General features: G+C 74.3%; 44 protein-coding genes and 1 riboswitch. Of the genes, 34 read left to right on the top strand and 10 right to left on the bottom strand.

Annotated elements, in window-relative coordinates:
* From F8279_RS11990 to F8279_RS11980, 3 genes are all read left to right on the top strand, one after another.
* Positions 1 to 1,734 (top strand): glycosyltransferase family 2 protein (locus F8279_RS11990; protein ID WP_151499955.1); only part of this gene is annotated, 1,734 nt, incomplete at its 5' end.
* Positions 1,728 to 2,882: a glycoside hydrolase family 26 protein gene (locus tag F8279_RS11985; protein ID WP_091417336.1), complete on the top strand. Its 1,155-nt coding sequence runs from the start codon at positions 1,728 to 1,730 to the stop codon at positions 2,880 to 2,882. The genes F8279_RS11990 and F8279_RS11985, both read left to right, overlap by 7 nt.
* 55 nt (positions 2,883 to 2,937) lie before the next feature.
* Positions 2,938 to 3,819: a DUF1963 domain-containing protein gene (locus tag F8279_RS11980; protein ID WP_225853237.1), complete on the top strand. Its 882-nt coding sequence runs from the start codon at positions 2,938 to 2,940 to the stop codon at positions 3,817 to 3,819.
* A 13-nt stretch (positions 3,820 to 3,832) separates the two neighbouring features.
* Here the strand turns inward: F8279_RS11980 and F8279_RS11975 are convergent, their stop codons facing one another.
* Positions 3,833 to 5,158, bottom strand: coding sequence for an aminotransferase class V-fold PLP-dependent enzyme (locus F8279_RS11975; RefSeq protein WP_091417339.1), 1,326 nt, complete (start codon positions 5,156 to 5,158; stop codon positions 3,833 to 3,835).
* Positions 5,159 to 5,292: 134 nt separating this feature from the next.
* Between F8279_RS11975 and F8279_RS11970 the strand changes: the two genes are divergently transcribed.
* Positions 5,293 to 6,180, top strand: coding sequence for an alpha/beta hydrolase (locus F8279_RS11970; RefSeq protein ID WP_091418440.1), 888 nt, complete (start codon positions 5,293 to 5,295; stop codon positions 6,178 to 6,180).
* A gap of 125 nt (positions 6,181 to 6,305) precedes the next feature.
* The gene (locus F8279_RS11965) at positions 6,306 to 8,990 is read left to right on the top strand and encodes a LuxR family transcriptional regulator (RefSeq protein WP_225853236.1); all 2,685 of its coding nucleotides are present in this window, start codon (positions 6,306 to 6,308) and stop codon (positions 8,988 to 8,990) included.
* A 133-nt stretch (positions 8,991 to 9,123) separates the two neighbouring features.
* On the opposite strand, the gene F8279_RS11960 is transcribed toward F8279_RS11965, so the two are convergent.
* A complete protein-coding gene (locus F8279_RS11960; RefSeq protein WP_151499953.1) occupies positions 9,124 to 9,882 on the bottom strand; it encodes a trans-aconitate 2-methyltransferase in 759 nt (252 codons plus the stop codon).
* A gap of 194 nt (positions 9,883 to 10,076) precedes the next feature.
* Here F8279_RS11960 and F8279_RS11955 point away from each other — a divergent pair, with 194 nt between their 5' ends.
* From F8279_RS11955 to F8279_RS11850, 22 genes are all read left to right on the top strand, one after another.
* Complete coding sequence (locus F8279_RS11955; RefSeq protein WP_255474120.1) at positions 10,077 to 12,344, top strand: FAD-dependent oxidoreductase; 2,268 nt, start codon at positions 10,077 to 10,079, stop codon at positions 12,342 to 12,344.
* The gene (locus F8279_RS11950; RefSeq protein WP_091417354.1) at positions 12,341 to 12,661 is read left to right on the top strand and encodes a putative quinol monooxygenase; all 321 of its coding nucleotides are present in this window, start codon (positions 12,341 to 12,343) and stop codon (positions 12,659 to 12,661) included. Before F8279_RS11955 ends, F8279_RS11950 begins: the two co-directional genes overlap by 4 nt.
* Entirely contained in the window at positions 12,658 to 13,884 is a 1,227-nt protein-coding gene (locus F8279_RS11945; RefSeq protein ID WP_151499951.1) for a cytochrome P450, read from the top strand. Before F8279_RS11950 ends, F8279_RS11945 begins: the two co-directional genes overlap by 4 nt.
* 53 nt (positions 13,885 to 13,937) lie before the next feature.
* Entirely contained in the window at positions 13,938 to 14,603 is a 666-nt protein-coding gene (locus tag F8279_RS11940) for a TcmI family type II polyketide cyclase (protein ID WP_091417361.1), read from the top strand.
* Between the two features lie 90 nt (positions 14,604 to 14,693).
* On the top strand, positions 14,694 to 15,074 hold the full coding sequence (locus F8279_RS11935) for a DUF1622 domain-containing protein (RefSeq protein WP_151499950.1): 381 nt from the start codon (positions 14,694 to 14,696) through the stop codon (positions 15,072 to 15,074).
* A 238-nt stretch (positions 15,075 to 15,312) separates the two neighbouring features.
* Positions 15,313 to 15,579: a hypothetical protein gene (locus tag F8279_RS30580; protein ID WP_225853235.1), complete on the top strand. Its 267-nt coding sequence runs from the start codon at positions 15,313 to 15,315 to the stop codon at positions 15,577 to 15,579.
* A 108-nt stretch (positions 15,580 to 15,687) separates the two neighbouring features.
* Entirely contained in the window at positions 15,688 to 17,856 is a 2,169-nt protein-coding gene (locus tag F8279_RS11925; protein ID WP_151499949.1) for a heavy metal translocating P-type ATPase, read from the top strand.
* 94 nt (positions 17,857 to 17,950) lie between these two features.
* The gene (locus tag F8279_RS11920) at positions 17,951 to 18,352 is read left to right on the top strand and encodes a molybdopterin-binding protein (protein ID WP_091417368.1); all 402 of its coding nucleotides are present in this window, start codon (positions 17,951 to 17,953) and stop codon (positions 18,350 to 18,352) included.
* Positions 18,349 to 19,131 (top strand): molybdate ABC transporter substrate-binding protein, encoded by a 783-nt coding sequence (gene modA, locus F8279_RS11915; protein ID WP_151499948.1) that lies wholly within the window; start codon positions 18,349 to 18,351, stop codon positions 19,129 to 19,131. Before F8279_RS11920 ends, modA begins: the two co-directional genes overlap by 4 nt.
* Positions 19,128 to 19,925, top strand: a complete 798-nt coding sequence (locus tag F8279_RS11910) for an ABC transporter permease (protein WP_151499947.1) — start codon at positions 19,128 to 19,130, stop codon at positions 19,923 to 19,925. Before modA ends, F8279_RS11910 begins: the two co-directional genes overlap by 4 nt.
* Positions 19,922 to 20,977, top strand: coding sequence for an ABC transporter ATP-binding protein (locus tag F8279_RS11905; RefSeq protein ID WP_151499946.1), 1,056 nt, complete (start codon positions 19,922 to 19,924; stop codon positions 20,975 to 20,977). The genes F8279_RS11910 and F8279_RS11905 overlap by 4 nt, the downstream gene beginning before the upstream one ends.
* 95 nt (positions 20,978 to 21,072) lie before the next feature.
* A complete protein-coding gene (locus tag F8279_RS11900; protein ID WP_091417380.1) occupies positions 21,073 to 21,345 on the top strand; it encodes a hypothetical protein in 273 nt (90 codons plus the stop codon).
* A gap of 91 nt (positions 21,346 to 21,436) precedes the next feature.
* Positions 21,437 to 22,414: a zinc-binding alcohol dehydrogenase gene (locus tag F8279_RS11895; RefSeq protein ID WP_151499945.1), complete on the top strand. Its 978-nt coding sequence runs from the start codon at positions 21,437 to 21,439 to the stop codon at positions 22,412 to 22,414.
* 2 nt (positions 22,415 to 22,416) lie between these two features.
* Positions 22,417 to 22,815, top strand: coding sequence for a 6-carboxytetrahydropterin synthase (locus F8279_RS11890; RefSeq protein WP_091418448.1), 399 nt, complete (start codon positions 22,417 to 22,419; stop codon positions 22,813 to 22,815).
* A gap of 4 nt (positions 22,816 to 22,819) precedes the next feature.
* Positions 22,820 to 23,857, top strand: coding sequence for a glycosyltransferase family 4 protein (locus tag F8279_RS11885; protein ID WP_091417386.1), 1,038 nt, complete (start codon positions 22,820 to 22,822; stop codon positions 23,855 to 23,857).
* Positions 23,854 to 24,663, top strand: coding sequence for a class I SAM-dependent methyltransferase (locus F8279_RS11880; RefSeq protein WP_091417389.1), 810 nt, complete (start codon positions 23,854 to 23,856; stop codon positions 24,661 to 24,663). Before F8279_RS11885 ends, F8279_RS11880 begins: the two co-directional genes overlap by 4 nt.
* 138 nt (positions 24,664 to 24,801) lie before the next feature.
* Positions 24,802 to 25,698: a lysylphosphatidylglycerol synthase transmembrane domain-containing protein gene (locus tag F8279_RS11875; RefSeq protein ID WP_225853238.1), complete on the top strand. Its 897-nt coding sequence runs from the start codon at positions 24,802 to 24,804 to the stop codon at positions 25,696 to 25,698.
* 69 nt (positions 25,699 to 25,767) lie between these two features.
* A complete protein-coding gene (ribA, locus tag F8279_RS11870) occupies positions 25,768 to 26,397 on the top strand; it encodes a GTP cyclohydrolase II (protein WP_091417396.1) in 630 nt (209 codons plus the stop codon).
* Positions 26,394 to 27,083, top strand: a complete 690-nt coding sequence (locus F8279_RS11865; RefSeq protein WP_091417399.1) for a RibD family protein — start codon at positions 26,394 to 26,396, stop codon at positions 27,081 to 27,083. The genes ribA and F8279_RS11865 overlap by 4 nt, the downstream gene beginning before the upstream one ends.
* A gap of 107 nt (positions 27,084 to 27,190) precedes the next feature.
* Positions 27,191 to 28,870, top strand: coding sequence for an extracellular solute-binding protein (locus F8279_RS11860; protein ID WP_091417402.1), 1,680 nt, complete (start codon positions 27,191 to 27,193; stop codon positions 28,868 to 28,870).
* Complete coding sequence (locus F8279_RS11855) at positions 28,867 to 29,892, top strand: sugar ABC transporter permease (RefSeq protein ID WP_091417405.1); 1,026 nt, start codon at positions 28,867 to 28,869, stop codon at positions 29,890 to 29,892. The genes F8279_RS11860 and F8279_RS11855 overlap by 4 nt, the downstream gene beginning before the upstream one ends.
* Positions 29,889 to 30,809, top strand: a complete 921-nt coding sequence (locus F8279_RS11850) for a carbohydrate ABC transporter permease (RefSeq protein WP_151499944.1) — start codon at positions 29,889 to 29,891, stop codon at positions 30,807 to 30,809. Before F8279_RS11855 ends, F8279_RS11850 begins: the two co-directional genes overlap by 4 nt.
* A gap of 46 nt (positions 30,810 to 30,855) precedes the next feature.
* Here F8279_RS11850 and F8279_RS11845 read toward each other — a convergent pair whose 3' ends face one another.
* From F8279_RS11845 to F8279_RS11830, 5 genes are all read right to left on the bottom strand, one after another.
* A complete protein-coding gene (locus F8279_RS11845) occupies positions 30,856 to 31,602 on the bottom strand; it encodes an amino acid ABC transporter ATP-binding protein (RefSeq protein ID WP_151499943.1) in 747 nt (248 codons plus the stop codon).
* Entirely contained in the window at positions 31,599 to 32,375 is a 777-nt protein-coding gene (locus F8279_RS11840; RefSeq protein ID WP_091417415.1) for an amino acid ABC transporter permease, read from the bottom strand. The genes F8279_RS11845 and F8279_RS11840 overlap by 4 nt, the downstream gene beginning before the upstream one ends.
* Positions 32,376 to 32,413: 38 nt before the next feature.
* The gene (locus F8279_RS11835) at positions 32,414 to 33,268 is read right to left on the bottom strand and encodes an ABC transporter substrate-binding protein (protein ID WP_151499942.1); all 855 of its coding nucleotides are present in this window, start codon (positions 33,266 to 33,268) and stop codon (positions 32,414 to 32,416) included.
* A gap of 107 nt (positions 33,269 to 33,375) precedes the next feature.
* Positions 33,376 to 33,501 carry a hypothetical protein gene (locus F8279_RS30820; RefSeq protein WP_255474118.1) on the bottom strand — a complete coding sequence of 42 codons (126 nt, stop codon included), beginning with the start codon at positions 33,499 to 33,501 and terminating at the stop codon, positions 33,376 to 33,378.
* A 33-nt stretch (positions 33,502 to 33,534) separates the two neighbouring features.
* A riboswitch (SAM riboswitch) is annotated at positions 33,535 to 33,645 on the bottom strand.
* 69 nt (positions 33,646 to 33,714) lie between these two features.
* Positions 33,715 to 35,190 (bottom strand): NAD(P)/FAD-dependent oxidoreductase, encoded by a 1,476-nt coding sequence (locus F8279_RS11830; protein WP_151499941.1) that lies wholly within the window; start codon positions 35,188 to 35,190, stop codon positions 33,715 to 33,717.
* A gap of 180 nt (positions 35,191 to 35,370) precedes the next feature.
* Here F8279_RS11830 and F8279_RS11825 point away from each other — a divergent pair, with 180 nt between their 5' ends.
* The 3 genes from F8279_RS11825 (at position 35,371) to F8279_RS11815 (ending at position 37,795) form a co-directional block, all read left to right on the top strand.
* Positions 35,371 to 36,645: a hypothetical protein gene (locus F8279_RS11825; RefSeq protein WP_151499940.1), complete on the top strand. Its 1,275-nt coding sequence runs from the start codon at positions 35,371 to 35,373 to the stop codon at positions 36,643 to 36,645.
* Positions 36,646 to 36,810: 165 nt separating this feature from the next.
* The gene (locus tag F8279_RS11820) at positions 36,811 to 37,263 is read left to right on the top strand and encodes a hypothetical protein (RefSeq protein ID WP_151499939.1); all 453 of its coding nucleotides are present in this window, start codon (positions 36,811 to 36,813) and stop codon (positions 37,261 to 37,263) included.
* A gap of 79 nt (positions 37,264 to 37,342) precedes the next feature.
* Positions 37,343 to 37,795 (top strand): DUF4383 domain-containing protein, encoded by a 453-nt coding sequence (locus tag F8279_RS11815; RefSeq protein ID WP_151499938.1) that lies wholly within the window; start codon positions 37,343 to 37,345, stop codon positions 37,793 to 37,795.
* Positions 37,796 to 37,905: 110 nt separating this feature from the next.
* Here the strand turns inward: F8279_RS11815 and F8279_RS11810 are convergent, their stop codons facing one another.
* Positions 37,906 to 40,431 carry a hypothetical protein gene (locus tag F8279_RS11810; protein ID WP_151499937.1) on the bottom strand — a complete coding sequence of 842 codons (2,526 nt, stop codon included), beginning with the start codon at positions 40,429 to 40,431 and terminating at the stop codon, positions 37,906 to 37,908.
* Positions 40,428 to 41,762 (bottom strand): SWIM zinc finger family protein, encoded by a 1,335-nt coding sequence (locus F8279_RS11805; RefSeq protein ID WP_151499936.1) that lies wholly within the window; start codon positions 41,760 to 41,762, stop codon positions 40,428 to 40,430. The genes F8279_RS11810 and F8279_RS11805 overlap by 4 nt, the downstream gene beginning before the upstream one ends.
* A 59-nt stretch (positions 41,763 to 41,821) precedes the next feature.
* Here F8279_RS11805 and F8279_RS11800 point away from each other — a divergent pair, with 59 nt between their 5' ends.
* Positions 41,822 to 42,364, top strand: a complete 543-nt coding sequence (locus F8279_RS11800; protein WP_151499935.1) for a GNAT family N-acetyltransferase — start codon at positions 41,822 to 41,824, stop codon at positions 42,362 to 42,364.
* A 37-nt stretch (positions 42,365 to 42,401) separates the two neighbouring features.
* Complete coding sequence (locus F8279_RS11795; RefSeq protein WP_120569545.1) at positions 42,402 to 42,812, top strand: type II toxin-antitoxin system Phd/YefM family antitoxin; 411 nt, start codon at positions 42,402 to 42,404, stop codon at positions 42,810 to 42,812.
* 44 nt (positions 42,813 to 42,856) lie between these two features.
* Here F8279_RS11795 and pgi read toward each other — a convergent pair whose 3' ends face one another.
* Positions 42,857 to 44,491, bottom strand: coding sequence for a glucose-6-phosphate isomerase (gene pgi, locus F8279_RS11790; RefSeq protein ID WP_151499934.1), 1,635 nt, complete (start codon positions 44,489 to 44,491; stop codon positions 42,857 to 42,859).
* 247 nt (positions 44,492 to 44,738) lie between these two features.
* Here pgi and F8279_RS11785 point away from each other — a divergent pair, with 247 nt between their 5' ends.
* Together F8279_RS11785 and F8279_RS11780 are read left to right on the top strand one after the other, a co-directional pair.
* Entirely contained in the window at positions 44,739 to 46,676 is a 1,938-nt protein-coding gene (locus F8279_RS11785; protein WP_151499933.1) for an ABC transporter ATP-binding protein, read from the top strand.
* A 77-nt stretch (positions 46,677 to 46,753) separates the two neighbouring features.
* Positions 46,754 to 47,724, top strand: a 971-nt coding sequence (locus F8279_RS11780) for an aldo/keto reductase (protein WP_151499932.1), incomplete at its 3' end; no start/stop codon positions are given.

Here is a 47,724-nt window from a genome sequence, read left to right as displayed (position 1 = left end):
GCGTACGCGCGCTGCGGCGCCACCGCCGGCCCGCTGCGCCCGCCCCGACGCCCCGACGCGGCGGTCGAGTTCCGCCCCGCCGCCTCGGTCGCCGCGCGACTGGTCCTGACGCTGCTGGTGCTCGTCAACAGCGCCGCCGGGCTGGTCTTCGTCGGCTGGCTGCTGCTGCCCCAGCACGTGCCCGGCCCCGGCGTCGTCGGGCTCGGCGGCTGGCAGACCGTCGCCGCCCGGCTCGCGTTCTGCGTCGTCGTCGGCGTCGAACTGATCCGCCTGGCGCAGAACGTGGTGGTCTGGGTCTTCGCGTACCACGCCCGGGACCCGGTGCCGGTCGACCCGCCGGTCGGCCTGCGGGTCGCCCTGCTCACCACCATCGTGCCGAGCAAGGAGCCGATCGAGGTCGCCGAGCGGACGCTGCGCCGGCTGCGGGAGATCGTCTACTGCGGGCACGTCGACGTGTGGATCCTCGACGAGGGCGACGACCCGGCGGTACGGGCGATGGCCGCGCGGCTGGGCGTACGCCACTTCACCCGCAAGGGCCGGCCCGAGTACAACCGGCCCGGCGGCGAGTTCCGCGCCCGGACCAAGTCCGGCAACCACAACGCCTGGCGGGCCGAGCACGAGCACCGCTACGACGTGGTCGCGAACGTCGACCCGGACCACGTGCCGCTGCCGAACTTCCTGGAACGCACGCTCGGCTACTTCCGCGACCCGGACGTCGCGTTCGTGGTGACCCCCCAGGTTTACGGCAACATGCACCAGAACTTCGTCGCCCACGGCGCCTCGGTGCAGCAGTACCTCTACAACGGGCTGATCGCCCGGGGCGGCAACGGCCTGGACGCGCCGCTGCTGACCGGCACCGGCCACCTCTACCGGCCGGCGGCCTGGCGGACCATCGGCGGCTACCAGGACTCCATCATCGAGGACCACCTCACCAGCATCCGCGTCCACGCCGCCGTCAACCCGGCCACCGGCAACCGGTGGAAGGGCGTCTACACCCCGGACGTGGTGGCGCTCGGCGAGGGACCGACCTCCTGGGCGGACTACTTCAACCAGCAGAAGCGCTGGGCGGCCGGGATCTGCGAGATCCTGCTCCGGCGCGAGCTGCGTACGCCGCGCGACCTGCCGTCCCGCCGTCGCTGGCAGTACCGGCTGCTCCAGTTCTACTACCCGAGCGTGGCGGTGAGCCTGCTGCTGGGCAACGCCGCCACCGCGCTGTACCTGCTGACCGGCGTCGACGCGGGCCGGCTCGACCCGCAGGTCTGGGCGACGCTGTGGGGCTCTACCATCGGCACCTGGTTCCTGCTCTGGCTCTGGCTGCGCCGCTTCAACATCGCCCCGCACGAGCGCGAGGAGGTGGGCATGGTCGGCATGGCGCTCGCGCTGTTCGCCGGCCCGGTCTACGTGGCCGCGGCGGTGGGCGCCCTGCTGCGCCGCAAGCTCGGCTTCGTGGTCACCGCCAAGGGCGCGCTGCGCACCGTCGAGTCGCCGCGCACGTTCCGGCTGCACCTGTGCTGGGCGCTCGCCGCCGCCGGGCTGCTCGCGGCGAGCTTCGCGCTCGACCACGACTACCCGCTGCTGCGGGTCTGGCCGGCGCTGACGCTGCTGACCGGGCTCGCCCCACCGCTGATCTCCTGGGCGGAGAGTCTGCGGGCCCGGCGGGACCGGGCCGCCGAACCGGCCCGGGAACCGCAGGTGGTGCCTCGGGCCGTGACCGACGGCGGTGTGCCGTGCTGAGGCCGACGCTGCCCCGGATGGGCCTGGCGCTGGCCGGGTTGCTGCTGCTCGCGTACGCCTTCGTGGTGGCGCCGGGCGCGTGGCGCGACCCGGGCACGGGCGCCTCGGCGCGGCGGCCCGCCCCGGCGACGCCGCAGGCGAGCACCGACGTGCCGGCCGCGGTCGTGCCGAGCCCGCGTGGCGGCCCGTTCCCCCCGGCCGGGCAGGCGTTCTTCGGGGTGATGACCGACAAGGGCCCGTACGACTTCGCGCCGGTGGACCGGTTCGCCGAGGCGGCCGGGCGGTCGCCGCAGGTGATGCTCTTCGGTGCCGACTGGGCGTCGGCCGCCTTCGACCGGAGCCTGTTCGACCGGATCGCCGAGCGGGGCATGATGCCGATGCTCGGCTGGGAGCCGTGGGACCACACGGTCGACAAGGCGGCCCGCCGCACCGGCCTGACCGACCGGCAGATCGACCGGCTGCGCGCCACCCAGCCGGACTACCGGCTGGCCCGCATCGCGCGCGGCGACTTCGACGCGTACGTGCGCTCCTGGGCCGACGGCGTCCGGTCGCTGGGCTACCCGGTGGCGATCCGCTTCGCGCACGAGATGAACGGCGACTGGTACCCCTGGTGCGAGCGGGCCAACGGCAACCGCCCCGGCGACTACGTCCGGGCCTGGCGGCACGTGCACGACCTCTTCGCCGAGGCCGGCGCCACGAACGTCACCTGGGTGTGGAGCCCGAACGCCCGCTGGGACAAGACGACAGCCGGGCTCACCGGCCTCTACCCGGGCGACGAGTTCGTCGACTGGGTCGGCGTCACCGGCTACTACGGCAGCGGCGCGTTCACCAAGACGTACTGGTCGTTCGACCAGATCTTCGGTCCGACGATCGCGGAGATCCGCAAGGTCACCGGCAAGCCGCTCGTGGTCACCGAGACCGGCGCCGCCGACGCCGCCGGGTACAAGGCGCGGTGGATCCGGGACACGTTCCGCGCCCTGCCCCGCTATCCGAACCTGATCGGGCTGATCTGGTTCGAGGTGGACAAGGAGAAGGACTGGCGCATCGCCGGCTCACCGGCGGCGGCGACCGCGTTCGCCGAGGCGGTGGCCGCCGAGCGCTACGACGTGACCTGGTCACCGGCGGTGCGGCCGCGCGCCGGGCCCTGATCCCGCCCGTGCCGGGCACACTCCATGTCGGACGGTGCGGCTACTCTCCACGATCATGGACGAGAGAGATCAATTCCGGCGGGCGGCGATCGAGCAGGGTGTGCCCGAGGACGAGGTGGCCCGCTTCGCGGAGCTGATCCGGTTCCAGATCCACGCCTGCCAGCGCGAGGAGGGTGTGCATGTCGGGCGGCGGGGCGGGCGGCCGCGGCTGCCGGTGGGCATGCCGTGGCCCACGTGCTCGGAGGGTTTCCCGTTGCCGTTCCTGCTCCGGCTCGACTGCGCGGCGCTGCCCCGGGTGCCCGACCTCGCCCTGCCGGCAGACGGCACGCTGCTGTTCTTCCTCGACCAGGAGAGCGCACTGGACGCCTGCGGCATCGAGCCCGAGCAGGAGTTCGCGCGGGTCGTGTACGTCCCGGCCGGCGCCGAGACGGTGGACGGTGAGTACGTCGTGCCCGCCGACACCGAGATGGAGCCGTTCCTCGCCCCCGAGCACGAGATGTACGCGGGGCTGCAGGCGGAGCTGCCGGACTGGCTCGACCGCTCGGAGGAGTGGCTGAGCGCCACCCAGATCCAGCTCCTGCGCGACATGCCGCACCTCAAGCAGATGAGCGCGCTGCTCGAGCAGCTCTGGCCGGAGCGGAACTGGTGGCTGCCGGAGGACGTCTTCATCGGCGGCTACACCATCTCGGCGCAGGACCCCCCTGAGGTGATCATGATGGACCCCGAGCGGGAGCGGCAGGCGAGGTCCCTGCCCCGCCCGGAGCAGATGGTGGCCCTGTACGAGGAACGGCAGCGGGTGATGCGCGAGTGGGTGCCGCTGGCCCAGTTCGGCGTGCCGGACGAGGAGTTCGTCAACGCGCGGTTCCTGATCCGCCACGACGACCTCGCCGCCCGGCGGTTCGACAGGGCGCTGTCCTTCTGCGAGTTCACCGAGTGACGACCGTGCCGGCTCACGCCAGCGTGCGGACCGCCCGCAGCGCCGCCTCCACGTCCTGCTCGCCGTTGGCGATCGTCGCGCCGAAGCGCAGGTACGACGGCCGGTAGGGGGTGCTGCTGGCGACCACACCGGCCGACCACAGCCGGTTCACCGCCTCGCCCACCGGCACGCCGGGCACCTCGCAGCAGACCACACCGGCGGACAGGTCGGCGGCGCGCGGCGTGACCAGCCGGACGCCCCGGATGCCGGCCAGCCCCTCCTTGAGCCGGCCGGCGAGCTCCCGGGTGCGCTCGGCGACCCGGGCCGGGCCGATGCGCCGGTGGAACGCGAACGCGTCGGCGAGCGCCCAGCGGTGCTCGAAGCTGTGGTAGCCGCCGGGCGTGTGCGCCGGGCCCGGCGGCACGGGCTGCCCACCCGTGCCGCCGGCGAGCCAGCGACCGATGTCGCGTCCGTCGAAGCTGGGGATCACCGGCGTCATCCGGGCCCACGCCCGCTCGGCGGCCCAGACCAGGCCGGTGCCGCGCGGCCCGAGCAGCCACTTGTGGCAGCCGGAGACCAGCACGTCGCAGCCGAGCTGCTCGGGTGTGGACGCGTCGGCGCCGAAGCCGTGCACCGCGTCGAGGCAGAGCAACGCCTCCGGGCTGCGCTCGCGGACCGCCTCGGCCAGCCGGCGTACCGGCAGCTTCACGCCGGTGCTGGAGTGCACCCAGGTCAGCGCCACCACCCGGGTACGCGGCGTGAGCGCCGCGGTGAGGCCCGCGACCATCTCGTCCGCCCCGGCCGTGGCCGCGTCGCGGTAGAGGCGGGCCCGGCGTACGGTCACCCCGTCGCGTTCGGCGCGCAACCGCAGCGACTCGTGGGTGGCGTAGAAGTCGTGCTCGGTGGTCAGCACCTCGTCGCCCGGTCGCAGCCGGATCGCGCCGTAGAGCAGGCCGAGGCCCATGGTCGTGGAGTCGGTGAGCGCGATGTGGTCCGAGCGGGCGCCGAGGTGCCCGGCCGCCGCGGCGAGCACCGCCCGGTCCAGCCGTTCCTCGTTCGCGGCCAGGTAGCCGGAGGCGTCCCGGTCGAGGCCGGCGCGGTGGGTGGCCACGGCGGCCCGTACCGGGGCCGGGTGCGGGGCGAAGACGAACGTGGCCAGGTGCGCCCGGGAGCGGTCGAGCGCGAACTGGGCGCGGACGCTGTCCCAGCTGGCCGGATCCAGGGCGGGCGCGTCGTCGGACACCGCGGTCCCGCCCGCCGGGCGGTCCGGGTCGCAGCCGGTGGCCAGGCCGGTGACGCCGGCCGCCGCGGTCGCGCCGAGCAGGTGCCGCCGGGTCAGGGGCCGTCGGGTCGGATGCATGGGGTCCATCGTCCGCCGTGCACGTCACGGCCGGGTCACCGCCCGGGGACCGGTGATTTCACCGATGCGCGCCGGTGGCCCGGACGCGGATGCTGACGCATGTCGATGTAATTCCGGCGCAAGGAGTGACCGACGTGCCCACCACCCGTTCCCGTACCCCCGTCCGTGCCCTCGCCCGTCTCGCCGTGGCGGCACTGCTCGCCACCGGCGGCGCCCTCGCCGTCCCGGCCGCGGCGAGCGCGGCCAGCCCCTACGAGCGCGGCCCGGCGCCCACGAGCGCCATCCTGGAGGCCAGCCGCGGCCCGTTCGCCACCTCGTCGATCAACGTCTCCTCGTTGAGCGTGACCGGCTTCGGCGGCGGCGTCATCTACTACCCGACCAGCACCGCCGAGGGCACCTTCGGCGCGGTCGCCATCTCGCCCGGCTACACCGCCGCCTGGTCCAGCCTGAGCTGGCTCGGACCGCGGATCGCCTCGCACGGCTTCGTGGTGATCGGCATCGAGACCAACACCCGGCTGGACCAGCCGGACAGCCGGGGCCGCCAGCTCCTGGCCGCGCTGGACTACCTGACCCAGCGCAGCTCGGTGCGCGGCCGGATCGACTCCTCGCGGCTCGCCGTGGCCGGGCACTCGATGGGTGGCGGCGGCAGCCTGGAGGCCGCGGCGGCCCGGCCGTCGTTGCAGGCCGCCGTCCCGCTCGCGCCGTGGAACCTGGACAAGACCTGGTCCGAGGTGCGGGTGCCGACGCTCATCATCGGCGGCGAGACCGACAGCGTGGCACCCGTGGCGACCCACTCGATCCCGTTCTACAACAGCATCCCGGCGTCCTCGGAGAAGGCGTACCTGGAGCTGGACGGCGCGAGCCACTTCTTCCCGCAGACGACGAACACGCCGACGGCAAAGCAGATGGTGGCCTGGCTGAAGCGGTTCGTCGACGACGACACCCGCTACGAGCAGTTCCTCTGCCCGGGCCCGAGCGGGTCGGCGATCCAGGAGTACCGCAACACCTGCCCCAGCTCCTGAACCCCACCGCTGTCGGGGTGGCCGCCGTACGGCGACCACCCCGACAGCGTGTCCGCCTCTTTTCCGACGGGTTGCCCATAGGTGACACTGGATGCATGGTTTCTGCATCGACAGTGCACATAGCCTTGCGGGGTCGGGACGACGAGTGCGACGCGATCCGCCGCCTCCTCGACCGCGACGACGGCGGCGCGCTGCTGTTCCACGGGCCGCCCGGCTCCGGGCGCAGCGCCCTGCTGGCGTACGCCCGCAGGTGGGCCGGGCAGCGCGCGGTGCTCGCCGGCGCCGGCCTGGCCGACGAGGCCACACTGCCCTACGCCGGGCTGCACCGCCTGCTCGACCCGGTGCTGGACGCGGACGCGGCGCTCCCGGTGCGGCAGCGGCGGCTGCTGCGCCGCGCGCTCGGCGGCGACGGGTGCCCGGCCGAGCAGCGGCTGGCCCTGGCCGCGGCGGTGCGGTCCCTGCTCGCCGCCGTGGCGGCGGACCGGCCGCTGCTGTGCACGGTGGACGACCTCGACACCGGCGATCCGCAGAGCGCCTGGACGCTGGCCGTGGTGGCGCGCCGGCTGCGCCGGCTTCCGGTGGCGATGCTGCTGAGCGCCACCGCGCCGGCCACTGTCGACGGCGTACCGGCCCACGGGTTACGCCCGCTGGACGCCCACGAGTGCCACGCGATGCTCGCCGGGCTGCGGGAGCGGCCACCCGCGCCGGTGGCCGCCGCACTGGCCGCGCTCAGCCGGGGCAGCCCGGCCGCGCTCGCCGACCTGGCGGGCAGCCTCACCCCCGCCCAGTGGCGAGGCGAGGCGCCGCTGCCCGACGCGCCGCCGGTGGACGGCGCGCTCGCCGCCGCGTACCGGGCCCGCCTGGACCGGCTGCCGGTACCGACCCGGCGGATGGTGCTGCTGGCCGCGCTCGACCCCGGAGACGACCCGGGCACGCTCGTCCGTGCCGCGTGGGCGGCCGGCCTGACGCTCGAGGCGCTTGCCCCCGCCGAGGCGGCCGGCCTGCTGCGCACCGGGCCCGGCGGGGTGACGTTCCCGCACCCGCTCGCCCGGACGATGATCACCGCCGTCGCGCCGCTCGCCGACCTGCGCGCGGCCCACCTGCTGCTGGCCGGCACGCTGGCCGAGGGCGCGCTGGGCCGGGCGCTGCGCCACGCCACCGCCGCCGACTGTCCGTCCGACGTGCTCGCCGCCGAGCTGACGGCGGCGGTCGACGAGGTGCCGGACCGCGCCGCCGCGGCGGTCGTGCTGCGCCGCGCCGCCGAACTGAGCCCCGACCCCGGCCGCGCCGCCGAGCTGACCATCGCCGCCGCGCGGTGCGCCTGGACCGCCGGCGACCCGGACCAGGCCCGAGGGCTGCTACGGCGCCTGACCGCGGGACCGGCGTACGGCCGGGCCGACCTGCTCCGCGGCGACATGCAACTGCGCTGCGACGCGCCCGCCGCCGCGGTCGCCACGCTGCTGGCCGCCGCCGACGCGATCGCGCCGGCCGACCGGCGGGCCGCGCTGCTGGCGCTGGTCCGGGCCGGCGAGGCCATCTGCGTCACCGGTGACCAGTACCGGTACGCCGAGGTGGCCCGCCGGGCCGAGGCGCTGCGGCGGCCCGGCGACCCGCCCGAACTCGACCTGCTCGCCACGTTCGCCGAGGGCGTCGGGGCGACGCTGCGCGGCGACCACGCGCGCGGCGGCCCGGCGCTGCGCCGGGTCGTCGTGATCGGCGGCCGGCTGACCGGGCCCGCGCTCACCCCCGGCGCGCTCGTCTGCGCCGCCGCGGCCGCCCTGCTGGTCGCCGTGGACGGTCCCGCGCACCGGCTCGCCGGCCGGGCGGTGGAGGTGGCCCGCTCGCGCGGCCAGCTGTCCCTGCTGCCCCGGGCGCTGGAGCTGCGGGCCGTCGCCGAATACTGGCTGGGCCGGCACGAGGCCGCGGCGGAGACCGCCCGCGAGGGCGTGCACGCCGCCCGCGCCGGTGGCCAGCACGTGTGCGCCCAGGTGCACCTCGGCATCCTGGCCGTGCTGGCCGCGGTCCGCGCCGACCGGGACGCCGCGCTGGCCCGGATCGCCGAGATCGGTGACGGGGCCGCGCCGGGGAGCCGGCCGGACGCGTACGCCCGCTGGGCGCTCGGCGTGCTGGACCTGATCGACGGCCGGTACGCCGACGCGGTGGCCCGGCTGTCCGCGCTGGCCCGTACCGGCACCGGCCGGGGGCAGGTGCTGGTCCAGGTGATGGCCACGCCGTACCTGGTGGAGGCAGCCGCCCACGACGGCGGGCGGCCGGCCGCCGCGCTGGCCGTGTTCGACCACTGGGCCAGCAGCACGGCGAGCCCGTCGCGGCGGGCGCTCGCCGCGCGCTGCCGGGCGCTGCTGGCGCCGCGCGGCGGCCCGGAGGCCGAACGGGAGTTCCACGCGGCGCTGCGGCTGCACCCGGCCGACACCGACCGGTTCGAGCGCGCCCGCACCGAGTTGCTGTTCGGCCGCGAACTGCGCCGCCGGCGCCGGCCCCGGGACGCCCGCGCGCACCTGCACCGGGCCCGGGAGGCGTTCACGCTGCTCGGCGCGACCGTCTGGGCCGAGCGGGCGGGGGAGGAGTTGCGCGCGGCGGGGGAGTCGGTCGGGCCGGTGCGGCACGGTCCGGAGCAGCTGCTGACCGGGCAGCAGCTGCACATCGCCCGGCTGGTCGCGGAAGGGGCGACCAACCGGGAGATCGCCACCCGGATGTGCCTGTCCACCCGGACCGTCGACCACCACCTGCGCAACGTCTTCCACCGGCTCGGCGTGCGCTCGCGTACCGAACTGGCCCGCCTGTTGTCCTGATCGGGCGGGCCGGCTCGGTGCGCGTCGTGTCGCGGCCGTCGTCGCGCCCGGCCACGCGCGGGCTGTGCCGAGCCCCGGCGGCGAGTCGGGCCGGGCCGGGCCGCGGGGCGAGCGGTGTCCGGCCGCGACGCCGTCAGCGCAGCGCGGCCACCGCGGCGTCCCCGCCGCCGCGCCAGAGCACGCCGGCCTCGGCGAAGCCGGCCGCGCGCAGCGCGTCCAGATGCCACGCCGCGGGCGGGCTCCACTCCGGGCTGTGCCCGGTCGGGTAGATCTGCCGCCGCTTCTCCACGAGCGGGCCGAGCACCGGGTCGTCGGCCGCCTGCGCCCACCAGTCCGGCCAGGACAGCGCCGCGCCGGCGCGGTGCCGGGCGTCCCGGCGCGCCCGTGCGCGTTCGCCGAGCCGTGCGGTGAGCGTCGGCATCGCGTCGTCGGGCATGTGGTCGGCGTTGACGAACACGCCGCCGGGGCGCAGCACGTCGCGGATCTCGCGGTAGAGCTCGGTCAGGCGCGGACCGTCCACCCAGTGCAGGGCGGTGGCGGTGAGTACGGCGTCGTAGTCGCGGTGCGGCAGGGTGGCGGCCCAGTCGGACCGGTTGAGGTCGGCGGTCACCACAGTGGCCCGGCCGGCCAGCGCCGCCTCGGCGAGGGTGAGCAGCACCGGGTCGAGGTCGAGCACCGTCACCTCGGCGTCGGGCCGTCGGGCCAGCGCCCGCAGGCTGATCGAGCCGGTGCCGCCGGCCAGGTCGAGCACCCGCGGCGGCCGGTCGCCGGTGACCGCCTCGACGGCGTCGAGCATCGCGTCGAAGCGGTGCTCCCGGTCCGGCATGAACGTCTCCTGCTGCCGGTCCCAGCTCTCCTGCCAGGCGCGCACGTCCAAGTCGTAAGGAGTCATGCCGCTCACGATAGTTACCGCTAGGGACCCTGTCGAGGCTTGTTGCCAAACTTTTGCAATAAGTGGGGGGCGTCCCGACGGCGTCACCGGGACCGGACGTGCGGCGGGCCGACGGTGACGAGCGGGTGACGCGCGCTGCGGCAGGGTCGCGGCACGACGACGGCACCGTTCGAGGGGGCTGCATGATCAGGACGATGCTCCGGCTGCGCGCGCGCACCGGCTGCGAGCCCGCGGTCGGGCCGGCCTTCGAGACGGTGGCCGGGCAGCTCGGCGCCCTGGCCGGCAACCTGCGGCACGAGCTGCTGCGCGATGCCCTCGACCCGAGCGGCTTCGTCGTCGTCACCGAGTGGGCCGACGAGGCGGCGCTGCGCGCGTACCGGCGCGGGCCGGTGGCGGCCCGCCTGGCCGGCCTGCTCCGGCCGCTGACCGAGCCGGCGGACGGCCCCGAGTACCCGCTGATGCGCGAGACCGGGGACGGAACGGGCCCGGTCTACGTGGACGTCGAGCTGACAGTGCCGCTCGACCGGCTCGCCGAGTTCCATCGGGGCTACCCCGAGGTGGTCCGGCGGATGACCTCGATACCCGGCTACCGCCGCGAACAGCTGCTGCGCGAACCCGGCTCGGACATCCACCACATCTTCGCCGAGTGGGACGGCGCCGCGCCGTTCCTCGCCTGGATCGGCGACCCGGCCCACGCCTCGGCGCAGGCCGGACCGATCGCACCGTTCCTTCTCGACATCCGGCGCCGGCTGTTCCACGTCGTGCCCGACGCGGACTACCGCCGACACCCCACCACGGGCTGGGAGGCCGACGTGCACAGGACAACAGACGTACTCGTCGTCGGGGCGGGGCCCACCGGGCTGACCGCCGCCGTCGAACTGGCCCGGCGGGGCATCGACTGCCTGGTGATCGACAAACAGGTCACCCCGCCCGGTCACGCGGACAAGGCGATCGGCGTGCACTGCCGCACCATGGAGATCTGGGAGGAGCAGGGCGTCGTCCGGGAGGCCATGGACGCCGGCATCTGGCTCACCGGCAACATGGTCTTCGTCAACGGCGAGCAGACCCACCGGATGAGCTGGGAGCTGCCCGGCCTGCCGTACGCCCACCTCGGCCTGCCGCAGTACGAGACCGAGCGGATCCTCACCGCCCGGCTGGCCACGCTCGGGGTGCGCCCGCAGCGCGGCGCCGAACTGGTCGACTTCACCCAGGACGCCGAGGGCGTGACCGCCACCGTCCGGACCGCCGACGGCGGCACCGAGACGGTACGCGCGGCGTACCTGGTCGGCGCCGACGGCGCGCACAGCCGGGTACGGGAGCGGCTCGGGCTCACCTTCACCGGCGGGCTGGGCCGGTTCCCGCAGCTGTTCATGCTGGTGGACGTCGACGTGGACTGGGACATGCCGGACGGGCACCTGCTGCGGTTCCTGCACATGACCGACGGGCAGATGGACGGGATGCTGGTCTGCGTACCGCTGCGCGGCGAGCACCGCTACCGCATCGCCACCCTCGCCCCGCCCCGATTCTTCGCCCAGACCGGCGGGCGCGACGCCCCGCCCGGGTTCAGCGAGGAACTCGACGAGCCGACCATCTCCGACGTGCAGGCCGCGCTGGACCGCCTCGCCCCACCCGGTACCCGGGCGAGCAACCTGCGCTGGTCCTCGGTGTTCCGGATCAGCCACGGCATCGTCGACCGCTACCGCGAGGGCCGCGTGTTCGTCGCCGGGGACGCCGCCCACCTGCACCCGCCCGCCGGCGGGCAGGGCATGAACACCGGCATCCAGGACACCTGGAACCTGGCCTGGAAGCTGGCCCTGGCGGTACGCGGGCTCGCCGCGCCCGGCCTGCTGGACAGCTACGAGACCGAACGGCGGCCGGAGGGCGAGGAGATCGTCGGCCGCGCGGTGCGGATGGCCGGCACCGAGGAGGTGGACCGCGCCGACCTGGAACGGCAGTTCCTCCAGGAGATGTCCATGCTGCTCAGCTACGCCGGCAGCCCGCTGGTCGGGGAGACCGTCGCCGACCCGGCAGCGCTCGGTGACGCGCCCCGCCCCGGCGACCGCGCGCCGGACGTGGACGGGCTGCGCCGGCGCGGCGTCGGCCACCCGCTGCGACTGCGGGACCTGACCCGGGGCACCCGCCACACGCTGCTGCTCTACGCCGACGGCACCGCCGGCGCGGGGGAGCTGGCCGCGTTCACCGGGCTGTGCGCCGACGCGCGCCGGCTGGCCGGCGGGGAAATCGAGGCGTACCTGCTGCTCGACCCGGACGCCGACGAACCGCGACTGCTCGACCCACCAGTGGTACGCGACGCCGAGCGGCGCTTCCGCGCCGCGTACGGGCTGGACGGCACCGGTCTGTACCTGATCCGCCCGGACGGGCACGTCGGGTTCCGGGGCGCGCCCGTCGACCCGGACGCGCTGCGCAAGCACCTGCACCTGGTGTTCGGGAGCGCCAGGTGAGCCGGGTCCGGACCGTGCTGTCGATGCGGACCCGGGAGGGCTGCGAGGAGCGCTTCGAGGCCGAGTGGCTCACCGCGGCCGAACAGATCCGCACGCTGGACGGCTGCCTGCACCAGGACCTGGTCCGCGACGCCGACGACCCACGCAGCTACCTGATCATCAGCGACTGGGCGGACCGCGAGCGGCTCGACGCGTTCGGCCGCAGCACACACCGGGACCGGCTGCTGAGCATCATCCGCGAGCTGCGCGAGTCCGCCGACCGGCACACCTACCAGGTGCTGCACAGCGTGACCGGCGAGCCGGGGGAGGGGCGATGACAGACGACGTGCTGCCGGCGAGCGAGCTCTACACCGACGCGTTCGCGGCCGATCCGTACCCCACCCTGGCCCGGCTGCGCGCGGACCGGCCGGTCTGCCCGGTCGGCTCGCCGCGCTTCGACTCCTGGCTGATCACCCGCTTCGACGACGCGCGCACGGCGCTGACCGACCCGCGCCTGTCCAAGGACCTGTACGGCCCGGAGCAGCACTACCTGAAGATCTTCGGCCCGAACTCCGAGGGCCTGAACCGCAACATGCTCAACTCCGACCCGCCGGAGCACACCCGGCTGCGCCGGGTCGTGTCGCAGGCGTTCGCGCCCCGGCGGATCGAGGCGTTGCGCCCCCGGGTGGCGTCGATCGTCGACCAGCTCATCGACAAGATGGCGCCGCACGGCGAGGCGGACCTGATGCACGAGTTCGCCATCCCGCTGCCGATGACAGTCATCTGCGAACTGCTCGGTGTGCCGCCGGCCGACCATGACCGGGTGCTGGACTGGACCCAGGTCATCCGCACCTCCGGCTCCACCAGCCGACCTCCGGCCCAGGAGCGGGCGGCGGTGCAGGAGGCCCAGCTCCGGCTGCACCAGTACCTGGCCGGGCTGGTCCGCGCCAAGCGCGACGACCCGGCCGACGACATCATCGGCGCGCTGATCAAGGCGGTCGACGAGGACGGGACGCTGTCCGAGGCGGAACTGGTGACCACCACCTTCCTGCTGCTGTTCGCCGGGCACCAGACCACCGCCGACTTCCTCGGCAACGCCGTACTGGCCCTGCTGACCCACCCCGAGCAGATGGAACTGCTGCGCGCCACGCCCCGCCTGCTGCCCGCCGCCATCGAGGAGCTGCTCCGGTTCGACGGGCCGCTGCCCGTGGCCAGCCCGCGCATCGCCACCGAGGACGTCGACTACCAGGGCGTACGCATCCCGCGCGACGCGATCGTCGGGGTGGCGATCAACGCGGCCAACCACGACCCGGCGCACTTCGCCGACCCGGACTGGCTGGACCTGCGCCGGGTCCGGGGCCCGCACCTCGGGTTCGGTCACGGCGTCCACTACTGCCTGGGCGTCTCGCTGGCCCGGATGGAGGCCGAACTCGCGCTCGGCGCGCTGCTGCGGCGGCTGCCCGGGCTGCGTCTGGGCGTACCGCTCGCCGAGGTGCGCCGGCTACCGGCCGCCTCGCCGTTCCGCGGCCTGCTGGAACTGCCGGTCACCTTCACCGCCTGACGGCGCCGCCGCCTCGCGCCGCCGCCCTCCGTCGCAATCATCAAGGAGCAGTCATGGTCTTCCGCAACGTGATCGTCTGTCACATGGTCCCCGGCAGCGAGCAGATCGTCGGCGGCGTGTTCGGCCACTACGACCAGGCCACCCGGCCGCAGGACCTGGGCGTCATCGGCCGGTACCTGCTGTCGCACCACGACCTGTACATCCACGTGATCGAGCGGGAGCAGGACCCGCGGATCTCCGGGCAGACCCGTGGCCTGCCCGCCTTCCAGAAGATCGCCGAGGAGATCGGCCCGTACGTGACGCCGTACCCGCGCTACTGGAAGAACCCGTCGGACTCGGTGGCCAAGGAGTTCTACCACTGGGCGCCCGAGGGCGAGCCGCCCGCCGACACCACGCTCACCGTGATCGTCGGGCGGATCAAGCCGGGCGCCGAGCCGGACGTGGCACGGGTCTTCGGCGAGTCCGACGCCGGTTCGCTCCCGGCCGACCTCGGCGTCACCGGCCGCTGGCTCTACTCGATCGACGACGTCTACGTGCACCTGCTCGAACAGGAGTCGTCGGCGGCCGAGGCCACCCGCGACCGGCACGGCGACAAGCCGGCCTTCGGCAAGGTGATGCAGGACCTGGGCCCGTACATCGAGCCGTACCGGCCGGACCGGTGGCAGGGCCCGCAGGACTCCGTCGCCGGCGTCTTCTACCGCTGGCAGGCCCAGGACTGACCCGATCCGCGCTCCCGCCCACCGGGTGGCGGGGGCGCGGAAACGCCGCCCCCGCCACCGGCCGTACGCCAGGCTGGTGCGGGGGTGCCGGTGTCGACGAAGGAGATCGTCCAGCACGTCGGGGCGCTGCTGGACCTGGCCGGGGTGCTCGTCATCGCGCTCGGCGTCGCGGTCGCCACGGCGGTGTTCGCGGTGCGCTGCGCCCGGACCCGGCAGGTGGTCGCGCACTACCGGGCGTACCGGCAGGGGGTCGGCCGGGCCATCCTGCTCGGCCTGGAGTTCCTGGTCGGCGGCGACATCATCCGTACGGTCGCGGTGTCGCCCACGTTCACCAGCGTCGGCGTGCTGGCGCTGATCGTGCTGGTCCGTACGTTCCTCAGCTTCTCGCTGGAGGTGGAGCTGGACGGCCGCTGGCCCTGGCAGGGCCGGACTCCGGCCGAGCGGCCGAGCGTGGGCGCCCGCCCCCAGTGAGCGTCGTACGCCTGCGGCAGTATCCGTGCGTGGAGGAACTCCGAATCGTGCGTGGCGACGCGACCAGCCCGCAGGCGAAGGGGCGCAAGATCATCGCCCACGTCTGCAACGATCTGGGCGGCTGGGAAAAGGCTTCGTCCTCGCCGTCTCGCGGCGGTGGCCGGAGCCGGAGCGTGACTACCGGGAGTGGCACCGGCAGCGGGCCGGTAACGACTTCGGGCTGGGCGCCGTCCGGCTGGTGCGGGTCGCGCCGGACCTGTGGGTGGCCAACATGGTGGGCCAGCGCGGAATGCGCCGGGGCAGCGCCGGTCCGCCGATCCGGTACGACGCGGTGGAGCGCTGCCTCGCCGCGCTGGCCGTCCAGGCCGAGGAACTGGGCGCGTCGGTGCACATGCCCCGTATCGGTTGCGGGCTGGCCGGCGGCTCGTGGCAGCGGATCGAGCCGTTGATCCGGCGCGCGCTGTCCGAGCGCGGCATCCCGGTGACCGTCTACGACCGGTCCTGATCTGAGCTGATCGATTCCGTCGCGCCACGTGAAGGTATCGACGGGCACTGTCTCCGCCACTTCGCCGAGCCAATGCCGACTGGTACCCCCAGGGGGTATGGTGGTGCGATGGAGCACGGATCTGGTCACGACACCGGTCACCACGGCGACCACGGTGGCGGTCATGGCGGCGGCCACGGCGCGCACGCCGGGCACGACCCGGAGCAGTTCCGCCGCCGGTTCTGGCTGAGCCTGGCGCTCACCGTGCCGATCGTCGTCACCAGCCACATGGTGATGGACTGGTTCGGCTACTCGCTGGACTTCCCGGGCGTGCGCTGGGTCGGCCCGGTGCTCGGCACCGTGGTCTTCCTCTACGGCGGCTGGCCGTTCCTCGCCGGCGGCCTGCGTGAGCTGCGCGAGCGTGCCCCCGGGATGATGCTGCTGATCTCGATGGCGATCGTGGTCGCGTACGTCGCCTCGGCAGCCACCAGCATCGGCCTGTTCGACCTGGACTTCTGGTGGGAGCTGGCCGCGCTGGTCACCATCATGCTGCTCGGCCACTGGCAGGAGATGCGGGCCGTCGGGCAGGCACGCGGTGCGCTGGGTGCGCTCGCTGCGCTGCTGCCCGACGACGCCGAGCGCCTGGACGACGCGGGGCGGCCGCATCCGGTGCCGGTCGCCGAGCTGCGGGTGGACGACCTGGTGCTGGTCCGGTCGGGCGGGCGGGTGCCGGCCGACGGGCGGATCGTCGAGGGCGCCGCCGAGCTGGACGAGTCGATGATCACGGGGGAGTCGCGGCCGGTGGCCCGCGCCGCCGGTGACCGGGTGGTCGCCGGCACCGTGGCCACCGACTCGACCATCCGGGTACGCGTCGAGGCGGTCGGCGCGGACACCGCGCTGGCCGGCATCGGGCGGCTCGTGGCGCAGGCGCAGGCATCCGGCGGCCGCGCGCAGGTGCTCGCCGACCGGTTCGCCGCGCTGCTGTTCTACCTGGCGGCGTTCGCCGGCCTGGCGACGTTCGCGGTCTGGGCGCTGCTCGGCGACCCCGACCAGGCGGTGGTACGGACCGTGACCGTGCTGGTGATCGCCTGCCCGCACGCGCTCGGCCTGGCGATCCCGCTGGTGGTGGCGCTGTCCACCGCGCTGTCGGCCCGCGCCGGCATCCTGGTCAAGGACCGGCTCGCGCTGGAGCGGATGCGCACCGTCGACACCGTCCTGTTCGACAAGACCGGCACGCTCACCACCGGCCGGCACACGGTCACCGGCGTGGCCACCACCGCCGGGCTGGACTCCGGCGCCGCCCTGGCCCTGGCCGGCGCGGTGGAGGCCGACAGCGAGCACCCCCTGGCCCGGGCGCTCGTCGCCGCCGCCGACGCGCGGTCGACGTCCCCGGCCGGGTCCGACGCCGGGCCGACCCCTCCCGGGCCGACGTCTGCGGCCGAGCCCGACGCCGGGCCGACGTCTGCGGCCGAGGCCGGCCCGGCGCGTCCGGTCGCGCGCGGCTTCCGGGCGCTGGCCGGCCGTGGCGTGCGGGCCACGGTGGACGGCGCGGACTGGGCGGTCGGCGGGCCGGCGCTGCTGCGCGAACTGGGCGCCCCGGTGCCGGACGATCTGCGCCGTGCGGCCGAGGAATGGTCGGGCCGGGGCGCCGCTGTGCTGCACCTGGTCCGGCTGCCCGAGGGCGGCCCGCCGGAGGTGACCGCCGCGTTCGCGATGGAGGATCAGGTCCGCCCGGAGGCGCGGGCCGCCGTGGCCGAGCTGCGCGACCTCGGCGTACGCAAGATCGTGATGATCACCGGCGACGCGCGCCCGGTCGCCGAGGCGGTGGCCGCCGACCTCGGGTTCCGGCCCGGCGTCGACGAGGTCTTCGCCGAGGTGCTTCCCGCCGACAAGGACAAGGCGGTGGCCGAGCTACGCGGTCGCGGACTCACGGTGGCGATGGTCGGCGACGGCGTGAACGACGCCCCGGCGCTGGCTCGCGCCGACGTCGGGCTGGCCATCGGCGCGGGCACCGACGTGGCGATCGAGTCCGCCGGGGTGGTGCTCGCCGGCTCCGACCCGCGCGGCGTCGGCGGCGTGATCCGGCTGTCCCGCGCGTCGTACCGCAAGATGCGGCAGAACCTGGCCTGGGCGGCCGGCTACAACGTGGTCGCGATCCCGCTCGCCGCCGGTGTGCTGGCCTGGGCGGGAATCGCGCTCAGCCCGGCACTGGGCGCGGTGCTGATGTCCGCCTCCACCATCGTGGTGGCCCTCAACGCCCAACTGCTGCGCCGGGTCCGGATCGCGCCTGCCGAATGAGCCGCAGTTCCGGGCCCTGAACCGGCCGGAGGCCCGCGGTTGCGAGCGATACTGCCCCTTCCAGCCCGCACCTGCGGCCCGTTAGGGTGAGCGCGTGACGGTGTTCCGGATCGGCGAGGCAGCCGAGCTGCTCGGGGTCAGCGCGGATACGGTCCGCCGCTGGATCGACGCCGGCAGGCTGCCGGCCACCCGCGACGAGCACGGCCACCGGGTGCTCGACGGCGCCGACGTCGCCGCGTTCGTCCGCGCCCCCGGCCACCCCGAACTGTCCTCGGCCCGCAACCGGCTGCGCGGCATCGTCACCGCCGTCGTGAAGGACACCGTGATGGCCCAGGTCGACATCCAGGCGGGGCCGTTCCGGGTGGTGTCGCTGATGAGCCGCGAGGCCGTCGACGACCTCGACCTCCAGGTCGGCTCCGTCGCCGTCGCGGTGATCAAGTCGACCACTGTCGTGGTCGAACGCGCCTCCACCCCCAGGGGAAGGACCAGCCCGTGACCGTACGGTGGATCCGCGCCGCGCTCTCCGCCGCGCTGGTGGGCGCGCTCTGCCTGACCGGGTGCGGCGGCGCGGACGAACCGGCCGGGCCCGACGGCGCCGGCCCGGTGACGGTGTTCGCCGCCGCCTCCCTCACCGAGTCGTTCACCCGGCTCGGCAAGGAGTACGAGGCCGCCCACCCGGGCAGCAGCGTCACGTTCAACTTCGGTGGCAGTTCCGGGCTCGCCACCCAGATCACCCAGGGCGCACCCGCCGACGTGTTCGCCGCCGCCTCCCCGGCCACCATGAAGACGGTCACCGACGCCGGTGAGGCCACCGGCGAACCGGCCGTGCTGGTCCGCAACCAGCTCGTCGTCGCCGTACCCCGGGGTAACCCGGCCCGGGTCGGCGGCCTGGCCGACCTGGCCCGACCTGGTGTCAAGGTGGCGCTGTGCGCCGAGCAGGTGCCCTGCGGCGCCGCCGCGCGCACCGCGGTCGACGCGGCGGGTGTGCGGCTGACGCCCGCCACGCTCGAACAGGACGTCAAGGGCGCGCTGGCCAAGCTGCGTCTCGGCGAGGTCGACGCCGCGCTGGTCTACCGCACCGACGTCCGCGCCGCACCCGGGCTCGACGCGGTCGAGTTCCCCGAGTCCGCGCGCGCGGTGAACGACTACCCGATCGTGGTGCTGCGCGCCGCCGGCAACCCGGCCGGCGCCCGCGCCTTCGTCGACTTCGTCCGCTCCGACGCCGGGCTCGCCGTGCTCACCGCCGCCGGGTTCCAGGCCCCGCCCGGCGGATGAGCCGCACAGTACGCCGGCAGCGGGTGCCGATCGCCCTGCTCGTGCCCGCCGGGCTCGGCCTGACCTTCCTCGTCCTGCCGCTGGCCGGTCTGCTGCTCCGGGCGCCCTGGACCACGCTGCCCCGGCGGCTGACCGAACCGGGTGTGCTCACCGCGCTGCGGTTGTCGCTGGAGACCGCGACCGTCGCCACGCTGCTCTGCGTGGTGCTCGGCGTACCCCTGGCGTGGCTGCTGGCCCGGGTGGAGTTCCCCGGGCGGCGGCTGGTCCGGGCGCTGGTCACGGTGCCGCTGGTGCTGCCGCCGGTGGTCGGCGGCGTGGCGCTGCTGCTGGTCTTCGGCCGGCGCGGGCTGATCGGGTCGTGGCTGGACGAGACGTTCGGCGTGACGCTGCCGTTCACCACCGCCGGGGTGGTGCTGGCCGAGGCGTTCGTGGCCATGCCGTTCCTGGTCATCGCCGTCGAAGGAGCGCTGCGCGGCGCCGACCCCCGGTACGAGGAGGCCGCCGCCACGCTCGGCGCCGGGCGGTTCACCACCTTCACCCGGGTCACGCTGCCGCTCGTCGCCCCGGGCGTGGCGGCCGGCGCGGTGCTCTGCTGGGCGCGCGCGCTCGGCGAGTTCGGCGCCACCATCACGTTCGCCGGCAACTATCCCGGCCGCACCCAGACCATGCCGCTGGCGGTCTACCTGGTGCTGGAGACCGACCTCCAAGCCGCGATCGTGCTGAGCCTGATCCTGCTCACCGTCTCCGTGGTCATCCTCGCCGCGCTGCGCGACCGCTGGGTCGGCAGCACATGACCGCGCTGCTGGACGCGCACCTGGTCGCCGAGCGGGACGGCTTCACCCTCGACGTGCGGCTGCGCATCGCCGCCGGTGAGGTGGTGGCGCTGCTCGGCCCGAACGGCGCCGGCAAGACCACCGCGCTGCGGGTGCTCGCCGGGCTGCACCCGCTCGCCGCCGGTCACCTCACGCTCGACGGCGCCGACCTGGACCGGCCCGACCGCCGGGTGTGGACGCCACCGGAGCGGCGGCCGGTCGGCGTGGTGTTCCAGGACTATCTGCTGTTCCCGCACCTCAGCGCGCTGGACAACGTGGCGTTCGGGCCGCGCCGCCGGGGCGCCGACAAGCGTGCCGCCCGCGCCCGGGCCCAGGAGTGGCTGGACCGGGTCGGCCTCGGGGACCAGGCCCGGCGCCGGCCCCGGCAGCTCTCCGGCGGGCAGGCGCAGCGGGTCGCGCTGGCCCGCGCGCTCGCCGTCGAGCCGGCGCTGCTGCTGCTCGACGAGCCACTCGCCGCGCTCGACGCGCGGACCCGGCTGGACACCCGCGCCGAACTCCAGCGCCACCTCGGCGCGCACCCCGGCGCGACACTGCTGGTCACCCACGACCCCCTCGATGCCCTCGTGCTCGCCGACCGACTGGTCATCGTGGAGCACGGCCGGGTGGTCCAGGAGGGCGACGCGGCCACCGTCACGGCCCGGCCACGCACCGACTACGTGGCCCGGCTGGTCGGCCTCAACCTGCACCGCGGCCGTGCCGACGGGCACGCCATCACAGTCGGTGAGCTGACCCTCACCACCGCCGACACCGTCCACGGTGAGGCGTTCGTCGCCTACCCGCCGGCCGCCGTCGCGCTGCACCCGTCCCGGCCCGAGGGCAGTCCACGCAACGTCTGGGCGGCCACCGTGACCGGCGTGCAACGCCACGGCGACAACCTGCGTGTGCAGCTCACCGGGCCGGTCGAGGTCGCCGCCGACGTCACGCCCGCCGCCGCGGCCCACCTCGGACTGATCCCCGGGCGGCCGGTCTGGGCGGCGGTCAAGGCGGCCGAGACGCGCGCCTACCCGGCGTGACAAACACCGCTGGCCGCGGCATGTGCGCAGGTGAGAGGTTTGATCTGCGCTCAACCGGTCACTGGGACGGTAGCGACGACGCAAAGGGGGACACGGTGCCCGACACGATCCGCAACAGGTCCAGTCAGGACGCCGACCTGCCACGGGGAGTCACCGACCCGTTGCTCTGGCGGGCCGCGTACGACGTGGCCGCCGCCCACCGGCCCGACGAGTCCGGCCGGTGCGAGAGCCTGTTGTGTGACGGTCAGGTCGCGCCGTGTGACGCGCTGACCGCCGCCCACCGGGCCATGGAACTGGCCGGGGACCGGCACGCCGACCGGGCCGAGCCCGAAACCTGGCGTACGGAGCAGCGCCGGCGCGCCGCCTGAGCATCGGGTCGCGGGCGGTTCGAACCGTGGACGCCCCGCTTCCGTGTTTATGATCGACAACTCGGTCGGAATGCGGGGAAGAGGAGAGTTCGTGACGGTCGACGCCCACGCGTTCTGGCTTCGCGCCCCCGGCGAGGGCGAGATCCGGCCGGTCCGGCTCGCCGCGCCGGGTCCAGGTGAGGTGCTGGTCCGTACCCGCTTCTCCGGCGTCAGCCGCGGCACCGAGACGCTCGTGTTCACCGGCCGTGTCCCGGCCGACCAGCACGACGCGATGCGCGCGCCGTTCCAGGAGGGCGACTTCCCGGCCCCGGTCAAGTACGGCTACCTGAGCGTCGGCACCGTCGAGGCGGGCGACGAGGGGCTGCTCGGCCGTACCGTCTTCTGCCTGTACCCGCACCAGAGCGCGTACGTGGTCCCGGCGGACGCCGTGACTGTCGTACCGGACGGTGTGCCGGCGGAGCGCGCGGTGCTGGCCGGCACCGTGGAGACCGCTGTGAACGCGCTCTGGGACGCCGCGCCGCTCGTCGGCGACCGCGTCACGGTGATCGGCGGCGGGATGGTCGGCTGCGCGGTCACCGCGCTGCTGGCCCGTTTCCCCGGCGTCCGGGTCGAACTCGTCGACGCCGACCCGGCCCGCGCCGAGGTGGCCGCCGCGCTCGGCGCCGACTTCGCCGCCCCGGCCGACGCGACCGGAGAGCGCGACCTGGTGGTGCACGCCAGCGCCACCTCCGACGGACTGCAACGCGGCCTGGAACTGCTGCGCCCCGAGGGCACGGTGCTGGAGCTGAGCTGGTACGGCGACCGGCCGGTCACGCTGGCGCTGGGCGGCGCGTTCCACTCCCGACGGCTGGGCATCCGCAGCAGCCAGGTCGGCACCGTGTCGCCCCGGCGGGCCGATCGCAGCTACGCCGACCGGCTCGCGCTCGCCCTGGACCTGCTGGCCGACCCGGCGTTCGACGCGCTGCTCACCGGCCGGTCCCGCTTCGACGACCTGCCCGACGTGCTGGACCGGCTCGCCTCTGGTGAGCTGCCGGCGCTGTGTCATCTCATCACCTACGGCGAGGAGTGATCGTGTTCAGCGTGACCGTCCGGGACCACATGATGGTCGCCCACAGTTTCCGCGGCGAGGTCTTCGGCCCGGCCCAGCGGCTGCACGGGGCGACGTTCGTCGTCGACGCCACGTTCCGCCGCGCCGAGCTGGACGACGACGGGATCGTGGTCGACATCGGGCTGGCCACCGGGCAGCTCAAGGCCGTGCTCGCCGAGCTGAACTACCGCAACCTGGACGACGAGCCCGCCTTCGCCGGGGTGAACACCACCACCGAGGTGCTCGCGCGGACGATCGCCGACCGGCTCGCCGACGCGGTGCACGACGGCCGGCTGGGGGAGGGCGCGCGCGGTCTGGCCGGGATCACCGTCACCCTGCACGAGTCGCACATCGCGTGGGCGAGCTACGAGCGGTCGCTCTGACCGGATGACAGCCGTCCACGTGGTGCTGCCGGGCGACATCGACGACCCGGCGGACCCCAGCGGCGGCAACGCCTACGACCGCCACGTCTGCCGGGGCCTGGCCGGGCGCGGCTGGACGGTACGCGAGCACCAGGTGCCGGGCGGCTGGCCGCACCCGGGGCCACGGGAACGCGCCGACCTGGCCGGGCTGCTCGGCGGGCTGCCCGACGGCGTTCCGGTGCTGCTGGACGGACTGGTCGCCTCGACCGTGCCGGACGTGCTCGCCCCGCACGCCGCGCGGCTGCGCCTGGTGATCCTGGTGCACCTGCCGATCGAGGGCGAGACGGAGGCGCGGTCGCTGGCGGCGGCCACCGCCGTGGTCGCCACCAGCGAGTGGACCCGCGATCGGCTGCTCGACCGCTACCGGTTGTCACCCGGACGGGTGACTGTCGCCCCGCCCGGCGTCGACCCGGCGCCCGTCGCCTCCGGCACGCCCGGCGGGGGACGGCTGCTCTGCGTCGCGGCGGTCACCCCGGTCAAGGGCCACGACGTGCTCGCCGCCGCGCTCACCGAGGTCGCGGACCTCGACTGGACCTGCGACTGGGTGGGTCCGCCGGACCGGGACCGGGCGTTCGCCGACCGGCTGCGCGCTCGGCTGACCGCCACCGGTCTCGGTGGCCGGGTCCGGCTCACCGGTCCACGCACCGGCCCCGACCTGGCCGCCACGTACGCCGCCACCGATCTGCTGGTTGCGCCCTCCCGGCGGGAGACGTACGGGATGGTGGTCACCGAGGCGTTGGCCCGGGGCGTACCGGTGCTGGCGAGCGACACCGGCGGCCTGCCGGACACGCTCGGGCACGCCCCCGGCGGCGACCGGCCCGGTCTGCTGGTGCCGCCGGGCGACCCGGGCGCGACCGCCGCGGCGCTGCGCCGCTGGCTCACCGATCCGGGCCTGCGGGACCGGCTGCGCCGCGCCGCCCGGCAGCGGCGGCACACCCTCACCGGCTGGCCGGTCACAGTGGACCGGCTGGCGACGGCGCTCAAGGAGGCGACCGAGGCATGACCACCTCACTCCCGCCCGGCTTCGCGGACTGGCTGCGGCTGCGCGAGCCCGCCGACGCGGCGGCCCGCAGCGCCGAGCTGGCCGACGCGGTCCGCGACCGGCTGCCCGCCGACCGGCCGCTCGTCGTGCACGACCTGGGCAGCGGCACCGGCTCGATGGCCCGCTGGCTCGCGCCCCGGCTGCCCGGCCCGCAACGCTGGGTGCTGCACGAACGCGACGCGGACCTGCTGGCGCTGGCCCGGGCCGGACGGCTCACCGCCGCCGACGGCGCCCAGGTCACCGTGACCACGCGTGGCTCCGACGTCACCCGGCTGACCGCCGCCGACCTGGCCGACGCCCACCTGGTCACCGCGTCCGCGCTGCTGGACATGCTCACCGCCGAGGAGGTCGAGCGGATGGTGGCGGCCTGCGCCGGTCACCCGACGCTGTTCGCGCTCACCGTGACCGGACGGGCCGAGTTCACCCCGCCGGACCCGCTCGACGCCGAGCTGACCGCCGCGTTCAACGCCCACCAGCGCCGTACCGTCGACGGACGGATCCTGCTCGGACCCGACGCGGTGGACGTCGCCGTGACCGCGTTCCGCCGCCACGGCGTCGAGACGCGCGTGCGGTCCACCCCCTGGCGGCTCGGCCCGGAGCAGGCGGAACTGGCCGCCGAGTGGCTCACCGGCTGGATCGGCGCGGCGGTCGAGGAACGACCGCATCTGTCCGGGCCCGCCGCGACGTATCAGAAGTGGCGGCTCACCGAGGCCGCCGCCGGCCGGCTCGAGGTGGTGCTGCATCACGCCGACCTGCTCGCCGGCTGAACCGTACCGGCCGTCGGCACGTGACAACCGGTGGGAACAAGGGAGGACCGTTTGTCACACGTCGCCGTTGCCGGACCCGTACCGGCCGTCACGCTCGCCCCGCGCCCGGCCCGGCCGGGCCGGGCCTGGGTACGCCCGCTGCTCGGGCTCGCGGTGCTCGCCGCGCTCGTCGCCTCGGTGGGCACCGGCCCGTTCCTGGCGGGGCTGCGGCTGATTGACGCGCCGGCGCTGGCCGCCGCGCTCGGCATCGGCGTGATCACCACCGTCTGCTGCGCCTGGCGCTGGTCGCTCGTCGCCGGTGGGCTGGGCGTACGCCTGCCGATGCGAGCCGCCGTGGCGCACTGCTACCGGGCGGTCTTCCTCAACTCCACGCTTCCCGGCGGCGTGCTCGGCGACGTGCACCGGGCGGTACGGCACGGACGCGACGCCGGCGACGTGGCCCGCGGCGTCCGGGCGGTGGTGTGGGAGCGCACCGCCGGGCAGGTGGTGCAGGTGGTCATCGCGGTGGCGCTGCTGGCCGCGTTCCCGTCGCCGGTGCGCCGGTACCTGCCGGTGCTGGCCGCCGTGCTGGCCGTGGTCGCGCTGGCGCTGGTGCTGGCCGCCCGCGCGGTGCCCCGCTCCGGGGCGTCCCGCTTCGCCCGGGCGGCCCGGACCGCGCTCGCCGACGTCCGCTCCGGAGTGCTGGGCCGCCGGACCTGGGCCGGTGTGGTGATCGCCTCGACAGTGGTGTTCGCCGGCCACCTGGCCACGTTCGTGGTGGCCGCGCGCACGGCCGGTGCGGACGCGCCGCTGTCGCACCTGCTGCCGTTGACGCTGCTCGCCCTGCTGGCCATGGCGGTGCCGCTGAACGTGGGCGGATTCGGGCCGCGCGAGGGGGTGGCCGCCTGGGCGTTCGCCTCGGCCGGGCTGACCGCCGCGCAGGGTGTGGCGACCGGCACGGTGTACGGCGCGCTGGTCCTCGTGGCCAGCCTGCCCGGCGCCGCGGTGCTGCTGGCACGGCGGACGCCCCGGCGCGAGCCCGGCAACTGTCGGTGATCCCGCCTACGGTGGGGGAGCGAGGTGTGCGTCGCCGGGTCCGCCCGGCGACCGGACGACAGGAGAACCATGGACGAAACGCTGCCCACCGCGACGGTCCGGACCCGCGTCACGGTTCCGCTCCGGTTCCCCGACGGCTACGTGACCACGGCCCGCGTGCACACCTTCCACGGTCTCGTCGACGGTCGCGAGCACCTGGCATTCGGGCTCGGTGAGCACGCCGACGCCGACCCGCCGCTGGTCCGCCCGCACAGCGAGTGCCTCACCGGGGACGTGTTCGGCAGCCAGCGCTGCGACTGCGGGCCGCAACTGCGCGAGGCGGTCGAGCGGATCGCCGAGGCCGGTGGCTACCTGCTCTACCTGCGGCAGGAAGGGCGCGGCATCGGCCTGTACGCCAAGCTCGACGCGTACGCGCTCCAGGACGGCGGCCTGGACACGTACGAGGCGAATCTGGCGCTCGGGCGCGGCGCGGACGAGCGCGACTACACGGTGGCCGCGCAGATGCTCGCCGCGCTGGGCGTGGACCGGGTGACCCTGCTCAGCAACAACCCGGACAAGGCGGCCCAGCTCGAACGGCTGGGCGTGACGGTGGCCGACCGGGTGTCCACCGGCGTGCACCTGTCGCCTGCCAACGCCGGTTACCTGGCGGCCAAGGTGACCCGCGCCGACCACGCCCTCGACCTGCCGTTCGTGCCGTGACCACCCGTCCGTACGTGCTGCTCAGCTGCGCGATGTCGATCGACGGCTACATCGACGACGCGACCACCGAGCGGCTGCTGCTGTCGAACGACGACGACCTGGACCGGGTGGACGCGATCCGGGCCGGGTGTGACGCGATCATGGTGGGCGCGGCCACAGTGCGCCGCGACGACCCCCGCCTGCTGGTGCGCAGCGAGCGCCGCCGCGCCGAGCGGGTGGCGCGCGGGTTGCCGCCGTCGCCGGTGAAGGTGACTGTCACCGGCAGCGGCGACCTCGACCCGCGGGCCCGGTTCTTCACCGTCGGCGACGGCCTCAAGCTGGTGTACTGCCCGACCGGCGTGGTGGACAAGGCCCGCGAGCAGGTGGGCGCGGTGTCGACAGTGGTCGACGCGGGCGAGCCGGCCACCCCGGAGGCGGTGGTGGCCGACCTGGCCGGGCGCGGGGTGACGCGCCTGATGGTGGAGGGCGGCGGCTCGATGCACCGCCAGTTCCTCACCGCCGGCCTGGCCGACGAGTTGCACCTGGTGGTCGCGCCGTTCTTCGTGGGGGACGGGCGGGCGCCGCGCTTCGTCGGGGACGGTCGCTTCCCGTGGCACCCGGGCCGTCGGGCCCGGGTGGTTGAGGTGCGCCAGATCGGCGACGTGGTCCTCACCCGCTACGCGCTGTCCGACCGCTGTCCGGCCTGACCGCCGTATCGATCCGGTCCGCCCTTGTGCAAGCTCACGGTCGTGATTAGTTTGTTGACCATCCATACGAACTAATCCACTGCGCTTCCCTTCCCGAAGGGGGACCGATGACCGCGCACCACCCCGACCCGGGCTCATCCCGCCGCCGCTTCCTCGGCCTGGTCGGCCTCGGCGTGGCCGCCACCGCCACCGGCCCGCTGCTCGCCGGCTGTTCGGAGAAGCCGGCCGGCTCCGGCGCCGCCCAGAACCTCGACGCCGTCTCCGGCCTGCTGCCCACCCGCAAGGACCTGCCCGGCGGCATCACACCTGACATCACGGGTACGCGCCCGGTGCCCGACGGCTACACCCGCTACCCGGCGAATCTGATCGACGCCGTCACCGACAAGCCCGGCACCAGCGGCAAGCAGGTCACCGCGATGACCCCCGCCTGGGGTCCGGCGCCGCCCGGCGTGGCACAGAGCGCCTACCTCCAGGCCGTGAACGCCGAGCTGGGCACGCCCGTCAACTTCACCATCCAGGACGGCAACACGTACGCCGACAAGCTCAACGCGATGCTCGGCGCGCGCGACGTGCCGGACCTGCTGTGCGTACCGGGGTGGGAGGTGGAGAAGATCCCGCGCTTCGCCGACGCCATCAAGGTGCTCTTCGAGGACCTGACCGACCACCTCAGCGGCGACGCCGCCGCCGCGTACCCGATGCTGGCGAGCTTCCCCACCGGGGCCTGGCGGCGGGCGGTCTGGAACGAGCGGCTCATGTCGGTGCCCAACCCCACCGACGGGCCGTTCCCGTGGGCGCTGTTCACCCGCAAGGACGTGCTCGACGCGCGTGGCCTGGCCGTGCCGGCGAACCTGGACGACCTGCTCGCCGCGGCCAAGCAGGTGACCGACCCGGCGCGCAAGGTGTGGGCGTTCAACGACGTCTTCGCCATGATCCAGATGTTCCACCGGGTGCCGGGCCACAAGGGCGGATGGCGGGTCAAGTCCGACGGCACCCCCGAGTTCAAGTACGAGACCCCGGAGTTCCGCCGCGCGCTGGAGGTGATGGCGAAGATCTACGCGGACGGCCTGGTCCACCCGGACATCGTGGCCAGCAAGGGCGCGGACGCCAAGCAGCTCTTCGCCAAGAACGGTGCGATCGTGTTCCTCCAGGACGGCGTCGGCTTCTGGCAGGGCGCCCAGGCCGAGCACCAGAAGACCAACCCCCGGCTCAACATCCAGCCGGTGCCGATCTTCTCCGCCACCGGCGGCGACCCGCTGGTCTGGGGCGACGACGAGCCGATCTCCTACACGTTCGTCAAGAAGGGCCTCGGCAAGGACAGGGTCCAGGAGCTGCTGCGGATCATCAACTGGTGCTCCGCGCCGCTGGGCAGCCAGGAGGCGCAGCTGCGGGACTTCGGCGTCGCCGGCAAGCATCACACCCCGTCGCCGAACGGGCCGGTGAAGACGGACCTGGCGTTCAAGGAGATCGCCAACCAGTACTTCTTCATCAGCGGCCGCAACCCCACCATCGGGCCGTTCCCGGACACCCCGCGCTTCGTGCCGGACGTGCTCGCGTACTCCAACGAGATGGTCAAGCACATGGAGCCCAACCCCTGGGCGGGGGTGAAGCTGGAGATGCCCGCCGCCTACAAGGCCAACCAGGTGCCCACCGAGGACAAGTTCACCGACGTGCTGCGCGGCCGCCGTCCGCTCGCCGACGTGGACGCCATCGTCAAGGAGTGGAAGGCGAACGGCGGCGAGGAGGCCCGCAAGCTGCTCGCCGACTCGCTGTCCAAGGAGGGCCGGTGAACGAGCCGGCCGTCCTGGCCGGGCCCGAACGGGCCCGGCCGGACGCGCCGGCCCCACCGGGCCGCCCGCCCCGCCGTCGCCCGTCCCGCCGCCGGGTGCCGCTGCGCACCCGGCTGCGCCGGGACTGGCAACTGCTCGCCATGGTGGCGCCCGGCTTCCTCGTGCTGCTGATCTTCAGCTACCTGCCGATCGCCGGCAACGTGATCGCGTTCCAGGACTACAACCCCTACCTGGGCGACAACCCGTGGCAGGCGTTCCTGCACAGCGACTGGATCGGATTCGGGCAGTTCCAGCTGCTGTTCGAAGACCCGGCGTTCTGGGACGCGTTCCGCAACACGCTGGCGATCACCGCGTTCCAGCTCGTCTTCTTCTTCCCGCTGCCGATCCTGCTGGCGATCACGCTGCACAACCTGCTGTCCAGCCGGCTGCGCGGGCTGATCCAGACCATCGTGTACCTGCCGCACTTCTTCAGCTGGGTGCTGGTGGTCACGTTCTTCGTGGCGATGCTCGGCGGGGCTGGGCTGCTCGCCCAGAGCATGCGCGAGGCCGGGCTGCAGCCGTGGAACGTGATGACCAATCCGGACACGTTCATCGTGCTGGTCACCGTCGAGGCGGTGTGGAAGGACGTCGGCTGGGGCACCATCGTCTTCCTGGCCGCGCTGTCCACCATCGACCAGAACCTCTACGAGGCCGCCGCCGCCGACGGCGCCGGCCGGTGGCGGCGGCTGTGGCACATCACGCTGCCCGGCCTGCGCCCGGTGATCGTGCTGCTGCTCATCCTGCGGCTGGGCGACGCGCTCTCGGTCGGGTTCGAGCAGTTCCTGCTGCAACGCGACGCCGTCGGCCGGCAGGCCGCCGAGGTGCTCGACACCTTCGTCTACCACTTCTCCATCGCCACCGGGAACTACGGCTACGGCGCTGCGGCCGGACTGTTCAAGGCCGTCATCGGGCTGGTGCTGATCCTGGCCGCGAACCGCGTGGCGCACATGCTCGGCGAACGAGGGATCTACTCGAAGTCATGACCACTCTCATCCGCCGGCCCTCCGGCGACCGATCCCGCCGGCCGGTGTGGCAGGAACCGCCCACACCGGTCGGTCAGGGGCTCAAGGCCGTCGTGCTCACCGTGCTGGTGGCGGGCGTGCTGTTCCCGCTCTGGGTGATCCTGGTGACCAGCCTCTCCTCCCGGGAGACCATCGCGCGGGCCGGCGGCCTGGTGGTCGTGCCCCGCGGCGTCGACACATCCGCGTACGAGACGATCTTCGCCGGTGGCGCGGTCACCCGGGCGCTGTGGATCAGTACGCTCGTCACAGTCTTCGGCACCGCCATCGCGCTGACGGTCACCGTGCTCGCCGCGTACGGGCTGTCCCGGCCGGGCACGCTGGGCCACCGCTGGCTGCTCGCGTACTTCCTGATCCCGTTCCTGGTCTACCCGCCGCTGGTGCCGCGCTACCTGGTGGTCACCGGGCTGGGCCTGAAGGACACCATCTGGGCACTGGTCCTGCCGCCGGCGATCAGCGTGTTCAACCTGGTCGTGGTGCGCGGGTTCTTCCAGGGCATCCCGTCGGAACTGCTGGACAGCGCCCGCATCGACGGCGCGAGCGACTTCCGTACGCTCGCGCGCATCGTGCTGCCGCTGTCCCGCGCGGTGATCGCGGTGGTCGGCCTGTTCTACGCGGTCAGCTACTGGAACGTCTGGTTCGACGCGCTGCTGTTCATCGACCGCAACGACATGTACCCGATCCAGCGGGTGCTCCAGAGCTACCTGCTGGCCGGGCAGGCCCCGCACACCTCCGGCGGCAGCAGCGGGGTGACCATGCCGCCGACCGAGGCGGTCAAGATGGCGGTGGTGGTGCTGACCGTCGCGCCGATCGTCGCTGTCTACCCGTTCATCCAGCGGCACTTCGTCAAGGGCGTGCTGATCGGCGCGGTGAAGGGCTGAGGCGGCGCCTCACCGCGCGCCGGGCGCGTCAGAGCACCTGGGCGCGTCAGAGCACCTGGGACAGGAAGCGTCGCAAACGGGGGTGCTCCGGCGCCTCGAACACCGCCTCCGGCGGCCCGGCCTCCAGCACCACGCCCGCGTCCATGAACGCCACCGTGTCGGCGACGCTGCGCGCGAACCCCATCTCGTGCGTCACCACGACCATGGTCATGCCGGCGGCGGCCAGGTCCGCCATCACCGCGAGCACGCCCTTGACCAGCTCCGGGTCCAGCGCGCTCGTCGCCTCGTCGAACAGCATCACCTGCGGGCGCAGCGCGAGCGCCCGCGCGATGGCGACGCGTTGCTGCTGGCCGCCGGAGAGCTGCGCCGGCCGCGCGTCGGCCTTGCCGGCCAGACCGACCAGGTCGAGCTGGGCGCGGGCGAGCGCCACCGCCTCGTCCTCGCCGAGCTTCTTGAGCTTGCGCAGCGCCAGCGTGATGTTGCGCAGCACGCTCAGGTGCGGGAACAGGTTGAACTGCTGGAACACCATGCCGATGCGCTGGCGCAGCGCGTCCGGATCGTCGCGCAGCACGCTGCGCCCGTCCAGCAGCACGTCGCCCCGGTCCGGTTCGATCAACCGGTTGATGGTGCGCAGCAGCGTCGACTTGCCGGAGCCGGACGGGCCGATCACGCAGGCCGCCCGGCCCCGGGCCACGTCGAGGTCCGCGCCGCGCAGCACCCGGTGCGCGCCGAAGGCCAGGTGCACGTCGCGGACGGCCAGGCTGACCGGGGTCGTGGTGGTGGTGGTGGTCATCGCGGTTCCCTTCCGGACGGGGTGACGTCGACCGGCTCGGCGTCGGGCTCGGGCTCGGGCGGCGCGGCCGGCCGGCCCTGCCGCAGGCGTCGGTCCAGCCAGTTGACCGCGTGGGTCAGCGGCACGGTCAGCAACAGGTAGAACAACCCGGCCAGCAGCAGCGCGGACTGGTTGCCGGTGTTGGCCGCGTAGTCCTGCCCGATCCGGAACAGCTCCCGCTGGCTGGCCAGCAGGCCGAGGAAGTAGACCAGGCTGGAGTCCTTGATCAGCGCGATGAGCTGGTTGACCCACGCGGGCAGCACCCGGCGTACGCCCTGCGGGATGATCACCAGGCGCATCGCCTCGCCCCAGGAGAAGCCGAGCGCCCGCGCGCCCTCCAACTGGGCGGCCTCCACGCTCAGGATGCCGGCCCGGAAGATCTCACCCAGGTAGGCGGCGGCGATCAGGGACAGCGCCAGCACGCCCAGCGGATACGGGTTCGGGCCCCACACCTGCATGCCCAGCGGCGCCAGGCCCACGCCGATGAGCAGGATTGTCGCCGCGGCCGGCAGGCCGCGGAACACGTCGGTGTAGACCCGCGCCGGCCACCGCAACCATCGGGTACGCGAGATGCCGGCGACGGCCAGCAGCATGCCCAGCACCGAGCCGAGCAGGGCGGCGGAGACCGCCAGGGTGAGCGTGTTGGGCAGCCCGACGGTGAGCATCTCGGGCAGCGCCTCGCGCATCGAGTCCCAGTCGAAGAACGTCTCCCACAGCGTGCTCAGTGGATCCATGTCCGCTCCGTCCGCCCCGCTCGTGCTCGGTTACCGGTTCAGGAGGCGGCCGACGGCGACGGCACCGCCACCGACCCGCTGCCCGGCTTGAAGTCGGCCGGGATCGGCCGCCCCGGGTAGTACTCGGCCTGCAGGCGGCTCCACGTGCCGTCGGCGATCACCTCGTCCAGGCCCTTGTTCAGCGCCTCGCGCAGCTTGTCGTCGCCCTTGGCCACCGCGTACGCGGTCGGGGTGGGGCTGAGCTGCTTCGCCGCGACCTTGATCTTGCCGTTGCTGTCGGCGGCGGACTTGTCGCCGATCTCGGCCGGGGCGATCCAGGCGTCGGCCGTGCCGGCCTTGAGCTGGTTGATCGCGCTGTTGTAGTCCGGCACCCGCACCGGGTCGAGGTTCTGCTTGGTGGCGTAGTCGTCCTGCACGGTGCCCTGGACGACCACGACCCGCTTGCCGGTGAGCTGGTCGAACCCGGTGATCGAGGAGCCGGCGGGCACGTCCAGGCCGAAGTAGCCGAAGTCGTAGCCGTTGCCGAAGTCGACTGTCTTCTTCCGCGCCTCGGTGATCGTGATCGAGGAGCTGCCCACGTCGAACTTGCCGCTGTTGACCTGGGCGAGCAGGCCGGAGAAGTCGGTGCCGACGAACTCCACCTTCAGGCCGATCTTGTCGGCCACGGCACGCAGCAGCTCGTTGTCGAAGCCGGTGAACTTCCCGTCCTTGAGGAAGACGTTCGGCGGGGCGTCGGTGAGCGTGCCGGCGCGGATCACGCCGGGATGGAGCAGGCCGTACGGGTTGTCGGCCGCGGCGGTGTCGTCGTTGCCGCAGGCCGTGAGCGCGGTGACGGCGAGCAGGGCGGCCGCGCCGACGGCGGCGGCACGGGTCAGGACGGTACGGAAACGCACGATGTCTCTCCAGAGTGGATGGACGCGCGGCGCGCGTCGACGCCGGCCCGCCGGACGGACGGCCGGGCCGGAGAAGGGTGGATCGGGGAAAGGAGGGTGGCGTTCGCTCAGCGCGCGAGGCGACAGGCGTCGCTGCACACCCGCATCAGGTCGACGTGACGGCGCTTGACCAGCGCGAAGCGGGCCGGGTACGCGGCGACGTCGCCGGAGGGGGTGGAGGTTGGTGCAGACATCGGTCTCCCTGGTCTGTTGCTGACCTGGGTGCCAGGCCACGCTTGCACCGGCGGCTGCCGGTGCCTGGTCTTCACCCGGGGCACCCCACCGCGGAGGAGGGTTGCCGGCCAGCGAGCCGGGGCTTCGCGCTGGCGCTCATGACCTGCCCAGAAGGCTAGCAGCACCGCCGTGGCTGCCGTCCAGCCGTTATGACCACCCTCACGCCCGGGGCCTTACCGCCGGGCCGGGACGACCGGCGCGTCCCGGCCGGTGCCGTGCCGCGACGGGCTGCGCTGCTCGTGGTAGTCCTGCTCCACGTTGACGGTCCAGACGTCGTGCTCCGCGCCGTGCGCGATGTTCTCCGCGGTCAGCATCGCCGTCAGCATCGAGTGGTCGGCGTTGTTGTACCGGTGCATGCCGTTGCGGCCGACCGGGTGCACGTTCGGCACGTACGCGGCCAGCCAGTCCCGGATCACGTCGACGTTGTGCTGGTACCGCTCGTCGTAGACCGGGTAGGCCTTCGGCATCCGGACCACGTAGCCCGCCTCCACGCACCCGGGCTTGACCAGGCCCAGCCGCTCCAGCTCGGCGGTGGCGAACCCGACCAGTTCGGCGTCCGGCGTCCGCCACATCTCGTCGCCCTCGAACACGAAATACTCCAGCCCCAGGCAGGTCCGCCCGTCCTTGACCAGGTACGGCGACCACGAGCCGAAGTTCTGGATCCGGCCCACCCGGGCCGCCGGGTCGTGCACGTAGATCCAGTTGTCCGGGAACGAGAACTCCTCCGGCACCACCAGCGCCACGGTCAGGAAGTCCCGGTACCGCAGGTCGTCGGCGGCGGCCCGCACCTCGGGCGGCGCCTCCGGGCGCATCGCCCGCACCAGCGCGGAGATCGGCATCGAGGAGATCACGTGCGCGGCCGGCTCCGTGCGCTCCCCGCCGGCGTCGGCCACCGTCACCGCGGTGGCCCGCCGCGCGGCCGGATCGCGGTGCACCTCGGTCACCCAGGCGCCGGTACGCACCGTGCCGCCGCGCTTGGCGACCTCCTCGGCGCAGCGCTCCCACATCATCCCCGGGCCGTGCTTCGGGTACTGGAACTCCTCGATCAGGCTGGTCACGTCCGTGCGGTTGCGCCGGGGCAGCAGCGCGTTGCGCATCGCCGTCGCCAGCGACAGGTTCTTGATCCGCTGGGCGGCCCAGTCGGCCTGCAACCGATCCGCCGGCATCCCCCAGACCTTCTCCGTGTACGTCTTGAAGAAGATCGAGTAGAGCCGCCAGCCGAACCGCGCCGACACCCACCCCTCGAAGTGCGACTGGTCCTTCGGCGGGCGCAGCCGGGCCCGGCCGTACGAGCCCAGACAGCGTGCCGCCTCCAGCAGCCCGAGGTTGCGCAGCGCGTTCCCGGCGTTGAGCGGGTAGTCGAACAGCGCGCCCCGGTAGTAGATCCGGCTCATCCGCGGCCGGAGCAGGAAGTCCTCGTCCGGCAGGATCTCGTGCCAGAAGTCCTCGACCCGGGCCACCTTCGTGAAGAAGCGGTGCCCTCCGATGTCGAACCGCCAGCCGTCACGCTCCACCGTCCGGCTGATCCCGCCGACCACGTCGTCGGCCTCGTAGACCCGGACCGGCCGACCGTGCCGCAGCAACTCGTACGCGGCGGTCAACCCGGCCGGTCCCGCCCCGATGATCACGGTTCCGTCGCCGTCACCCATGCCGTCCGCGCCCCCCGCCTGCCGATGCGGCAGCGCGCTTACCCACCCTGACGGCGTCCTCACCTGCCGGTCCGCACCGATTCGCGACGGCTGCGCGGGTGTGGACCGGTCCGGACGGGGAACGCGCACCGGGTTTTGCAGCCGGGCGAGTCGGCCCGAGGGCCGGACAGTGGGAGCGCGATGGCGGACGAACGGCGGGTCGACCCCGACGGCGCGGCCCTGCCCGACCGCGCGGCCGGCGGCGGGGCGCGCGCCGGGCGTACCCGGTGGTGGTCGCGGGCGGTCTCGGTCGCCCGCCGGGTGCCCGAACCGTGGGGGTTCGTGCTCGCCGTCTTCGTCGGCTCGAAGCTCGTGCTCACCCTGGTCGGCGTGCTGGTGCTCACCGCCTGGGACGGCGTGCCCGGCGCGCCGCCGGCCGCCGAGACCGGCATGCGGGAGCAGCAGGACGCGATCTCGTCGCACCGCTGGATCTCGCTCTGGTTCGCCTGGGACTCGTTCCTCTACGACCACCTGGCCCGGCTGCCGCTGGACCGGCCCTGGACCGACTTCGGCTTCCCGCTGCTCTACCCGTTCCTGGCCCGGCCGCTCGCGCCGCTGCTCGGCGGGCACACCGCCTGGGCCCTGCTGCTGGTCAGCAACGTGGCGCTGGTGTTCCAGCTCTACTTCGCGTACCGGCTGGGGGGCCGGCTGCTCGGCGGCGCCGGACCGGACGACGGCCGGCGAGCGGTCCGGTACCTGCTGCTCCTGCCGACGGCGTTCCTGTTCCAGGCGGCGCTCACCGAGTCGCTGTTCGTCTGCCTCGCGCTGGCCGCCTTCTGGTACGCCGAGCGGAGCCGCTGGCTGCTCGTCGGCGTGATCGGTTACTTCCTGGCAATGAGCCGCTCGGTCGGCTTCCTCGTGGTGGTGCCGCTGGCGCTGGTGCTGCTGCGCGAGCACGGCTGGCGGGCCGGACCCCGGGCGTGGCCGCGCCTGCTGCGCCAGGGCTGGCCGCTGCTGCTGGTGCCGGCGGGCTGGCTGACGTTCATGGCGTTCTGCCGCTGGCAGAGCGGCGACTGGTTCGCCTACCAGCACGCCCAGGAGACCGGCTGGGGGATCCGGCTGCAGAACCCGCTGGGAGTGGCCGGTTCCGCGCTGTTCGGCGGCAACTCCGCCGACGCGCTGCGGGTCTGGATCGCGGTGGCGATGGTGACGGTCGCGGCCGTCGGGCTGCGCCGCCGGGCCGACTGGCCGTACCTGGCCTACACGCTGGTCATGGTGCTGGTGCCGCTGTCGATGGGGCCGCCGGTGTACAAGAGCCTGCTGCGCTACCTGCTGGCCGCCTTCCCGGTCGCGTTCGTGCTGGCCCGCTGGGCGCGGCGGCCCGGCCTCGACGGCTGGCTCGCCGCCGCGCTGGCGCTGCTCCAGGGCGCGTTGTTCGCGGTCTGGCTCACCTACTGGACCCACCTGATCATCTGACCGCCGCCCCTCGGCCATCGCCGTCGCCGTCGCGGTCGCCGTCGCCGTCGCGGTCGCCGTCGCCGTCGCGGTCGCCGTCGCCGTCGCCGTCGCGGTCGCCGTCGCCGTCGGCGTGGCCGTGGCCGCTGTCCGGCGGGACGGCCGGGCGGGCCGCAGAATGGGCGGATGACCGACCGGCGGGTGACCCTGGACGACCTCGGCGCGTGGTTGATCAAGGGCAACGCCGATGCGGCGGACCTGACGGCCCGTTTCGCCGCCGACCCGCGCGTGACCGGCTGGTGCGTCCGCCCCGGCTACCGGGTACGCCTGATGCGCGCCGGCCAGCCGGTGGTGTTCTGGGCCAGCGGCAGCCGGGGCCGGGTGCCGTACGGCGTCTGGGGAGTCGGCCGGATCGCCGCCGCTCCCGAGCCCGGTGCGCCGGGCCGGCCGTGGACCGCGCCGCTGGACCTGACGATCGTGGACGAGCCGCTGCGGGTACGCCGCGACCTGCTGCGGGCCGACCCGCGGCTGGCCGGCGCGGAGGTGTTCCGGCAACCGCAGGCGGCGAACCCGTCCTACCTGACCGTGGCCCAGTTCGAGGCGCTGCGCGGCTACCTGCCCGTCCGGCCGAGTTGCTGATCTCGATCCGGGGACCCGGACGGTTTCGGCTTCCCGGCCGCCGTGGGCGCGGAAGACTTCGGCAACGGAGGTGTCAGTCATGGCCGGTTCTTCCCGCGTCGCCCGTACCGCGCCCGCGTCCCCGGTACGCCGGGCCGCCCAGGTGGTCGGCATCGTCTTCCTGGTGGTGGGCGTGCTGGGGTTCATCCCCGGCATCACCACGAACTACGACACGATGATGTTCGCCGGGCACGAGTCACGGGCGAAACTGCTGGGCCTGTTCCAGGTGTCGGTCCTGCACAACATCGTGCACCTGCTCTTCGGCGTGGCCGGGCTGGCGCTGTCCCGGACGGTCTCCGGCGCCCGGGCGTACCTGATCGGCGGCGGTGCCATCTACCTGGTGCTCTGGCTCTACGGCCTGGTGATCGACCACGACAGCGGCGCCAACTTCGTGCCGCTCAACGGCGCCGACAACTGGCTGCACCTGTTCCTCGGCGTCGGCATGATCGCCCTCGGGGTGGCGCTCACCCGCCGCCCGGCGCGCCGCGCCTGACAGTCCGCCGGGCGCGCTGACAGCCGGGCTGGGGTGCCGTGCCTGACGGCCGGGCCGGCGCGCGTCCGCGTACCGGCCCGCTGCCCGTTCGAAGGTGACGAGGCGCCGGTTCAGACGGCCAGGGCGGCGGTGAGCCGACGGGCCTCGGCGACCAGCCGGCTGCTGCCGCCCCGGGCCACCACGTCGGCCAGCCCGGGCACGTCGATCCGGACGCCGGTCGCGGTCGCTGCCTCCGCCGCCAGCGCGAGCAGGTCCGGCGTGCCCCGGGGTGGCGTCGGCCCGGCCAGCAGCGGCGTCAACGCCGACGCGAGCAGCCGCCAGACGCTCAGCCGGGCACCCGCCGCGACCGCGTCGCGCAGCGGGGTCACCGCCCGGGTGAGGATCACCTGCCCCTGCGCGCCCAACTCGCCCAGATGCCCGCCGACCGCTGGCGCGTCCAGGTCACCGGCGGCGGCCAGGATCAGCAACGCGTCGAGCGCGCCCACCCGGTCCGCCTCGTGCCGGGCACACAGCCCGTACGCCAGCGCCAGGTCCAGCGCGGGGCCACCAGCGCCCGTGCAGTCGGCCAACGCCGGCAGGACCGCGCCCGGCCCCGCGACGTCCTCCTGCGCGGTCGTGGCGACCTCGGCCAGGACGTGCGCGGCCACCACGCCCCGATGCCCGGGCAGGACGGTCGGCCACAGGTGGCCGGCGTCGAAGACCCGGCGGCCGATCGCCGAGGGCCGCACAGTGAGCAGGCCGAACCGGTCGTCCACGTCGGCCGGTGGCGTGAGCGCGACGAGCCGCCGTCGTTCCGGCAACTGGTCGTAGCTCCAGTCGTGGCGGCCGGACCGGTCCCGCCGGCCCACAGTTACCACCTCCTGCACCGGCGCCGGCACGCCGCCGCCGCGCAGCCAGGCCGCCAGCTCGACGCCGCCCGGCGTGCCGAGCGCCTCGGCGCGGGCCGCAAGCGGCTCATCGACCCCGGCCGGCAGGCGCAACAGCGCCTGCGCGTAGTCCCACCGCCAGTACGGCCGGTCGCCGAGCGCCGCCAGCCGCTCGTAGAGCACACTCGGTTCGACCGCCCCGGTGGCCGAGGTGGGCGCGGACAACAGCCCCGGATCGTCACGGCCGTCCAGGCGCTGCCCGGCCTCGGCCAGCCGGAGGCGGTAGAGCCACATCGGCGCGGGGCGGCCGGAGGCCACTGCGGCAGGCCCGCCGCCGGCCGTAGCCAGCGTCGAGGCCCAGCCGTCTCGGCGCCGGGTGGCGTCCCCGATACGCGCGACGAACAGCAGCAGCCGGTCGATCTCGAACGAGGGGTCGGACCGGGCCCAGATGTGCTCGTACTCGGCCACCCGCTCCCGGCGCAGCACCGGCGCCAGCGCGACCTCGAGACGGTCGCGGTCACGGGTGCCCAGCCGCAGCAGCCCGTCCATGACCCGTTCCAGCACCGAGGCCGGCCACAGCCCGCGCAGTGTCGCCGCCACCTCCTCCACCAGCTCGTCCACGTCGGCGATCGGCGGCGGCGCGGCCGGCGCCGGCAGCGGCGGCGGCAGGTCGTCGCGAGCCTCGACCACCGTGGCTACGGCAACCGGCCGGTGGCCGTGCCGCCGCGCCAGCGTCAGCGCGCGTTCGCGCAGGCCGGCGTCCGGGTGGTCGGCCGCCACGGCGAGCACCGCGCCGATCTCCGGGGCCTGGTCGGGGTGCTGCCGGGCCAGCCGGTCGAGCCAGGACACCTGCGCCCGGACCAGCGCCTTCTCCGGCCGGGCCAGCACCGTCCGGGCGGCCTCCCACAGCGCCTCCGGCTCGGCGGCGTCACCGGCCTCCCGCAGCGTCCGCTGGGCGGCGCGGGCCACCGGGCCGGGGCCGTCGGCGAGCAGCCGCAGATAGGCGCTCGACCGCACCGCCACCTCGTCCGGAGTCGGCGCGAGCAGGTCGTGCAGGATCAGGAACGGGCGCAGCGCGCCCGGCCGGTCGCCGCGCAGCAGCCGGCCGAGGACGCCGTTGAGCAGCACCGCCCGGTCGAGCCGGCCCTCCGCGGCCAGCGCCGCCAGTGCCCGTGGCAGCGCCTCCGCGCCGGTGCCGTCGCCGCGGGCCAGCTCGGTGCCCACGCCGTCCACCTCGAACAGGCGCGGCAACAGCGCGTCGAGGAACGGGTCCGCCCGCAGCCGGTCCACAGTCGGCGGGCGGGTTCCGCGCGGATCCGGCCAGCCCTGCGCGGCGGCCCACCCTCGCACGAAGTCGTCCCCCGTCGGCGGCGGCGCCTTCTCCGCCAGCAGGAGACCGGCGACGAACCGCCAGCCCGCGACCATCCGATCCCGGGGTAGTCGGTCGGCCAGCTTGTACGCCACGTCGGCCAGCCAGGTCACCCCGCGCTCCCGGGCGACGTCGACCACCGGTGCCGCGTCGACGCCGCTCAGCCAGACCGAGCGGCGGCCGAGCAGCGCGGCCACCTTCGTCGGGGTGCTCAGCGTCCCCACCGCGGCCACCGCCAGCGTTGCCGCCTCGCCCTGCCACCACCAGGCGTCCCGCCTGTGGCGCACCTCGGCGACCAGCTCGTCGCCGAGCGCCCGCCGGGCCGGTTCGTCCAACCCGGCCAGGGCCGACCGGACCTCCGACATCCTGCCGCGCACCACCGCCTCGGCGAAGCCGGTCACGACAGTGCCTCCACCGGCGCCGCGACCATCGACACGGCCAGCGCGTGCCGGCACGGCCCTCGCTGCCCGCGGTGCCGTGCCCACCAGCGGCAGGTGCAGGAGTGCGCGCCGTCCGGGTGCCGGCGTACCCGGTAGACCTCGGCGTCGGTGCGTACCGTCGCGTCCTCGCCGTCGCGCTCGACCGCGCCCCGCTCGACCAGCGCACGCGCGCCGACCAGCCGCGGGTTGTCCCGCTCCACGCGGCCCGCGTCGTAGGGCATCACCCGGTGGAAGTACGCCCCGTCCGCCACGTCGTAACCGACCCGCCCGGCGGTGCCCAACTGGGCGAGCGCGGCGCGCACCCGTTCGTCGGGCAGCGCGGAGGCGTCGGCAAGCGCGGCCACGTCGATCGTCGGATCCCAGTTGAGCAGCGCGCCGACCAGCTCCGCGTCGTCGACCACGTCGTCGCCCGCGAGCGCCGCCAGGGCCGCCCCCTCGCCGGAGAAGCCCCGGTACGGCTCGGGGGACAGCGTCAGCGACAGCCGCAGCGCGCCGGTCTCCAGCTCCCACGTGCTCGGCACGGCGGGGGAGCCGGCCCGCACCGCCGGGCCGTACACCCGCAGGGTGCGCGCGTGCCGCAGCACACCGCGCAGCGCCGCGAGCCGGCCCGCGCCGGCCAGGCAGACCGCGCCGGGCACCGGGCGGGAGGTCAGCCGCAGCGTACGCCCGGCGGGCACCGCCCACAGCACGCTCCGGTCGTTCGCGGCGGGCAGCCGGCGCAGGAACGTCGCCGCCTGCGCCGCCGCGATCTCGGCGCGCGGCTCGAAGCCGGCGGTGAGCACGTGCACCTCGGCGAAGCCGCGCAGCCAGCGGCCGGGCAGCGGCACCTTCCGCTCGACCACCGAGCCGTCCATGGTGGAGACCGTCAGGTCGTCCGGGCCGACCGCCACGTGCAGCGGCTCGATGCCGCCCACCCGGGCCAGCGCCTCCCGCAACGGCGGGTTCACGTCCACGTTCGTGGTGCCGTGGCCGCTGATCTCCCCGTCGAGCCCGGCCGGCAGGACGTCCATCCGCGCGTACACCCCGCAGCAGCCGGAGAACGACTCGAACCGCAGGCGACCCCGGCTGCCGGTGACCACCGGGTCCAGGCTGGCCGGGTTGACCGGCTGGTGGTAGCGGGTGCGGGCCACCTCGGCGACGGCGAGCAGCCCGGCCGCCGACGCGGCCGGGGCGGTGAGGAACCCGGCGAAGAAGCGCGGGTTGGCCGCCGGGCCGCCGCAGGTCTGCAGGTCGAGACCGGCGGCGCGCAGCGCGGACGGCTGAAGGTATCGGTACGTCTGGACGGCGTTCACGGCGCAGACCGTAGAGGGACCGACCGACAAAACGGCGACGGTCCTGCTAGCTTCCTCGGATGTTCGCCCACGCCCTCACCGACGACGCCGAGCTGCGTCCACTGTCGCCCTGGCACGCCGACGAGTTCCTGGCCAACCTCGACCGCTGCCGCGACCACATCTCGCCCTGGGTCGGCGCGTCCTTCGTCGCCACCGACGCCCAGTCGGCCCGCAAGGTCCTCCAGGCGTACGCCGACCGGTGGGCCCGCGACGACGGCGGCATCTGGGGCATCTGGCAGCGCGGCACGCTCGTCGGCGGCGTGCTGTTCGTGTCGCTGAGCACCGATCGCGGGGTGTGCGAGGCCGGCTGCTGGCTGGAACCCGGCGCCGAGGGGCAGGGCCTGGTCACCCGCGCCGCCCGCTTCGTCATCGACTGGGCGGTGCGGGAGCGTGGCATCCACCGCGTCGAGTGGGTCACGAAGGCCGGCAACGAGCGCAGCGTCGCCGTCGCGCGGCGGCTCGGCATGAGCCGCGACGGCGTCATGCGCGGAGCCGCACCGACGCCCGACGGGCGCGCCGACCTGGAGGTGTGGTCCGTGCTGGCACCGGAGTGGACCGCCTGACCGGGAATTTGTCGTACCCGGACGTGAACATGTGTCCATGGCTGTCCCCGCACTGGCCGACCGGTCCCCCCAGCCGCGCGCCCTGCCGCTGCGCGAGGTCCGCACCCGGCTCACCCAGCTCGTCTCCCTGGCCGAGCTGACCGACACCGTCACGCTCGTCACCCGCGACGGCGATCCCCGGCCGGTCGCCGCGATCGTGCCCGCGTCCGCCGCCCGCACCGGGGCCCAGGCCCGCGCCGACGCCGAACGCGTCGCCGCGATCAGCGCCGGCTGGGCCCGCCGCCTGGAGGAGCTGCACCGGCAGTCCAGCCGGCGGCACGCCGCCGAGCTGCGGGCGCTAGCCGACGCGCTCGCCGAGGCGTGGGCCGAACTCGACCGCCGCGCCCCGGCCGGCGACGCGGCGCTGACCCGGCTGCGCGCCGCGCACGCCGACCTGCTGCGCCGCTGACCCGTGGCGTCCCGCCGTGTACGCGGGACGCCACGGGCGTGCGGTCAGCTCCGGCCGCGCTCGGCCCGGTAGCGTCGGATCAGCTCGGCGGTCGAGGTGTCCACGTCGGCCAGGTCCGGGTCCGGGCCGGTGAGCTTCGGCGCGAGCTGGTTGGCCATCACCTTGCCCAGCTCCACGCCCCACTGGTCGAAGGCGTTGATGTCCCAGATCGCGGCCTCGGTGAACACGATGTGCTCGTAGAGCGCGATCAGCTGGCCGAGCGTCGCCGGGGTGAGCTTCGGCGCCAGGATCGATGTGGTCGGGTGGTTGCCCGTCATCACCCGGTGCGGCACCACCTCGGGCGCGGTGCCCTCGGCCTCCACCTGCTCCCGGGTGCGCCCGAAGGCCAGCGCGGCGGTCTGGGCGAAGAAGTTCGACATGAACAGGTCGTGCATGTCGCCCAGGTCGTGGTTGGGCCGGCTGAACGCGATGAAGTCCGCCGGGACCAGCCGGGTGCCCTGGTGGACGAGCTGGTAGAAGGCGTGCTGACCGTTGGTGCCCGGCTCACCCCAGAAGATCTCCCCGGTCGGGTACGTCACGGGGGAGCCGTCGACGCGTACCGACTTGCCGTTGCTCTCCATGGTGAGCTGCTGGAGGTAGGCCGGGAACCGGTGCAGGTACTGCGAGTAGGGCAGCACCGCGTGGGTCTCCGCGCCGAGGAAGTCGGTGTACCAGACGTTGAGCAGGCCGAGCAGCGCCGGCACGTTGCGCTCCACCGGAGCGGACCGGAAGTGCTCGTCGACCGCGTGGTAGCCGGCCAGCATCTCGCGGAACCGGTCCGGTCCGATCGCCAGCATGACCGACAGGCCGACGGCCGACGGCAGCGAGTAGCGTCCGCCCACCCAGTCCCAGAAGCCGAACATGTTCTCCGGGTCGATGCCGAAGTCCCGGACCCGCTGCTCGTTGGTGCTGACCGCGACGAAGTGCCGGGCGACCGCGTCGTCGTCCGCGTCCAGCCCGGCGAGCAGCCAGCGCCGCGCCTGGTCGGCGTTGGCGAGCGTCTCCTGGGTGGAGAACGTCTTGGACACCACCACGAACAGCGTGCTCGCCGGGTCCAGGTCGACGGTCTTGTCGTGGATGTCGGTCGGGTCGATGTTCGAGACGAATCGGCAGCTGATGCCCGCGTCCCGGTACGCCTTCAGCGCCTCGTACGCCATCACCGGCCCGAGGTCGGAGCCGCCGATGCCGATGTTGACCACTGTGGTGATCCGCTCCCCGGTGTGGCCGCGCCACGAGCCGGAGCGCACCCGCTGCGCGAACGCCGCCATGCGGTCCAGCACGGCGTGCACGTCGGCGACCACGTCCTGGCCGTCCACGGTGAGCGAGGCGTCCGGGGGCAGGCGCAGCGCGGTGTGCAGCACCGCCCGGTCCTCGGTGACGTTGATGTGCCGGCCGGCGAACATGGCCGCGATCCGGTCGGTCAGTCCGACCCGCTCGGCGAGCGCGCCGAGCAACGCGACCGTCTCGTCGGTGACCAGGTTCTTGCTGTAGTCAACGTGCAGGTCGGCGACCTCACCGGTGAGCCGCTCACCCCGCTGCCCGTCGGCGGCGAACAGGTCGCGCAGGTGCGTGCCGCGCATCGCCTCGGCGTGCTTGCGCAGCGCCTGCCATTCGTCGGTGGTGGTGACGTCCACAGCCATCGGGTCGATCTTCTCCTTCACGACGGGCGGTCGGCCGGCCTGCGCCGGCGAACCCCACAAGCCTGCCACCCGGACCGGTCGCGCGCGACGCGACCCGGCCGCGATCACCGTGTGGGCGGGTGTTTCCGGCCACCGCTCCGGGACACGCCGTTGGGACGTCTGTACGACACGCCGGTTACTGAGTGACATCCTTCGATAGCGGACCGTAGTATCCAGCGTTGCTGCCCGAACGCGTCGAGGGGGTGCCATGGCCGGGGTGATCCGTCCACGTCCGCCGTCCGAGCCGGAGGAACCGGTAGGGGAGACGACCCTGCCCGAGCTCGTCGATCCGCACTGGATGCACCGGGCCACCGAACTGGCCCACACCGGCTTCTGGTCGGTGGCGCGCCGGTTGCCCGCGCTGATCCGCGAGGCGATCAGTCTCGCCTGGGCGACCAGCCGCCGGGACACCGCCGCCTCGCTGGGCCTCAACGTCGCCGCCGGCGTGCTCACCACGCTGGGCCTGCTCGCCACCACCGGAGTGCTCCACCAACTGTTCGCGGCGGGTCCGACACCGGACCGGATCCGGGCGGCGCTGCCCGCCCTGGCAGTGGCGGCGGCCGCCGTCGCCGGGCGCGGCGCGCTGACCATCGCCGCCGGATGGGCGCAGGCCCGGCTCGTACCGCAGATCAACTTCACAGTGGAGCGGCGGCTGTTCGAGACGACGTCCGCCGTGGAACTGGCGGCCTTCGACGACGCCGGCTTCGCCGAGGAGATGGACCGCGCCCGCGACCGGGGACTGGCCGAGGCGGGCTCCCTGGTCGACGACACGGTCAACCTGGTCACCGGCGTGGTCGGCGTGATCGCCACGGCCACCGCCGTGACGATCATCCACCCGCTGCTGCTGCCCTGCCTGGTCGTCGCCGCCGCGCCGGAGGCGGTGACGGCGGTGCGGATGGCCCGCCGCCAGCACGTCGACTGGCTCGCCCGCATCACCCGGCGGCGACGCAAGTGGATGCTGGGCGACCTGATGGCCAACCGGCACACCGCGGCCGAGATCCGCGTCTACCAGATGCGCGACTTCCTGCTCTCGGAATACCACCTCATGACGCGCCTGGAGACCCGCGCCGAGCTGCGCCTCGCCCGGGCGCAGACGGTCACCCGGGCGATCGGCCTGTCCATCACGGGCGTCGCCACGTTCGGGCTCTACGTGGTGCTGGGCGCGTTGCTGGTGGGTGGTGTGGTGGCGCTCGCGGCAGCGGCCACCGCGCTGCTCGCGCTCCAGTCCGCGCGGACGAGCCTGCGCACGGCGGTCTTCGCCACCAACTCGCTCTACGAGGACGCCCTCTACTACCAGGACTACCGCGACTTCCTGGACCGGGCGACGCGGCGGATCCCGGCGGGCGGGCACCTGCCGGTCGCCGGGTTCACGCGCATCGACGTCGAGCGGGTCAGCCTGCGCTACCCGGACACCGACACGGCGGCCGTCGACGAGGTGAGTCTGACGGTCCGGCGCGGCGAGGTGATCGCGCTGGTGGGAGAGAACGGCTCCGGCAAGACCACGCTCGCCAAGCTGATCGCCGGCCTCTACCGTCCCACCGGCGGCACGATCCGATGGGACGGCGTGGACGCCGCCGAGCTGGACCCCCGGCAGACCGCCGCCCAGGTCGCGGTGATGAGCCAGGACTGGTGGAAGTTCCCGTTCACCGCCCGCCAGAACATCCGGGCCGGCCGCCACGACCGCGTCGGCGGGCCCGGCCCCAGCGTCGAGACCGCCGCCCGCGACGCCGCGGCGCACGACATGATCAGCGAGCTGCCGTTCGGGTACGACACGCTGCTCGACCGGCAGTTCAAGAACGGGCAGGACCTGTCCGGCGGGCAGTGGCAACGGCTGGTGGCCGCCCGCGGGCTCTACCGCGACGCCCGGCTGCTGATCTGCGACGAGCCGTCCGCCGCGCTGGACGCACGTGCCGAGCACGCCCTCTTCCAGCACCTGCGTCGGCACCCGGACCGGGCCGTCGTGCTGATCACCCACCGGCTCGCCAACGTCCGGCACGCCGACCGGATCCTCGTGATGGACCACGGCCGGCTCGTGCAGTCAGGTGACCACGACACGCTGATGGCCCAGGGTGGGCTCTACCGCGAGCTGTTCGAGTTGCAGGCGGCCGGCTACCTCGCCGGCAGCGCGGAACCCGCCGACGGTTGACCTCCAGCGCACTCGAACTCCTACCGTGACCGGACCGCGCGCCACCCGGCCGGCGCGGTGCAACCCAGGGAGTTCACATGCGCTATCGCGTCCTCGGCGGCACCGGCATCGAGGTCAGCGTCCACTGCCTCGGCACCATGATGTTCGGCGCGGTCGGCAACCCCGACCACGACGACTGCGCCCGCATCGTCCACGCGGCACTGGACCGCGGGATCAACTTCGTGGACACCGCCGACATGTACTCGGCCGGCGAGTCGGAGGAGATCGTCGGCAAGGCCCTGCGCGGCCGGCGCGACGACGTGGTGCTCGCCACGAAGGTGCACTTCCCGATGGGGGAGGGGCCCAACCGCGGCGGCAACTCGCGACGCTGGATCGTCCGGGCGGTGGAGGACAGCCTGCGCCGGCTGGGCACCGACTGGATCGACCTCTACCAGGTGCACCGTCCGGACCACACCACCGACGTCGAGGAGACGCTCGCCGCGCTCACCGACCTGGTCCGGGCCGGGAAGATCCGCGCGTTCGGCTGCTCGACCTTCCCGGCCGAGGAGATCGTGGAGGCGCACCACGTCGCCGACCGGAGGGCGCTCGGCCGGTTCCGCACCGAGCAGCCGCCGTACTCGATCCTGGCGCGCGGCGTCGAGGCGTCGGTGCTGCCGGTCTGCCGCCGCTACCGGATGGGCGTGCTGGTGTGGAGCCCGCTGGCCTCCGGGTTCCTGTCCGGCCGGTACCGGCAGGGCCGGCCCGTCGACCTCGGCGCCGGACGGCCGGCGCTCACCCCGGCCCGGTTCGACCCGGCGCTGCCCGGCAACGCCGCGAAGTACGCCGCCGTCGAGGACCTGGTCACGCTCGCCGGCGAGGCGGGCTGCACGCTGCCGCAGCTCGCCGTGGCGTTCACCGCCGCGCACCCGGCGGTCACCTCGGCCATCATCGGGCCGCGCACGATGGACCAGCTGGACGCGCTGCTGGCCGGGGCGGAGCTGACGCTCGACGACGCGGTGCTGGACCGGATCGACGAGATCGTCCCGCCCGGCGTGAATCTCTACCAGCC

The organism is Micromonospora sp. AMSO1212t (assembly GCF_008868145.1).
GTDB classification, from domain to species: domain Bacteria; phylum Actinomycetota; class Actinomycetes; order Mycobacteriales; family Micromonosporaceae; genus Micromonospora; species Micromonospora tulbaghiae.
This window is presented reverse-complemented; position numbering and strand designations above follow the sequence as displayed.

Bases quoted from the DNA above. Each gene is read 5' to 3' on its own strand.
- F8279_RS11980 (WP_225853237.1), top strand. From the start codon at position 2,938: ATGGACGAGAGAGATCAATTCCGGCGGGCGGCGATCGAGCAGGGTGTG.
- F8279_RS11975 (WP_091417339.1), bottom strand. From the start codon at position 5,158: ATGCATCCGACCCGACGGCCCCTGACCCGGCGGCACCTGCTCGGCGCG.
- F8279_RS11960 (WP_151499953.1), bottom strand. From the start codon at position 9,882: ATGACTCCTTACGACTTGGACGTGCGCGCCTGGCAGGAGAGCTGGGAC.
- F8279_RS11955 (WP_255474120.1), top strand. From the start codon at position 10,077: ATGCTCCGGCTGCGCGCGCGCACCGGCTGCGAGCCCGCGGTCGGGCCG.
- F8279_RS11945 (WP_151499951.1), top strand. From the start codon at position 12,658: ATGACAGACGACGTGCTGCCGGCGAGCGAGCTCTACACCGACGCGTTC.
- F8279_RS11940 (WP_091417361.1), top strand. From the start codon at position 13,938: ATGGTCTTCCGCAACGTGATCGTCTGTCACATGGTCCCCGGCAGCGAG.
- F8279_RS11925 (WP_151499949.1), top strand. From the start codon at position 15,688: ATGGAGCACGGATCTGGTCACGACACCGGTCACCACGGCGACCACGGT.
- F8279_RS11910 (WP_151499947.1), top strand. From the start codon at position 19,128: ATGAGCCGCACAGTACGCCGGCAGCGGGTGCCGATCGCCCTGCTCGTG.
- F8279_RS11905 (WP_151499946.1), top strand. From the start codon at position 19,922: ATGACCGCGCTGCTGGACGCGCACCTGGTCGCCGAGCGGGACGGCTTC.
- F8279_RS11885 (WP_091417386.1), top strand. From the start codon at position 22,820: ATGACAGCCGTCCACGTGGTGCTGCCGGGCGACATCGACGACCCGGCG.
- F8279_RS11880 (WP_091417389.1), top strand. From the start codon at position 23,854: ATGACCACCTCACTCCCGCCCGGCTTCGCGGACTGGCTGCGGCTGCGC.
- ribA (WP_091417396.1), top strand. From the start codon at position 25,768: ATGGACGAAACGCTGCCCACCGCGACGGTCCGGACCCGCGTCACGGTT.
- F8279_RS11860 (WP_091417402.1), top strand. From the start codon at position 27,191: ATGACCGCGCACCACCCCGACCCGGGCTCATCCCGCCGCCGCTTCCTC.
- F8279_RS11850 (WP_151499944.1), top strand. From the start codon at position 29,889: ATGACCACTCTCATCCGCCGGCCCTCCGGCGACCGATCCCGCCGGCCG.
- F8279_RS11845 (WP_151499943.1), bottom strand. From the start codon at position 31,602: ATGACCACCACCACCACCACGACCCCGGTCAGCCTGGCCGTCCGCGAC.
- F8279_RS11840 (WP_091417415.1), bottom strand. From the start codon at position 32,375: ATGGATCCACTGAGCACGCTGTGGGAGACGTTCTTCGACTGGGACTCG.
- F8279_RS30820 (WP_255474118.1), bottom strand. From the start codon at position 33,501: ATGTCTGCACCAACCTCCACCCCCTCCGGCGACGTCGCCGCGTACCCG.
- F8279_RS11830 (WP_151499941.1), bottom strand. From the start codon at position 35,190: ATGGGTGACGGCGACGGAACCGTGATCATCGGGGCGGGACCGGCCGGG.
- F8279_RS11825 (WP_151499940.1), top strand. From the start codon at position 35,371: ATGGCGGACGAACGGCGGGTCGACCCCGACGGCGCGGCCCTGCCCGAC.
- F8279_RS11820 (WP_151499939.1), top strand. From the start codon at position 36,811: ATGACCGACCGGCGGGTGACCCTGGACGACCTCGGCGCGTGGTTGATC.
- F8279_RS11815 (WP_151499938.1), top strand. From the start codon at position 37,343: ATGGCCGGTTCTTCCCGCGTCGCCCGTACCGCGCCCGCGTCCCCGGTA.
- F8279_RS11800 (WP_151499935.1), top strand. From the start codon at position 41,822: ATGTTCGCCCACGCCCTCACCGACGACGCCGAGCTGCGTCCACTGTCG.
- F8279_RS11795 (WP_120569545.1), top strand. From the start codon at position 42,402: ATGGCTGTCCCCGCACTGGCCGACCGGTCCCCCCAGCCGCGCGCCCTG.
- pgi (WP_151499934.1), bottom strand. From the start codon at position 44,491: ATGGCTGTGGACGTCACCACCACCGACGAATGGCAGGCGCTGCGCAAG.
- F8279_RS11785 (WP_151499933.1), top strand. From the start codon at position 44,739: ATGGCCGGGGTGATCCGTCCACGTCCGCCGTCCGAGCCGGAGGAACCG.